The organism is Atribacter laminatus (assembly GCF_015775515.1).
GTDB classification, from domain to species: Bacteria; Atribacterota; Atribacteria; order Atribacterales; family Atribacteraceae; genus Atribacter; species Atribacter laminatus.
Map to the genome: position 1 here is coordinate 1 of NZ_CP065383.1, position 57,671 is coordinate 57,671.

The 57,671-nt window shown below is 38.8% G+C and carries 60 protein-coding genes, 2 tRNA genes, 1 pseudogene and 1 other annotated feature (1 of these 64 running past the window's edge); of the genes and pseudogenes, 10 read left to right on the plus strand and 53 right to left on the minus strand.

Translation table 11 applies throughout. The features are described 5' to 3' along the window. Nucleotides 1-55: 55 nt before the first annotated feature. Both RT761_RS00005 and RT761_RS00010 read right to left on the minus strand, forming a co-directional pair. Nucleotides 56-1,027: a class II fructose-bisphosphate aldolase gene (locus tag RT761_RS00005; RefSeq protein WP_218112050.1), complete on the minus strand. Its 972-nt coding sequence runs from the start codon at nt 1,025-1,027 to the stop codon at nt 56-58. Nucleotides 1,028-1,310: 283 nt separating this feature from the next. After that, nucleotides 1,311-3,041, minus strand: a complete 1,731-nt coding sequence (locus RT761_RS00010; protein WP_218112051.1) for a sensor domain-containing diguanylate cyclase/phosphohydrolase — start codon at nt 3,039-3,041, stop codon at nt 1,311-1,313. A 964-nt stretch (nt 3,042-4,005) separates the two neighbouring features. Here RT761_RS00010 and RT761_RS00015 point away from each other — a divergent pair. Both RT761_RS00015 and RT761_RS00020 read left to right on the plus strand, forming a co-directional pair. After that, the gene (locus RT761_RS00015) at nt 4,006-4,512 is read left to right on the plus strand and encodes a hypothetical protein (RefSeq protein ID WP_218112052.1); all 507 of its coding nucleotides are present in this window, start codon (nt 4,006-4,008) and stop codon (nt 4,510-4,512) included. Between the two features lie 77 nt (nt 4,513-4,589). Next, nucleotides 4,590-4,763, plus strand: coding sequence for a hypothetical protein (locus RT761_RS00020; protein ID WP_218112053.1), 174 nt, complete (start codon nt 4,590-4,592; stop codon nt 4,761-4,763). A gap of 88 nt (nt 4,764-4,851) precedes the next feature. On the opposite strand, the gene RT761_RS00025 is transcribed toward RT761_RS00020, so the two are convergent. The 11 genes from RT761_RS00025 to RT761_RS00075 all read right to left on the minus strand — a co-directional run bounded on the left by RT761_RS00025 (nt 4,852) and on the right by RT761_RS00075 (nt 15,131). Then, a complete protein-coding gene (locus tag RT761_RS00025; RefSeq protein ID WP_218112054.1) occupies nt 4,852-5,103 on the minus strand; it encodes a hypothetical protein in 252 nt (83 codons plus the stop codon). A 162-nt stretch (nt 5,104-5,265) separates the two neighbouring features. Further along, nucleotides 5,266-6,132 carry a carbohydrate ABC transporter permease gene (locus RT761_RS00030; protein ID WP_218112055.1) on the minus strand — a complete coding sequence of 289 codons (867 nt, stop codon included), beginning with the start codon at nt 6,130-6,132 and terminating at the stop codon, nt 5,266-5,268. Continuing rightward, on the minus strand, nt 6,132-7,004 hold the full coding sequence (locus RT761_RS00035; RefSeq protein WP_218112056.1) for a carbohydrate ABC transporter permease: 873 nt from the start codon (nt 7,002-7,004) through the stop codon (nt 6,132-6,134). The genes RT761_RS00030 and RT761_RS00035 overlap by 1 nt, the downstream gene beginning before the upstream one ends. Before the next feature lie 84 nt (nt 7,005-7,088). Further along, nucleotides 7,089-8,561 carry an ABC transporter substrate-binding protein gene (locus RT761_RS00040; RefSeq protein WP_218112057.1) on the minus strand — a complete coding sequence of 491 codons (1,473 nt, stop codon included), beginning with the start codon at nt 8,559-8,561 and terminating at the stop codon, nt 7,089-7,091. Between the two features lie 25 nt (nt 8,562-8,586). After that, nucleotides 8,587-9,735 carry a mandelate racemase/muconate lactonizing enzyme family protein gene (locus RT761_RS00045; RefSeq protein WP_218112058.1) on the minus strand — a complete coding sequence of 383 codons (1,149 nt, stop codon included), beginning with the start codon at nt 9,733-9,735 and terminating at the stop codon, nt 8,587-8,589. A gap of 14 nt (nt 9,736-9,749) precedes the next feature. Next, complete coding sequence (locus RT761_RS00050) at nt 9,750-10,274, minus strand: FadR/GntR family transcriptional regulator (RefSeq protein ID WP_218112059.1); 525 nt, start codon at nt 10,272-10,274, stop codon at nt 9,750-9,752. Beyond that, the gene (locus RT761_RS00055) at nt 10,219-10,548 is read right to left on the minus strand and encodes a FadR/GntR family transcriptional regulator (protein WP_218112060.1); all 330 of its coding nucleotides are present in this window, start codon (nt 10,546-10,548) and stop codon (nt 10,219-10,221) included. The genes RT761_RS00050 and RT761_RS00055 overlap by 56 nt, the downstream gene beginning before the upstream one ends. Further along, nucleotides 10,548-11,714, minus strand: coding sequence for a mandelate racemase/muconate lactonizing enzyme family protein (locus RT761_RS00060; protein WP_218112061.1), 1,167 nt, complete (start codon nt 11,712-11,714; stop codon nt 10,548-10,550). The genes RT761_RS00055 and RT761_RS00060 overlap by 1 nt, the downstream gene beginning before the upstream one ends. A gap of 465 nt (nt 11,715-12,179) precedes the next feature. After that, nucleotides 12,180-13,949: a sensor domain-containing diguanylate cyclase/phosphohydrolase gene (locus tag RT761_RS00065; RefSeq protein WP_218112062.1), complete on the minus strand. Its 1,770-nt coding sequence runs from the start codon at nt 13,947-13,949 to the stop codon at nt 12,180-12,182. Nucleotides 13,950-14,180: 231 nt separating this feature from the next. After that, entirely contained in the window at nt 14,181-14,561 is a 381-nt protein-coding gene (locus RT761_RS00070; protein ID WP_218112063.1) for a GerW family sporulation protein, read from the minus strand. Between the two features lie 12 nt (nt 14,562-14,573). Next, the gene (locus tag RT761_RS00075) at nt 14,574-15,131 is read right to left on the minus strand and encodes a DUF2953 domain-containing protein (RefSeq protein WP_218112064.1); all 558 of its coding nucleotides are present in this window, start codon (nt 15,129-15,131) and stop codon (nt 14,574-14,576) included. 443 nt (nt 15,132-15,574) lie between these two features. Between RT761_RS00075 and RT761_RS00080 the strand changes: the two genes are divergently transcribed. Further along, nucleotides 15,575-17,029, plus strand: coding sequence for an IS4 family transposase (locus tag RT761_RS00080; RefSeq protein ID WP_218112065.1), 1,455 nt, complete (start codon nt 15,575-15,577; stop codon nt 17,027-17,029). A 301-nt stretch (nt 17,030-17,330) separates the two neighbouring features. On the opposite strand, the gene RT761_RS00085 is transcribed toward RT761_RS00080, so the two are convergent. The 3 genes from RT761_RS00085 to RT761_RS00095 form a co-directional block, all read right to left on the minus strand. Beyond that, nucleotides 17,331-17,416, minus strand: a tRNA-Leu gene (locus RT761_RS00085). Nucleotides 17,417-17,452: 36 nt separating this feature from the next. Further along, nucleotides 17,453-18,640: a sensor histidine kinase gene (locus tag RT761_RS00090; RefSeq protein ID WP_218112066.1), complete on the minus strand. Its 1,188-nt coding sequence runs from the start codon at nt 18,638-18,640 to the stop codon at nt 17,453-17,455. 67 nt (nt 18,641-18,707) lie between these two features. Next, a complete protein-coding gene (locus RT761_RS00095; RefSeq protein WP_218112067.1) occupies nt 18,708-19,526 on the minus strand; it encodes a phosphate ABC transporter substrate-binding protein in 819 nt (272 codons plus the stop codon). A gap of 111 nt (nt 19,527-19,637) precedes the next feature. On the opposite strand from RT761_RS00095, the gene RT761_RS00100 reads away from it, so the two are divergent. Beyond that, the gene (locus tag RT761_RS00100; RefSeq protein WP_218112068.1) at nt 19,638-21,047 is read left to right on the plus strand and encodes an L-fucose/L-arabinose isomerase family protein; all 1,410 of its coding nucleotides are present in this window, start codon (nt 19,638-19,640) and stop codon (nt 21,045-21,047) included. A 457-nt stretch (nt 21,048-21,504) separates the two neighbouring features. Here the strand turns inward: RT761_RS00100 and RT761_RS00105 are convergent, their stop codons facing one another. The 22 genes from RT761_RS00105 to RT761_RS00210 all read right to left on the minus strand — a co-directional run bounded on the left by RT761_RS00105 (nt 21,505) and on the right by RT761_RS00210 (nt 36,595). Further along, nucleotides 21,505-21,675, minus strand: coding sequence for a hypothetical protein (locus RT761_RS00105; RefSeq protein ID WP_218112069.1), 171 nt, complete (start codon nt 21,673-21,675; stop codon nt 21,505-21,507). 10 nt (nt 21,676-21,685) lie between these two features. Then, nucleotides 21,686-22,519 (minus strand): carbohydrate ABC transporter permease, encoded by an 834-nt coding sequence (locus tag RT761_RS00110; protein ID WP_218112070.1) that lies wholly within the window; start codon nt 22,517-22,519, stop codon nt 21,686-21,688. Next, complete coding sequence (locus tag RT761_RS00115) at nt 22,520-23,389, minus strand: carbohydrate ABC transporter permease (RefSeq protein WP_218112071.1); 870 nt, start codon at nt 23,387-23,389, stop codon at nt 22,520-22,522. Between the two features lie 15 nt (nt 23,390-23,404). Further along, nucleotides 23,405-24,832 (minus strand): extracellular solute-binding protein, encoded by a 1,428-nt coding sequence (locus RT761_RS00120; protein ID WP_218112072.1) that lies wholly within the window; start codon nt 24,830-24,832, stop codon nt 23,405-23,407. A gap of 98 nt (nt 24,833-24,930) precedes the next feature. Next, nucleotides 24,931-25,707 (minus strand): SDR family NAD(P)-dependent oxidoreductase, encoded by a 777-nt coding sequence (locus tag RT761_RS00125; RefSeq protein WP_218112073.1) that lies wholly within the window; start codon nt 25,705-25,707, stop codon nt 24,931-24,933. Nucleotides 25,708-25,765: 58 nt separating this feature from the next. Then, nucleotides 25,766-25,842 (minus strand) — tRNA-Pro (locus RT761_RS00130). A 113-nt stretch (nt 25,843-25,955) separates the two neighbouring features. Beyond that, on the minus strand, nt 25,956-26,681 hold the full coding sequence (locus tag RT761_RS00135) for a metallophosphoesterase family protein (protein WP_218112074.1): 726 nt from the start codon (nt 26,679-26,681) through the stop codon (nt 25,956-25,958). A gap of 106 nt (nt 26,682-26,787) precedes the next feature. Further along, nucleotides 26,788-27,282 (minus strand): peroxiredoxin family protein, encoded by a 495-nt coding sequence (locus RT761_RS00140; protein WP_218112075.1) that lies wholly within the window; start codon nt 27,280-27,282, stop codon nt 26,788-26,790. An 11-nt stretch (nt 27,283-27,293) separates the two neighbouring features. After that, nucleotides 27,294-27,851 (minus strand): thermonuclease family protein, encoded by a 558-nt coding sequence (locus RT761_RS00145; protein WP_218112076.1) that lies wholly within the window; start codon nt 27,849-27,851, stop codon nt 27,294-27,296. A gap of 21 nt (nt 27,852-27,872) precedes the next feature. Next, nucleotides 27,873-29,528, minus strand: coding sequence for a thioredoxin domain-containing protein (locus RT761_RS00150; RefSeq protein ID WP_218112077.1), 1,656 nt, complete (start codon nt 29,526-29,528; stop codon nt 27,873-27,875). Between the two features lie 158 nt (nt 29,529-29,686). Next, entirely contained in the window at nt 29,687-30,091 is a 405-nt protein-coding gene (locus RT761_RS00155; protein WP_218112078.1) for a universal stress protein, read from the minus strand. A 14-nt stretch (nt 30,092-30,105) separates the two neighbouring features. Continuing rightward, nucleotides 30,106-31,194 carry an ACR3 family arsenite efflux transporter gene (gene arsB, locus RT761_RS00160; RefSeq protein WP_218112079.1) on the minus strand — a complete coding sequence of 363 codons (1,089 nt, stop codon included), beginning with the start codon at nt 31,192-31,194 and terminating at the stop codon, nt 30,106-30,108. A 60-nt stretch (nt 31,195-31,254) separates the two neighbouring features. After that, nucleotides 31,255-31,623: an ArsR/SmtB family transcription factor gene (locus RT761_RS00165; RefSeq protein ID WP_218112080.1), complete on the minus strand. Its 369-nt coding sequence runs from the start codon at nt 31,621-31,623 to the stop codon at nt 31,255-31,257. A gap of 113 nt (nt 31,624-31,736) precedes the next feature. Further along, nucleotides 31,737-32,333, minus strand: a complete 597-nt coding sequence (locus RT761_RS00170; RefSeq protein WP_218112081.1) for a hypothetical protein — start codon at nt 32,331-32,333, stop codon at nt 31,737-31,739. 21 nt (nt 32,334-32,354) lie between these two features. Beyond that, a complete protein-coding gene (locus RT761_RS00175; RefSeq protein ID WP_218112082.1) occupies nt 32,355-33,056 on the minus strand; it encodes a cytochrome c biogenesis CcdA family protein in 702 nt (233 codons plus the stop codon). A gap of 3 nt (nt 33,057-33,059) precedes the next feature. Next, on the minus strand, nt 33,060-33,989 hold the full coding sequence (locus tag RT761_RS00180; RefSeq protein WP_218112083.1) for a thioredoxin family protein: 930 nt from the start codon (nt 33,987-33,989) through the stop codon (nt 33,060-33,062). Then, nucleotides 33,990-34,451, minus strand: a complete 462-nt coding sequence (locus RT761_RS00185) for a thioredoxin family protein (protein ID WP_218112084.1) — start codon at nt 34,449-34,451, stop codon at nt 33,990-33,992. Beyond that, nucleotides 34,448-34,786 (minus strand): DUF6951 family protein, encoded by a 339-nt coding sequence (locus RT761_RS00190; protein WP_218112085.1) that lies wholly within the window; start codon nt 34,784-34,786, stop codon nt 34,448-34,450. Before RT761_RS00190 ends, RT761_RS00185 begins: the two co-directional genes overlap by 4 nt. Before the next feature lie 2 nt (nt 34,787-34,788). Then, nucleotides 34,789-35,037: a 4Fe-4S dicluster domain-containing protein gene (locus RT761_RS00195; protein ID WP_218112086.1), complete on the minus strand. Its 249-nt coding sequence runs from the start codon at nt 35,035-35,037 to the stop codon at nt 34,789-34,791. A 16-nt stretch (nt 35,038-35,053) separates the two neighbouring features. After that, on the minus strand, nt 35,054-35,290 hold the full coding sequence (locus RT761_RS00200; RefSeq protein ID WP_218112087.1) for a thioredoxin family protein: 237 nt from the start codon (nt 35,288-35,290) through the stop codon (nt 35,054-35,056). A 15-nt stretch (nt 35,291-35,305) separates the two neighbouring features. Continuing rightward, nucleotides 35,306-36,319 (minus strand): permease, encoded by a 1,014-nt coding sequence (locus RT761_RS00205; RefSeq protein ID WP_218112088.1) that lies wholly within the window; start codon nt 36,317-36,319, stop codon nt 35,306-35,308. Next, nucleotides 36,320-36,595 (minus strand): ArsR/SmtB family transcription factor, encoded by a 276-nt coding sequence (locus RT761_RS00210; RefSeq protein WP_218112089.1) that lies wholly within the window; start codon nt 36,593-36,595, stop codon nt 36,320-36,322. Between the two features lie 85 nt (nt 36,596-36,680). On the opposite strand from RT761_RS00210, the gene RT761_RS00215 reads away from it, so the two are divergent. Beyond that, nucleotides 36,681-36,854 (plus strand): hypothetical protein, encoded by a 174-nt coding sequence (locus RT761_RS00215; protein ID WP_218112090.1) that lies wholly within the window; start codon nt 36,681-36,683, stop codon nt 36,852-36,854. Here RT761_RS00215 and RT761_RS00220 read toward each other — a convergent pair. The 6 genes and pseudogenes from RT761_RS00220 to RT761_RS00245 form a co-directional block, all read right to left on the minus strand. Further along, nucleotides 36,847-37,665, minus strand: coding sequence for a phosphate ABC transporter substrate-binding protein (locus RT761_RS00220; protein WP_218112091.1), 819 nt, complete (start codon nt 37,663-37,665; stop codon nt 36,847-36,849). The genes RT761_RS00215 and RT761_RS00220 overlap by 8 nt on opposite strands. Nucleotides 37,666-37,982: 317 nt before the next feature. After that, nucleotides 37,983-38,603, minus strand: a complete 621-nt coding sequence (locus tag RT761_RS00225) for a phosphoribosylanthranilate isomerase (RefSeq protein ID WP_218112092.1) — start codon at nt 38,601-38,603, stop codon at nt 37,983-37,985. Beyond that, a complete protein-coding gene (locus RT761_RS00230; RefSeq protein WP_218112093.1) occupies nt 38,566-39,387 on the minus strand; it encodes an indole-3-glycerol phosphate synthase TrpC in 822 nt (273 codons plus the stop codon). The genes RT761_RS00225 and RT761_RS00230 overlap by 38 nt, the downstream gene beginning before the upstream one ends. Before the next feature lie 15 nt (nt 39,388-39,402). Then, nucleotides 39,403-40,443 carry an anthranilate phosphoribosyltransferase gene (gene trpD, locus RT761_RS00235; protein ID WP_218112094.1) on the minus strand — a complete coding sequence of 347 codons (1,041 nt, stop codon included), beginning with the start codon at nt 40,441-40,443 and terminating at the stop codon, nt 39,403-39,405. Next, nucleotides 40,430-41,012, minus strand: a pseudogene (locus RT761_RS14245) (anthranilate synthase component II). Before RT761_RS14245 ends, trpD begins: the two are co-directional and overlap by 14 nt. Next, the gene (locus RT761_RS00245) at nt 41,009-42,424 is read right to left on the minus strand and encodes an anthranilate synthase component I family protein (protein WP_218112095.1); all 1,416 of its coding nucleotides are present in this window, start codon (nt 42,422-42,424) and stop codon (nt 41,009-41,011) included. The pseudogene RT761_RS14245 and the gene RT761_RS00245 overlap by 4 nt, the downstream one beginning before the upstream one ends. A 35-nt stretch (nt 42,425-42,459) precedes the next feature. Continuing rightward, nucleotides 42,460-42,713 (minus strand) — a binding site (T-box leader). A gap of 302 nt (nt 42,714-43,015) precedes the next feature. Between RT761_RS00245 and RT761_RS00250 the strand changes: the two genes are divergently transcribed. After that, nucleotides 43,016-44,278, plus strand: coding sequence for a hypothetical protein (locus RT761_RS00250; RefSeq protein ID WP_218111242.1), 1,263 nt, complete (start codon nt 43,016-43,018; stop codon nt 44,276-44,278). Nucleotides 44,279-44,772: 494 nt separating this feature from the next. On the opposite strand, the gene RT761_RS00255 is transcribed toward RT761_RS00250, so the two are convergent. After that, nucleotides 44,773-46,227 carry an IS4 family transposase gene (locus RT761_RS00255; protein WP_218111299.1) on the minus strand — a complete coding sequence of 485 codons (1,455 nt, stop codon included), beginning with the start codon at nt 46,225-46,227 and terminating at the stop codon, nt 44,773-44,775. A 190-nt stretch (nt 46,228-46,417) separates the two neighbouring features. On the opposite strand from RT761_RS00255, the gene RT761_RS00260 reads away from it, so the two are divergent. Next, nucleotides 46,418-47,785: a TrpB-like pyridoxal phosphate-dependent enzyme gene (locus RT761_RS00260; protein WP_218112096.1), complete on the plus strand. Its 1,368-nt coding sequence runs from the start codon at nt 46,418-46,420 to the stop codon at nt 47,783-47,785. Nucleotides 47,786-48,073: 288 nt separating this feature from the next. On the opposite strand, the gene RT761_RS00265 is transcribed toward RT761_RS00260, so the two are convergent. From RT761_RS00265 to RT761_RS14340, 3 genes are all read right to left on the minus strand, one after another. Next, the gene (locus tag RT761_RS00265) at nt 48,074-48,634 is read right to left on the minus strand and encodes a methyltransferase family protein (protein ID WP_218112097.1); all 561 of its coding nucleotides are present in this window, start codon (nt 48,632-48,634) and stop codon (nt 48,074-48,076) included. A 47-nt stretch (nt 48,635-48,681) separates the two neighbouring features. After that, on the minus strand, nt 48,682-49,344 hold the full coding sequence (locus RT761_RS00270) for a class I SAM-dependent methyltransferase (RefSeq protein WP_218112098.1): 663 nt from the start codon (nt 49,342-49,344) through the stop codon (nt 48,682-48,684). Between the two features lie 242 nt (nt 49,345-49,586). After that, the gene (locus tag RT761_RS14340; protein ID WP_218113377.1) at nt 49,587-49,679 is read right to left on the minus strand and encodes an ATP-binding protein; all 93 of its coding nucleotides are present in this window, start codon (nt 49,677-49,679) and stop codon (nt 49,587-49,589) included. Between the two features lie 454 nt (nt 49,680-50,133). On the opposite strand from RT761_RS14340, the gene RT761_RS00280 reads away from it, so the two are divergent. The 3 genes from RT761_RS00280 to RT761_RS00290 all read left to right on the plus strand — a co-directional run bounded on the left by RT761_RS00280 (nt 50,134) and on the right by RT761_RS00290 (nt 51,851). Then, entirely contained in the window at nt 50,134-50,373 is a 240-nt protein-coding gene (locus RT761_RS00280) for a hypothetical protein (protein WP_218112099.1), read from the plus strand. Nucleotides 50,374-50,436: 63 nt separating this feature from the next. After that, a complete protein-coding gene (locus tag RT761_RS00285; RefSeq protein ID WP_218112100.1) occupies nt 50,437-50,796 on the plus strand; it encodes a hypothetical protein in 360 nt (119 codons plus the stop codon). Nucleotides 50,797-50,831: 35 nt separating this feature from the next. Continuing rightward, nucleotides 50,832-51,851: a DUF1214 domain-containing protein gene (locus RT761_RS00290; RefSeq protein WP_246465254.1), complete on the plus strand. Its 1,020-nt coding sequence runs from the start codon at nt 50,832-50,834 to the stop codon at nt 51,849-51,851. A 291-nt stretch (nt 51,852-52,142) separates the two neighbouring features. Here RT761_RS00290 and lplA read toward each other — a convergent pair whose 3' ends face one another. From lplA to RT761_RS00315, 5 genes are all read right to left on the minus strand, one after another. Then, nucleotides 52,143-53,123 (minus strand): lipoate--protein ligase, encoded by a 981-nt coding sequence (gene lplA, locus RT761_RS00295; RefSeq protein ID WP_218112102.1) that lies wholly within the window; start codon nt 53,121-53,123, stop codon nt 52,143-52,145. A 1-nt stretch (nt 53,124) separates the two neighbouring features. Further along, the gene (lipA, locus tag RT761_RS00300) at nt 53,125-53,982 is read right to left on the minus strand and encodes a lipoyl synthase (protein WP_343073759.1); all 858 of its coding nucleotides are present in this window, start codon (nt 53,980-53,982) and stop codon (nt 53,125-53,127) included. After that, the gene (locus tag RT761_RS00305; protein WP_246465256.1) at nt 53,975-54,226 is read right to left on the minus strand and encodes a biotin/lipoyl-containing protein; all 252 of its coding nucleotides are present in this window, start codon (nt 54,224-54,226) and stop codon (nt 53,975-53,977) included. Before RT761_RS00305 ends, lipA begins: the two co-directional genes overlap by 8 nt. A 558-nt stretch (nt 54,227-54,784) precedes the next feature. Further along, on the minus strand, nt 54,785-55,762 hold the full coding sequence (locus tag RT761_RS00310) for an SIR2 family protein (protein ID WP_218112105.1): 978 nt from the start codon (nt 55,760-55,762) through the stop codon (nt 54,785-54,787). Between the two features lie 391 nt (nt 55,763-56,153). Then, nucleotides 56,154-57,671: the 3' portion of a sensor domain-containing diguanylate cyclase/phosphohydrolase gene (locus RT761_RS00315; RefSeq protein ID WP_218112106.1), read on the minus strand. 129 nt of this gene lie beyond the right edge of the window; the window shows 1,518 of its 1,647 coding nt (coding positions 130-1,647); the start codon falls outside the window, past its right edge; it ends in the stop codon at nt 56,154-56,156.

Here is a 57,671-nt window from a genome sequence, read left to right on the forward strand (position 1 = left end):
ACTGCTTCCTATTTTAGGTATGCCTTTTTAAAATTTGAAAAAAGATTGATTTAGATTAAGCTTTTCCGTCGCTCCCTAAAAGTTCACACTTGGCAATATACATTTTGGTAAGCTCATCACGGGCTGGACCCAAATATTTGCGTGGATCAAATTCTTTGGGATGTTCACTCATATACTTTCTAATCATGGCTGTCATAACCAAACGACCATCTGAATCGATATTTACTTTACAAACTGCCGACTTAACTGCTTTTTTAATTTGTTCTTCCGGTACTCCAGCGGTATTTTCTAATTGTCCACCGAACTGGTTAATGATATCAACATATTTCGGCAACACCGAAGAAGCTCCATGAAGAACGATGGGAAAACCGGGGAGTCGTCGTTCTACTTCTTCGAGGATGTCAAAACGCAGAGGAGGAACAGATTCACCAGGTTTCACTTTAAATTTATAAGCTCCATGAGACGTTCCAATCGATATCGCCAAACTGTCGACACCGGTTTTGGTAACGAAGTCTTCAACTTCCTCAGGTCGAGTATAATGAGTCACTTCTGATGATACATGTTCCTCAATACCAGCCAGGACTCCCAACTCTCCTTCAACTGTTACATTGTGAGCATGGGCATATTCAACGACTTTTTTGGTTAAGTCAACATTTTCATCATAGGGAAGAGAAGAACCGTCAATCATGACATTGGAAAATCCAAAATCAACACAACTTTTCGCCAGTTCGTAAGAATCACCGTGGTCAAGATTGAGAGCAATGGGAATATTGCTTCCTGCTTCGCGTGCCATCGCCACTGCCCCAGGTACCATATACCTGAGCAAGGTCTGATTGGCATATTGACGGGCTCCTTTTGATATTTGAAGAATTACCGGTGAATTACATTCTACACAGGCATTGATGATCGCTTGCAATTGTTCCATGTTATTAAAATTGTAAGCTGGTACGGCATAACCGCCCTTCATCGCCTTCCCAAACATTTCTCGACTATTCACTAACCCTAATTCTTTAAAACTCACTGCCATATTATTTTCCTCCTGTTTTATGAGATTAGGTTCAGATTAAATGCGGAAGTACGATTAGAATATCAAATGCAGAAATCGTTCTGGTGATTTTATCATCATACTACCGTTTACCCTATTGTATTCTTGGTGCCAAGCACAAAAAGAATACCTATATATAACCTGAATCAAAAAAACGGACGTCAAACCGCTTGAATAATCTGGCACCCTTATATAACTGTCGGGTATTTTACCACGTAGTTGGTTTAAAAAAAAGATATTGATTTTTTATTCTTGCTGTATATCTTCATACCTTTTCGTTGATTATGATTTCAATAAAAATATTCGCTAATGTTGGATCAAACTGGGTTCCGGATGCCCTTTTAATTTCTTCAATAGCTTCCTCATTGCTCATTTTTTGTTTATAAGCACGACCAGATATCATGACGTCATACGCATCTACAATTGAAAGAATCCGGGATGACAAGGGTATGTCCTCTCCCTTTAACCCTCGAGGATATCCGGTCCCATCCCATCTTTCATGATGAGTGAGAATACCTTTGGCAATAAAGGCCAGGTCTGGGGATGATTGGGCAATTCTATATCCGACTTCCGGATGTTGTTTTATCAATCTCCATTCGTCCAAAGAAAGTTCTGACGCTTTAGTTAATATTGATTGAGGTATCACCACTTTCCCAATATCATGAAGCACGGCCAATAAACGAAGCTCACTTTTTAACGATCCTGGTAAATTCATCTTTTCACACATCTGGTCACACAAGGTTTGTAATCTCAGGGCGTGCAATTCAGTTTCTTCGCTTACTTCGATTAAGGTTCTCTCCAGGGTCGATATGACCGCCGACCGATTGCTTTGCTCGCTCATTAATTTCTGTTGATACATATTATCTTCAGCATGTTTGAGAATTAAATGGATGTCTTGTTGAATGAAGGTTTTTGTCTCACACCCTAAAGCAATGCTGGGTGGGATTGGTCCAAATTGAGTTTGACTGATTTTATTACTAATCCTTTCAATAATACCTTCCGCTTCCTGGGTGGTTGTATTCGGAAGAAGAATGACAAATTCATCTCCCCCATAACGGGCAACGGTATCCGCTTGCCTACAGGACTCTTTTAAACTATTGGCAGCAATTTTTAATAGCCTATCACCTTCATCATGGCCAAAAGCATCGTTCACTAATTTAAGCCCATTCATATCTCCCATAATAACGCTAATCGGTAAATACCTTAAATTATCGTATTTTTCCAATTCGTTCTCAAAGTAGGCTCGGTTATAAATCCCGGTAAGTGAATCATGGAAAGTTAAATACCTAATTTTTTCTTCGACTTTTTTTCGCTCGGTTATATCCCGCACAACACAATTTCCATATACTTTCCCATCTCTCTTTATGGAATTACAGTGACATTCAGTAACCACCCGCTGACCCTGCTTTGTTATAAATACCATCTCGAATAATTGTTCACTTTCGGTCTGGTACAGCTTACTCAAAAAATACCGCATCTTTTTGGCATAATCTGGGCTGATTAATTGGTCACAGGTCAGCGTGAGAAACTCTTCTTTTTCATACCCTAGCATCTTCCCCACAATGGTGTTGGTGTTTAAAATCTTGACGTAACCATAGATATCGGTTATCTCAAAAACGAATAAACCATCCACGATGGTATCAAATAGCTGGTGGTACTTTATTCCTTTCCGTTCAAGGGAATCAAGCATTTTTGCCAGGTTTGTTTTTTGACTCCGAACCACGTCAAGCAATCTTCCTAAAGAAATACCGATAAAAAGATAAAGGAAGGTTCCCATGATCATAAAAGAAGAATCAATTTGTCGAGGGCTTTTTGCTATAAAATATCCCAGGGTTATTATCGAATAAGCTGCCGCCACTACTCCTCCCTTTAACCCCCATATCATTGTGAACAAAAAAATCAAGAGGGTTCCCATAATCCCTCTTTCAGGAATGCCAACATAGCTGGATAAAAAGGGGATTAAAACGGCGTAGGATATAACTGCAATAATTACCATTAATCTTTTATTCTTGCGGAATTTTGCAAAAAAAATCTCCATAATAGTGATTTATCGTCAAATAGACTGATTTCTTTAGAAAAATCAAAATATTTCTCAAAATGAAGTTCTAATCCTTCTATTCGAAAATACTCAAAATGGATAAGTAAATTTCCATACCGACCTCTGCCTATTTTAATCATCAAAATTCTTATGAATTTTCCACAAAACTGAAAAACCATTCTATGATGTTCATAGGAGGTAAACTTCATGCCCGAACTCACACACATTCAAAACTATATCGCCCGAATTCAGGCTGATCTTTATTGGATTGAAAGAACCATTGAAAAATTACATCCCCCCAGGATATTAATTCCATAAAGGTCATTCACCGGTTTGCCAATGCAGGCTATTTATCAGCGCAGGCCGTAAGCGATCTCACGAAGGAAATGATTGAGGAGAAATAAAAAAATCCCCCGGTTTTTACACCGGGGGTTGTATAGTATTTATGAAGCCACCCTCGGCAGAGGGAGCCAGTCTCCACCGAGGATGAAGGAGGATTGCAACGAGAGTCAAGCGTTAGAACTTGATCATTTTGAATCGATATAACAGAATCAAAATTATTGCTGGTACAAATATTAACCAGAACGCAAGACTACGGGTTGTCTTCATTTTTCTTTTACCTCCGATTCTATAAGTTCATTGCCCTGGTAAAATCTGGCTTCCAATTCCTTCGCTTTCTCTAACATCGCTTTCTGAACGCCGATTTTCTCTTGATACGCCACTCGTGCAGCGGCTTAAGCTTCAGGCGGTGGTACATCATCCCACCCCGCTTCATCCATTTTTTGAATGATGAGTTCGATCGCTTTCTTCAGCTTCTCCGCTCCAGCCCAAGTAAAAAAATAAAACACAAATAAAAACCAAATATTATAATTACAAGAGTCACAAATATTATCTTCGCCAGGATAAAGTTGAAGAAATCGTCATGGAATCGGTGAAAACCACCCTCTTGAGCAAAGCGTATATCAAATCTTTGCAGAACTTCCTTCAATCCTTCAATGAAAATCATACTGTATCGATCAAGCAATACGACAAGGAACTCCTTCAGGTTGAGAAAAAAATCGGGAATATCCGGATGGCCATCGAGGATGGCATGTATTCAAGGGAACTTAAAGAACGGATGGAAGAATTAGAATTACAAAAGCAATCTATCATCAAGGAAATCGAAAGTATTCAGCGGACCAAGGAAAAGCTCGCGTACGGTGAAGACGAAATACGGGAGCAATTGGCTTCATTGAGAGAAGATTTGGACGATGAAGATTCATCGGTCAGGAAAAACACGGCAAAAATTATCATCAGCAGGATTGAAGCGAATCGCGAAAAAGAGCTTAAAGTCTACATAAACACACTTCAAGCGTACGGTTTAGGTGGTGCCGGGAGCCCGCAGGGTTCAAAACCGTACGTTTTAATGATAAAAGCCCATGCTTCTTGAGTTTTTTGACTCATTTTTTAATTAGAGATGGTTTCACAATAGGGTACGGTTTTTTCCCTGAAAGGAGGGCATCATTCATGGTAAAAAAAATTTTAGAATCTTACCTTCCCCGGATCCAGGCCAACGTGTACTGGATTGAGAAAGCTTTGGAAAAAGGAGCGGAGAGCGAGTATGAGAAAGTTATCATCAATAAGCTGGCAAATATCGGGTATCTGGCAAGTCAGGCGATCAGCGATTTGACGGAAGATTAAAATTGAGAAAAAAAAGATCCTCATACATTATAGGAATAAAAGATTGATATAAAGTTACAACAAAAAGGACCCTGATTGTAAAAACCAGTCATGAGAATTTCTTTTTTAGAGATGAGAGAAAAAATAATATTATTGAATTGGGAAAACTAAAATCTCTCCCCTTTCGTTCGTGATAGGAATGAATACTTTTCACTTTGTGCTGACAGTGGTGACAGACTGGGTCATAGCGTTCATCTGGGTGAATTGTCATAGTGACCATTTGTTTTTCTTGATCAAAGGACTGTTTCATTACCTTGACTCGACAAAAATCAAAGAATGGATTAAGCCGTATCTGGGACATCGCTTTGCCTCCTCTAGACTATTTTTGGTGATGCAAATACTGTATCCAGAAAAGCAAGCGGTGTCCATTTTTATTTGACTTTTTTATTAAGTATTTGGGAGAAGAACCTAAAATAAAAAAACAGCAAAATTTAATAGAACCAAAAAAAGTGAGAAAGATAATCTATCCTTTTACCGCACCCGCCGATAAGCCCTTAATAATATGCTTTTGTGCAATAATAAAGAATATTAAGCCAGGTGTTATTGCTAATATCTGCGTAGCAGAAAGAGCATTCCAAAGAATTCCTTCTTCACCAATAAAAAAGTAAACACCAACAGTAATTGGATGTAAAGATTGGTCATTTAAAATAATGAAAGGAAACATAAATTCAGCCCATGCCCAAAGAAAAGATATAATCGCAATAGCAGAAATCCCTGGGGCTAGAATTGGTACGGCTATTTTATACAATATCTTCATCCTGCTACAACCATCAATAGAAGCAGCGTCAATTAATTCTTTTGGAAATGCTTCAAATAAACTTTTTAACATCCACACACAAAGTGGATATATTATTGCAACGATAAATATAACAACTCCAGGTCGGGTATTTATAAGCCCGATCTTTGAATACATGATAACAAAGGGGAGCCATAAAGCCTGCGGTGGTATTAGTCGTGTTGCAAAAAAAGAAAAAAGGATTTTCCTACTACCTCGAAATGGAAATTGAGTCAATCCATAAATAGTAACGGTTGCCGATAAGGTAACTATAATAGACGCTGATAGAGAATAAATCACGGAATTTAAAATATAGGTTGGAACGGGTGCAGTTAAAAGAGAAAATTCATAACCAGAAAGACTTGGATCTACCGGGAATAATGTTGGAGGCCATGAATAAATTTCTTGTGTTGTTTTAATTGAGGTAATAAAAGACCAATAAAAAGGAAACAATAAAAAAACAAAAATTGCGATAAGTACAATATAAGGCGTGTTTCTATATTCTAGAATCCCATTAATCACTCTTCTTATTCCAAATTTTTCATTACCGTACATTATATGTTCGACCCCTTCCTAAGAAAGTACGACAATACAAAATATGAAGGTATTATTATAGTAATTGTTAGCAAAATACTAATGGCACCTGCTCTTCCAAAATTTAAAAATCGATAAACATAGTCCCAGAGTAGTTGACCTGCATGATAGGTTGCTTTTCCAGGACCACCACCGGTTAGTGATACAAATACATCAGGGGTTCGAAATGTGTACATCCAAATTATCAGTAGAGCAATCACTATATTTTGTTTATTTAGAGACAAAGAAATATACCAAAATCTTTGGATAGCATCTGCACCATCAATCTTTGCTGCTTCATATAATTCATCAGATATACTTTCTAATCCGGCTAACAATAAAACAGTCATAAAAGGTATATAGGACCAAGTAGTGGTCATTATCCCACAAAACATTGCAAGCGCCGGATTTACAAGAAAACCAATATTTTCATTAGTTAATCCAAACAGAATTAGTAAGTAATTTAAAATGCCTGTTTCTTTACTAAAAATCCATCTCCACATAAAGCCTGATACTATCAAAGGTGCAGCCCAAGGAAGAATAGATAAAGTCCTAAAAATTGATTTTGCTCTTCGAATACCACGTAAAGAATGTGCAACCATTAAACTAAACAACAAAGTAAAACCTGCAGATCCAAGACTATATAATGTAGATATTTTCCAACTATTATAAAAATCTTTTGAATTTAATGCCCATTTATAGTTAGCTATGCCGTTATATGTAATCGGGGTAATAAAATCATAACGAAGCAGGCTAATGTATAAGTTATATATTACAGGATATAATATTAGCGCAACGATGATCAACAATCCGGGTAAACTACAATATATTCCAAATTTTTTATTAGATATCACAGAACAATACCTCCTCTGTTAATTCTGTTTTGGCTAAACGGCTCTTGATTTTTAAAAGCCGTTTAGCCATTTTTTATTATTTATTTAACGTGGAAGCTGTTCTGCATAATCTTGAATAGCTTGAATTGCATCATCAATTGTTGTTTGCCCGGTCACAACTTGTGCAAATTGTGATTTTACTTCGGTACCCAATTGTGGGAACCCAGGAAGTAATTGCTCAGTTTTACCATATTTCATCAATGTTGCACGAATATTCAAATAGGGTATTTCTTCGATATGAGCAGGATGAGGATTACCAATCTCTTCAGCTACTGAGTCAGCTAAATTCCAGTTGACTTTACTTGGTAGAGTTGGGTCATCATAAAGCGATAACATATAAGCCTCGTTTCCTTCAACAATTAATTCATTTGTTTGTGCTTCTTTACTTCTCAAGAAATCTAAAAATAACATTGCTGCTGCCTGGTGATTATCTGGAGCATACTTATTAATAACACCAGAATTACCATTTAGCCATCCAACTCTACCTTCTTCTGGATCGCCTGGTGCCCATTTTGGTGGAGCCATAATTGCCCAATCATCAAATACTTCCGGGAATTCGGTCATATACTTCATGGTATATGAAGTCATAATACCAGCACCGAAAGCTGCTTGGCCAATACCAAATACTCTTCCTCTATCAATAAAATTATAGTTAAGGACTTCTTGGCTAGCTATATCTTCAAGTATGAAATTTGCCCAATAAGAAAATGCATTTTTCCATTCCTCGCTGAGCATATTTGGTTCATTACCCAAATACCAGCTTCCACCTTGGCTGTAAAGAGTTCCTTGGAAAGAATCTATCCAATTTTCAAGAATTCCTGAGAAAACCATTCCATAGTATGACTCTCCTAATTCCTGTTTTGCCCACGTCCTACATTTTTTGGCAGCGGTATAAATATCTTGCCAATTATCCGGTACAGCTATACCACTTTTTTCCAACCAAGAAGGCCGATAAAACACAACTCCCATACCCAATGCAGTTTCTTGAGAAGCCCACCAATGACCGTTTCTGAAATGAAGGTCCTTTAATGCAGGAGTAAAAAGATCTTGTACATCTTGGGGATACAAAAAGTCAATAGGAGTTAACCATTCTTCTCGAGCAAACGTACTCAACTCACGAACTGGACTCCCTACCAACAATAACGGAACACTTCCGTCTTGCGCTAAAAGTGTTGCTAAAGATTTTGCGTGTTCAAGCTCTGAAGGAACAGGTACAGCTTTAACTTTTAAACCTGTCAATTCTTCAAACAATTTAATATTCATTGCAGTTGCAATATCACCCGCTAAGCCTCCAGAATTGTAATAAACTAGCTCATCTACTCCTTTAATTGCATTTTCCCAGCCTTCAGGCAGAATGTATTTATCACCTGATATTCTTTCTGCCATAGAGACAGGTCCATTCCAATTAATAGTTTCCCAAGCTTTTTCTCCGAACGCTGCAAAACTAAATAAACTTATGATCAAAGTAACAAAAGCTATTTTTAAAAATATTCCCCTTTTACTTTTTAAATAACTCATTATTTTTACCTCCTTTTTTTAATTATTAATAATTTTCTAATGTATATTTTTTAATTGCTTTTTGATCTAATTCAAAACCTAAACCTGGTTGGCTTGGAGCATGAATAAAACCATCTTTATCAGGAACAATTGGATTTAAAATCATTTTTTGAGTTAACTCTACTTTCCAGGATTCATAATCGTAGGGATATTCAAAGTATGGTGAATATTCATCAGGAACGGTCAAGGCTACTTGTAAGTTACTAAATAGGTTTAAGCCACTGCCCCAAGTGTGAGGCATAAAGAGTTTTCCATGAGCCATCGTTAGTGCGGCAATATTTTTAATTTGAAATAAATCTTCAGATAAACTTGCATCAGGTTGTATAACATCATAGCAATTCTTTTCCAGTAAAATCTTAAATTCATGCAAGCCCATATTACATTCTCCACCAGCAATATACATGTCTATTTCGCCATTCAACTTTGCTAAATTATCAAAATCATACATAGGAAGAGGCTCTTCTAAATAAAACACCTTGAGTTTTTCCAATTCTTGCGCTGTTTCTAATGCTCTTTTATAATCCCAATGAGGATGAGGAAGAGGAGTTGGGAACTTTAAAGCTTGGTTTGCGTCTACAAGGATATCCATCTTGTTTTCAACTACTTTTTTAGCACTTTGAACTAAATCAATATCCTCGCTAATTTTCATACCATGCAGTCGTAGTTTTACTGCTTTGAAACCATCGCTCTGATACCGATTCATCACCTCCTTCGTTTGCTCTGGAGTCCTTGGTTCCGCGGGTGCTGCATAAGCAAGAACTTTATCCCTTTCTGCACCCCATAGTTTATAAAGTGGTTGGTTAGCGGCTTTACCAATAATATCCCACAAAGCTTGCGATAAAGCCCAAGGTGGAGCACCAAATGGTTTCATTAAAGAAAAAGGCCTCAAGTAACTTTCCACAAAAAAAGGGTTTTTACCCATTAAAAACTCTTTATATAAGGCTTTTATTGAAGTTGCAACCTGATTATCACCAACCAGGTTCGAAGTGCCATAACCCGTTATTCCTTCATCAGTATTAATTTCAATAAGAGTAAAACCATATTCTTTAATATTTTTTCCTGGCATCCATGCAAAATGGATTACTTTATCCAATGGTATTTTAATAATATGAATTTTTATATCAGTTATTTGCAAGTAACTAATCCCTCCTAATTCTCTTTTTCTTCCTTTAAATTCATCTCATAGAGCTCATACAATGCTTTCTCTTGTAAGTTAAGATGTTCCTCCATATATTTCTTAGCCATCTTTGAGTCTTTTGCTAAAACTGAATTGTATAAATTTTCATGAAAATAAATTGAATCTCTTAGATATTCGGGAATTTTTCTAGTCATCTTTATTAAGTGTAAAAGTAGATTGAATAAGGAATTAATGAATTTTTCGGCAATCACATTTTTTGAAGCGCGGGCTAAGGCAATGTGGAACATAACGTCAAGTTGACCACAGGCATCGATATCTAAATTCTTAACTGCACATTTTTCTTTCGTAAGAATATCATTTAAAGACTCTAGATCTTCATCAGTACGTCTTACTGCACTTAAACTTACTACTTGGCTCTCAAAAATTTTCCTAATTTCAGTAAGTTGAAATAGTATTTCTGGACTAGATAAATCTTCCATGCTAATATTTTTTATCAAACAAGTCCAAAAATGGACTTGTTTGATAACTTGTAACAAAGGTACCACTTCCATGTATAATCTTAATGTAACCAGTGGCGCTCAGTGTCCCTAGAGCCTGTCGAATTGTTGGAACGCTTACTCCAAAATTCTTTGCTAAAAGTCTTTCTGATGGTAATTTATCCCCTGGTTTAAATTGACCATTAATGATTCGTTCTCTAATTTGATCAGCTATTTCTTCGTAAACTTTTTTCTTGTTTATGACAACATCAGAAAGGTCAAAATCAACTACATTATTTTGTTTTTCTAATTTATTTCCAATTAACCGATCCATCAAGATATCTCTACACAATCAAATTTTTGAACAAATGAATCATTTAGTTCTACTCCTAAACCAGGCTTATTGGGAATCGAAAAGTAGCTATCTTTAGCGCAAGGTTCAAAAGATTCTTTTACGATATTTAATCGGTCATCTTTTCTGTGCCAGTATGGAAACCATTCTTGTATGATGAAATTTGTTGTACACGCATCAAAATTAACAGAGACCGCGGTGGCAACTGGACTTCCACAGTTATGTGGTTGGACATGGAGATTATAGGTTTCAGCATACGATGCAATTTTTTTTGCTTCACTTAGACCACCGGCTAAGTTAATATCCGGTTGGAGAATATCAACAGCTTGTTTTTCTATATATTGTCTAAATCCATATCTGGTGTATAGTCGCTCTCCTGCAGCAATCGGAATGTTAACGTTTTCCGATACCTTTTTCATACAATCAATATTTAAAGCGTCAACCGGTTCTTCATAAAAGAAAGGTTTGAACTCTTCTAATTGCTTACCAATCTGGATTGCGGCTGTAGTTCCTAAATTACCATGTACTTCAATTAAAATATCAACATCATCACCAACTGCATTACGAACTGCTTTTACACGCTCAACTGCAAGTTTAGCTCTTTGTGAATCAATATTCCTTGGTGGATAATCCCATTCTTTACTTTCACTAGTTGCAAATGGATCAAATTTAAGAGCATTGAAACCATCTGCTTTTACTTTTGAAGCTGCTTCTGCATATTCTTCAGGATGCACTAAACCACTATACCAATCATTTGCATAGACTCTGATCTTGTCTCTCACCTTTCCTCCCAACAACTCATAAACGGGAACACCCAACATTTTCCCTTTTATATCCCAAAGAGCTTCGTCTATAGCGCTTATCCCTCCAAAAATTACAGGACCACCACCTTGTCCCCAAAATGTTCTTCTAAAAAGCTTATCCCACATTAGTTCAATTTGGTTTGGATCAAACCCAATAAGATATGCTGAAGAAAAATCCCTTAGAATACCAAAAGCGGCTTTTGAGGCATTACCATAGGCTAAACCAACCTCACCTAAACCATATATTCCTTCATCGGTTTCAATTTTAATAATGATTGGATTCCATTGACTATGAAAATCTTTTCCCAAGTTAATATCATAGATAATCGCTTTTGATATTTTCATATTTTCCTCCAATGAGTTCAATTTGTTATATTGTGTAATTGACTAATTGAGTAACACAGATAATACTACAACGTTAAAAAAATTTTGTCAACAATTAAATTGATTTTTTGTCATTATTCTGTGATATTGACACCCTGAAATTATTCTTTTGAAAATCTCTGTAGGAGATGAACCTATTAATAAAAACCAAAAGAAACCGAGGGTATCCCATTTATCAATAATTCATTCACTAAAAATTGTTCTAATGATATATATTTTCATTACTATTACTAAGTAACTAAAAAAACATAATTGTTACCAATTTTTGATTTGTTTCCTTCAAGATCTAATTATTCTGTAATAATTAAAAAAAATAACCCGGGTCATCAGCCCGGGTTATTTGGGGTAGTTACCTCGGAAGCGATCTTTCAAATCACTCCCTGGCAAAGACTAAATCTTTCTATTGTTCTCTTTGTGAAACAACAGCTACGTTTCATTACTCACGATCTCAATAAAGACCTTGGCAAGTTCCGGATCAAACTGGGTTCCAGCTCCCTTTTTGATTTCTTCCATGGCTTCTTCTTTACTCATTTTTGGCTTGTAAGCCCGTCCCGAAATCATGACGTCATAAGCATCAGCGATGGAAAGAATCCGAGCAGATAACGGGATATCTTCTCCTTTTAAACCCCGGGGATAGCCGGTCCCATCCCATCTTTCATGGTGGGAGAGAATCCCTTCAGAAATTATGGCCAGATCAGGAGATGACTGGGCGATTCGATATCCTATTTCTGTGTGTTGTTTTATTAACTTCCACTCATCCAGGGTGAGTTCTTCGGCTTTGGTTAAAATGGTTTGAGGGATAGCAACTTTCCCGATATCATGGAGAACCGCCAGTAATCGCAGTTCGTTTCGCAGTGAGCTCGAGAGATCTAACTTCACACACATCTGGTCACACAAGGTTTGTAATCTCAGGGCGTGCAATTCAGTTTCTTCGCTTACTTCGATTAAGGTTCTCTCCAGGGTCGATATGACCGCCGACCGATTGCTTTGCTCGCTCATTAATTTCTGTTGATACATATTATCTTCAGCATGTTTGAGAATTAAATGGATGTCTTGTTGAATGAAGGTTTTTGTCTCACACCCTAAAGCAATGCTGGGTGGGATTGGTCCAAATTGAGTTTGACTGATTTTATTACTAATCCTTTCAATAATACCTTCCGCTTCCTGGGTGGTTGTATTCGGAAGAAGAATGACAAATTCATCTCCCCCATAACGGGCAACGGTATCCGCTTGCCTACAGGACTCTTTTAAACTATTGGCAGCAATTTTTAATAGCCTATCACCTTCATCATGGCCAAAAGCATCGTTCACTAATTTAAGCCCATTCATATCTCCCATAATAACGCTAATCGGTAAATACCTTAAATTATCGTATTTTTCCAATTCGTTCTCAAAGTAGGCTCGGTTATAAATCCCGGTAAGTGAATCATGGAAAGTTAAATACCTAATTTTTTCTTCGACTTTTTTTCGCTCGGTTATATCCCGCACAACACAATTTCCATATACTTTCCCATTTTTTCTAATCGAATTGCAGTGACATTCAGTGGCAATTTTTTGACCCTGTTTGGTGATAAATACAGTTTCGAACAGAAGCTCTTGATCGGCATGAAAAAGCTTGCCAAAAATATATTTCATTTTTTTCGAATAATTCTTATCAATTAAATCAAAACAAGTAAGTCTCAGTATCTCCTCTTTTTCATACCCTAACAACCTGCAAGCGACTGTGTTGACATCAATGATATGTACCTGCCCGTAGATATCGTTAATGTCAAAAACAAACAAACCATCAACGATAGTATCAAATAGGTTATGATAATTGGTTTCCTTCTGTTCAAGAGATTTAAGCAGGTTGGAAACATCGGCTTTTTGTCCACGAACAACATCTAATAATCTTCCTAAGGCTATACCAATAAAAAGATAGAGGACGGTTCCCAAAACCAGGAAGGAATTATCAATTTGATGAGGACTGTTGGCTATATAATATCCTAGATTGATAATTGAATAAACAGCACCAATAATCCCTCCCTTTAATCCCCACATCATAGTGAATAAAAAAATTAAAAATGTACCTAGAATTCCCCTTTCCGGAATACCAGTAGAATAAGGAATAAAGAGAATAAGGACAGCGAATGTTATTATTGCAGTAATCATTAATATACGTTTATGCTTGTTCCATGCTGCTTTTAGTGAATCCATAATGGTTTATTATCGGCAACCAAGCCATTTTCTTTAGGAAAACAGCTATAAATAATAAAAAAATGAGAATTTAAATGGGCATGAAAATGACCTTCGGTATTTATAAAATAGTTCTCAATTGAGAGAGAAATATACGAGTTACATAAATTAATATAGGGAGAAATTAGAAATTTTTAAAAGAAACGAGTTTTGAATGATAAAATACGTCATTTATCCTTAAATTTTTTTCTATTATTTCTCGGTTTTTTTCTTCCAATCCCCTATCTTAGGCAATTTTTCCATAATCTCTGGGAACTTTTCAATCAGCTGATCTATTACCCCTGGCTTACTTAAGGAAAATAGTTGAATCTGGCCTTCTTTAATGACTATCACCGCCGAGGGTTTTGCTTTCGCTCCGATACCGATTCCCTCGCTTGAATTCTGTGGTTTTTTCTCATCAACCCCACTCCGTGATCCCGTCCCCATTCCAAAAGTTATTTCAATAATGGGAATCAAGGTCATATCACCTACTTGAATTTCTTTCCCAATAATTGTTCTTGAAGTTAAAAAATCCTGTAATTTCCCAAATAATGTTTCCAATCCTTTATTCATCGTTTCACTCATTTTACTCATACCTCCTAATTCCTACTTTTTTCTTATTTTTTTTATCGTTTGCCGAACACCTCGAGAAAAATAAAATTGAAGAAAATAATATATTAAAACAGCTAAAATTATTCTTCCTTTAAAGATTACCTTTCCTTGAATTATTTCTTTATCAAATACTGGTTGTATTTTTACACTATCGTTATCGGGTATGTATGGTAATACCATAGCAAAAAAGCCTGTCAGTATTCCGGTATCAGCTGGATCTTGAAAACCATAGAGGAGACAACATTGATATTTTATCGGTAAAATATGTTTAAATGATCTTCGTATTAATATGACTGATTGTTCTAAGAAAGATTGGTTGAATAAACTAAAATACTTCGTATAATCCTTCTCTTTTTTTTCTTGTTTTTCTAGATCCTTGGCTTTACTTCTTTTTCTCTTTTCAAAATGGGTGATAGGAACACGCAACCCAAAAATAATGATACTATTATCTATCTTCTGATTTTCTTCTTTATTGATGACTATAGAAAAAATTTTCCAAAGCCAACTCATGCTAAAAGAAAAAAAATAGCGTTCTTTTTTTATTCCATTCAATGAAAAATATCCGGGGGTGAAAAGTATCATTAAAAAAAATGCCAGTATAAATATTAAAAAATATTTCAATATGAGTAGAAATATACCCATAATTGTTAACCTCTTTTTGTTCTTTTTCTCAGCACAACGAGTTAAGTTAAATAGTTTTAAATAATCATCCCTTTCACGAAAATACAGGGATTATTCCTTTTCAAGTGAAAAATCATCTTACTCAACTACCGCTCCCATGACAATACATTCCTTAATCACAGGATACAGTTCAAGAATTTTTTCTTATGTTACATTCTTTAGAGAAGATTTTGGCGGGAAAAAAGTGTTTCCTAAACTATTTCGTCTATATATTTATTATACGCCATTTTTTTTGAAAAAATGTTTTTCTTTAATTAACTCAACTTTCGCACTAAAATAAATGCTGAAAAACCTTGATTTTAAAGGGTTTTTTAATGAAAACACCCCTCCTTTCTGGTAGAATTGACTTAAGGAAAAAAACCAATCACCACAAAGAGAGAGGTGTCTTCATGACTATCCTACCAGAAAATTTGAAAAATGAAAGGACCTTGTTACCCATGTTTTCCTCCTTTATGAAGGAGTTTAAAGTGAACCAACTGTTTCGAAAATGCCATATGAACAAAAAGAAAGGGTTCCCAGTCAAAGACGTCTTTCAGATGATCTTTCTCCTAGTCTTTACTCAGAAAAACGTTGCTGGTCTTCTCCAATCTCGACATCCCCTTTTCCAAGGAAAGAAAGACACTCTTTACCGTTTCCTCCACAAGACCAGTGGGAGCTGGCGAAAATTGCTCTTTCTTTTGAGTACCAAAGTAGTCTCTGAAGCGCTCCTTCCTTTTACCAGTTTGAAACGCTACACCTGGGTGGTGGATGATTCCCCCTATGAACGGCCTCGGAGCTTGAAAGTTGAAGGGCTCTCTCGATTCTATGATCACGCCCAAGGACGGTTCAGTCGGGGTTTCAGAATGCTCACTTTAGGACTCACCGATGGTGCTACATTCATTCCCTTTGCTTTTTCATTGTTAAGTTCTCACCGCAAAGAAAACCAGCTCTGTCCCATGGATGCCTCCGTTGATGGGCGGAGCAAAAGAGCTCACCTTCGGAAAGAATCCCAAGAAAAAACTCCAGAAGTCTTCTTCAACCTACTGGATGGAGCCTTAAAACACTGTCCTTTGGTCTCAACTATTCTTTTTGATAGTTGGTTCAGTTTTCCAGCCCTCATCCGCAAATGTGCTCTTCGCGGATTATCAGTGGTGTGCATGCTCAAAAACACCCCAAAAATTTACTATTCTTTTGGTGGAAAAGTTCTTTCTCTTTCCTCTCTTTTCACCAGAATTCAGAAAAGACCACACGGCAATATCATTGGATCGGGTGTCGTGAATCTCAATCTCACTGGGAAACCACTTTTAGCTCGGATTGTCTTTGTCCGAAGTGAAAAACAAAAATCTCAATGGTTGGCACTGCTTTCAACTGATCTGTCTCTTTCTGAAGACGAGATCGTCACCCTCTATGGGAAACGCTGGGATATCGAGGTTTTCTTCAAGATGGTGAAATCGGTCTTGAAACTCACTCGGGAATTTCAGGTTCGATCCTATGATGCTCTGGTATCCCATACCAGTATCGTCTTTATCCGCTATATCATGCTCGCGGTTATTGCCCGGAGAAACACCGATCCCCGAACCTTTGGCGAGCTTTTCTATGCCTGCTATGATGAAATTCAGGATATCACTCTTATGGAAGCACTCACTCTTCTTCTTGAGCTCCTGAAGACGACCATCAAACAGATTCTTGTCCTTTCAGAAGAAAAAGTCAAAGAGCTACTCATCTATTTTGTAAATAGTCTTCCAGCATGGTTGAGAGAAAAAGTGCTATTATTGAACTGCGAAAGTTGAGTTAATTAAATCAAACGAGAAGAATAATTTAAATCTTCTCGACACTGCGCTGAGAGAGAACAGTTGAATGAGTAGCGAGAAAGGTATGTTAAAATGGAGCAATCCTATCTATAAAAACAGACAAAATGGTAAGCATCGAGAATACTAAGAAAGAAGAAAAAACTCTTATAAACGGTTCTGAAAACGGCTTCGGCACTTAAACCAAGAAGAAAATGATACAACTCATTATCCAAGAAGTGTGACTTAAAGAAGACAAATCGCTCTATATCAAACTTTTTAGCGGTAACTTATGTAAAACGACTGGTGCCGGGAGCGGGATTTGAACCCGCACGGGTTTACCCATACGCCCCTCAAACGTACGTGTCTGCCAAGTTCCACCATCCCGGCATGCGTGAGAAATTATAGCAAGGAATAAGACCTCAGTCAACGGAAAGGGATAAAAATTCGTATAGTTGTTCCACTGTCACTTTCCGACTGAACGGCTATCCGTCCTCCTCCCCGACGGACAGATTCCTTAACCAAATAGAGACCCATTCCTTGGCTCTTCCCACCGTTATAAGAAGAATATCCCAGAGGTTTAAAAATCAAATCTTTCATTTCTTCAGGAATTCCAGGGCCATTATCGGCAACTTCAAAAACCATTGAATTGTGTTGAATACGAAGAAAAATCGACAGAAAACCATCAGGCCGGTTAAAACGAATGGCATTAGAAATTAAATTGGAAGCTACGATATATAAATCTCCTTGGGAAAAACCCAACTCCCGTTCTCTATGCTCCTCAACTTCTTCGAAATTCGTTTGAACCCTAACTTGCCGGTCTTCAATTTCAGTTTGCCAAGACCGAAGGACTTGTTGAATCATATCCATGAAGTCTTGAATTTTAATTGGATTATTGGTTTCATTGGGCCGAGCTAAATGTCGAAGTTGAGCAGTTGTTTTTTCTAAACGCTCAACTTGAAAATCAATTTTTTGACAAATCTTCATTAATTCAGGTTCTTGAATTTCTTCCAACAATAACTGAGCATATCCTTTCAAGACCGTTAAGGGCGTTTTCATCTCGTGCCAAATGGCATGAGTTAGATATTTTTTTTCTTTCTCCTCCACTTCCTGGGCTTCAAGGTCGGTTAGAATAAAAAAACAATGAGCATCTCCAGCAATTCTCCGAATATTAATTTGCATGGTTCCTATCTCAACAGTTTGAGAATCTTCAGTCATTTTTGTTAAGAGCGAACCGAAAACCGGAAATTCATGGATTGATACTTCTCTTCCCTCATAGTTCTTTAGTCCGGTAAAACGAGCAAATGTGAAGTTATATTGAAAGACATCACGGTGATAATCCCAATAGGCTATAGCCAGAGATAAATGATCAAAAACCTGAAGATTGGTTTTTATCAATTGAATTAACTGATTTTGAAGTCGCTGACGTTCCTGAATTAAGTCTAAAATTAGATCTTGGTAATTTTGGTAGTTTCTTCTTAAACCCGATTTTTTTTTCAAAACAAGTAATGCTTCTCTTCTTTTTTTAACCAGTTCATATATAAAAAAACCAATGATAAAAGAGACAAAAGAAATAGCAATAATAATGGAAAGAAAATTTAAACTGGCAATCACGACGAAACAGCACGCTCCCTGTTATTTTTTATTCATCTGCTTTTCGAGCCGATAATGAATTGAATCATTATTTTATAGGAATAAAACCTTCTTCTGCAACAATCCTTTGCCCTTTATCACTGAAAATATAATTAATAAATTCTTGAGATACCCCTGCGGGAACCCTTGCTGTGTAGAGGAAAAGACCTCTGCTTAAAGGATAACTTCCGCTAATAACATTATCCCGGGTAGGTTCAACATTATCCAAAGTTAAGGCTTTTACCTGGGGAGTAAGATAACCAAAACCAACATAACCAATAGCATTCAAATTCCTGGAGACTTCATCAAGGATAGGACGATTCGAAGTTAATCTTAAAACTTGAGGTGCCATTTCCTCGTTGTCTAAAATATGATCGTTAAAGATTTCAAAAGTTCCGGAATTGGTATCTCGGGAGATGGCAACTAAAGGTCGATCATATCCTCCCAAATCCTCCCAATTATGAACAAACCCGGTATAAATTTTTTTAAGCGTATTGCTATCAAGCCGGTCAATTGGGTTGTTTTTTGCATGAACGATGATAGCAATAGCATCATAAGCAATGGTATATTCTTGAACATCCAACCCCTTATCCTGGGCTTTTTGCAATTCATTTTCCTTTATTTTACGAGAAGACATGGCAATATCAGCAATTTGATCTATAAGTGCTGCAATTCCCACTCCCGATCCTCCACCACTGATAGTAACTTCGTATTCCGGGTAATCATTCATAAATTCCTCAGCCATAATTTGTATAATGGGAAGCACGGTTGTCGAACCTTGAATATTCATTTTTTCTTTTGCCGAAGAAAAGCCTACTATAAGGAAAAAAAGTAAGATGATAATCGAAAAAAGCCTCAATTTAAACATAAAAAAACCAACCTCCCTTCATGATTATATAGAAAAATGTGATAGTATTAATGATAATAATAAAAAAATAAATCACAATCATTATTATAATGTAAAAAGGGGGTTTGTAGTATGAAGCAAACATTAGGGCTAGTCGTTGGAAGCCGAGGTTTTTTCCCTGAATGGTTAGTCAAAGAAGGCCGAGAAGTTGTCCTATCTCAGCTTAAAAAATTGGGTTATGATGTAGTTGTTCTTTCGCCCGAAGATACCAAACATGGTGCGGTTCAAACCTGGGAAGATGCTCAGAAATGCGCTGCTCTCTTTGATGAAAACCGGAAAAAAATATCGGGGATTGTTGTTACACTTCCAAATTTCGGTGAAGAAAAGGCCATTGCCGATGCTATTCGTCATTCCGGGTTGAATGTACCGATATTGATTCACGCCTTTCCCGACAAAACCTCAGCTCTTGATGTCGAAAGCCGTCGAGATAGTTTTTGTGGTAAGTTATCAATCTGCAATAATTTAAGACAGTACAATATTCCTTTTACTCTCACCAGTGAGCATACTGAGGCTCCAGATTCGGTAATTTTTAAGGAAGATATTGCGGCTTTTGCTGGAGTATCGAGAATTGTTAGTGGGTTCAAAAATTTAAAAGCAGGTGCCATAGGTGCTCGGCCAAACGCTTTTAATACTGTTCGTTTTTCAGAAAAAATACTTGAGAATTCTGGTATTTCGGTTGAAGTTATCGATCTTTCAGAAGTTATCGCTCGCGCAGAGAAATTAAAAGATTCCGATAAAAAAGTTGTTAACAAAGTTAAAGACATCCATAACTACATCAATACTTCAGGAATCCCCGATGCTCCACTGGTTAAAATGGCAAAGCTTTGGTTGGTCATAAACGAATGGATTAAAGAAACCGGTATAAAACTTTTTGCTTTTCAATGTTGGTCCTCTATCCAAGAAAATTTTGGAATCATGCCTTGTGCGGTGATGAGTATGTTTAGCGAAAATATGATACCGGCTGCTTGTGAAGTGGATTTAATCGGAGGGTTGGCAATGTATGCTCTCCAGCTTGCTTCCCAAAAACCATCAGCCTTGGTTGACTGGAATAATAATGTTGATGATGACCCCGACAAAGCCATTCTATTCCACTGCAGTAATTATCCAAAATCCTGCTTAGAAGATTTTCGCATGGGATTCGGTGATATAATCTCCACTTCTGCAGTATCAAAAGAACAAGCCTATGGAACCTGTTATGGCACCATTCCGACTGGACCAGTTACCATTGCTCGTCTTGCTACTGATGATATCACCGGTTCCATCACTGGTTACCTTGCCGAAGGAAACATTACCGCTGACAAGTTCCCCACCTTTGGAGGAATTGGTGTTGTCGAAATCGAAGATCTGCAAGACCTCTTGGCGTTTCTCTGTGAAAACGGCTTTGAGCATCATGCCGCCATCAACCTGGCTCATTCTGCTAACATTCTGTATGAAGCTTTTGATAAGTATCTGGGCTTTGATACTTATTGGCACAACGCTTAATTTCATTTCTCAGAATAGATTTTATTGCCAAACCAAAAAAGGGAAGTCATTTGACCTCCCTTTTTTGGTATTCATCTTCTATTTCTTAATTCTAAAAATTCATCTATAATCTTGATATATCAAGCTCCTTCCAAAGATTTTTAAAATAGACGTCATCCTGAGCGGTGTTTTCCCGCTTGAGGATCTCATCTTTTTTTTCTTTAATCCTTTAATTCTTTTCTTTTTCCCCATCGCACCCTCTGCATTTCTTGCATCCTTTTAATGTAGCGGCATGCCATGGCATGCCGAACCTTGGACATTCACCCTCATCCTCACCTTCTCCCATCAAGGCAGAAGGAATTATCTATTTCTTTACTCATTTTTTCCTTCGCCCCTTTGTGGGAGAGGGTCAGGGTGAGGGGGCAACTATATTTATGGTTATCTGAAACCACAACGTGGCACGAGGATCAATTCTAATCTATCCAAAAATTATCACCCAGGCCGTAAATACCAATGTTCCTACTGTCGCAATTGATAAAGGAGCATAGGCTTCAATAAAACGAACCCAGAACAAATGAACAGCAAACATGATAACGATACTTAAAAATATTCGATCCCATAAGTTGGTTTTAAAAGGGAATATTCTCATATTTTTCCACCTAATCCTTAACCGCACCGAAAGTAAGACCAGCAACTATATGCCTTTGAGCAATTCCAATGAAAATGACCGCAGGAATCAAACAAACCATAGAAACCGCTGCCATTTCTCCCCAGTTGGTCCCAATAACGGTAACAAAAGAAGCCAAACCAGTTGTAATCGTTCGAGCATTCACACTGGTAAGAATTGATGCAAATAGATATTCATTCCAAGCAAATATCCAGGTCAGGATTGCAGTTGTCATGATTCCTGGGCGAGCCAGGGGGAGTATCACTTTAGTTAAAACCCCCCAGAAGGTACAGCCATCAATATAGGCTGCTTCATCCATTTCTTTGGGGATTGCATCCATCATCCCCTTTAAAAGCCAGATGGCAAAAGGAAGATTAAAAATACAATAAAGAAGAATAATACCAATTTGGGTATCTCTTAAACCTAAACGGGTGAATATTAAAAAATAGGGCACAATAAAAACTGCCGGTGGAGCCATTCGGTTGGTGATCGTCCAGAAAAAAATATTGCTCGATCCTGGAACTCGAAATCGAGAAAAAGCATAAGTGGAAAGGACTGCAAAAGTTACCACTAAAAGCGTATTTCCACTGGCAATAATGAGGGAATTAAGTAGATATTTCCCAAAAACATCATGTAAAAAAGGCCTAATATAATTAACCGCATAAAAGCTGGTTTGAAAAAGCTTAGGGCCAGCGAATATTTCCACTTTGGTGCGAGCTGATACCACAAAAAGCCAATAAATCGGGAAAAGCGTTGCAATGGCTATCAAAATAGAAATCAAATATATGAAAAAAAGTCGGGTGGTTTTCTTGGTTGAAGCTTTCATTTAGCCACTCTCCTGTGAAACATTAATAAAGGTTATAAGGAGCCAACAAACCACAATGGTTAAATAAAGCAAAAAAAGCGACATTGCTGAGCTGTAGCCGTAATTCATTGACTGGAGAACCTCACGAACCACATGGATGCTGACATAGCGGGTTGCAGTCCCTGGTCCGCCGCTGGTAAGCATCCACACTTCATCGAAAACCCGGAAAGTATCCATAATCCTGATAAAGAGAGTAGTAAAAAGAACCGGGCGCAATAGGGGCAAGGTAATATAACGGAGAGTTTGCGATTTAGTAGCCCCATCAACCAATGCTGCCTCAAAAGGTTGCTTGGGAAGTGACGATAAACCTGCCATAAAGGTAAGAGTAACAAAAGGAGTCCAATGCCAGATATCCATCAATATCGTAGCTATAAAAGCTTGATTGGCATTGTTGCCGATATTAAAATCAATGCCAATATTTCGTAAATAAACGGCTAAGGGACCAAAATCGGGATTGGTCATGAGGACCCATATCGCTCCAATGCTTATGGGAGCCATAGCCAAAGGAAGAGTCATGATAGTTCGAAATATTCCCTTCCCTTTATATTCATAAGTGAGAAGATTGGCAAAAGCCAAACCAAGAGGAAGCTCAATGGCTACACAAATAATAACGTAGGTAAGCCCCAGTCGTAAGGACTTTAAAAAATCCGGATCAAATACCAGTTTCCGAAAATTATTAAAACCGGTATAGACCATTCCTACCTTCGAAAACACATTATATTTATAAACACTTAAATACAAAATATAAATTATTGGAACGACTCCGAGAAAAATCAATAAAATAAGGGTGGGGGTCAAAAGACCCCACACCTGTTTCTGTTTTTCTCTCACTGGATCCTCCGGCTATTAGTAACCCAGTTCTTCCATGAGCTCGTCGGTTTCTTTGGCTAAATTGTCGAGCGCTTCTTCGGGAGAAACTTCACCGGCTACTGCCTTGGATACCCACTTGAGATAAAGGTCATTTAACGGTCTATGCATTGGCAGCGCAGGAGCACCCCTGAAGAGTGGGCCTTGTTCTTTGAGGAAGGTGAAATAATTACCCATCTGTGGATCTAATTCTTTGACAATAGGATCTTCAAAAGTGGAATTTCTCACTACTCTGGTTCCCAGTTTGGCAAATTCACCCTGCCACTCTTTACGAGCAACCCACTGAGCGAACAACCAAGCAGCTTCTTTGTTCTTTGAACTATGAGGGATACCCAATGCTCCACCATCATAGTATCCAATATAACCTGCACCTGATTTGGCATCGGCTAAAGCCTTTTCGGTGACTGGGGGCAATGCAACGCTAATTTTTCCAGCCACTTCCGACTGGGCCGGATCTGACCACCAACCGAGATTTTCAAGGTAGATAATCCCCTGGGCTACTTTACCGGCGCCAAAGGTTGCAGCAGTTTCATCCCAGGTATAGGTTTTAACTCCAGGAGGTGCATATTGCAGCATATCTACATACCATTTAAAGGCAGCCTTGGCTTCATCGCTATCAACTAAACCTCCATTGGCCTTGGTTGCACGCATATTTTCAAGATTTATACCCCAATTGTATATTCCCATTGCCGGCCAAAGAGTTTCAACAACTTCATAGGCAACACAAGGATGGGTCTTCGCTTGGGCAATATGACCAAAGAGTTCAATCCCTTTTTCTTTCCCATACTCGGTAAAGAATATCGCGATGTTGGTATAGTCATCCCAATTGGTCGGAACGGCTAAATCTTTGTTGTATTTTGCTTTATAGGCAGCTTGAATTTCAGGGTCTCCAAAGAGATCAGTTCGGTAAACGTAAGACTTTAAAAACGCTTCGAAAGGAATACCATATATATTCCCCTCGTCATCCTTAAAGTTATCGATGAAACTGGTAAAATCAGCTAAATCAAAATCCGGATCGGTAATAGCTGGATTATTAATAAAAGGAGTAAGGTTGGTTAACCAGTTTTGAGGAAGATATGAATAAACGATATCCTGTTCGACATAGACAAAATCATAAATACCCGATCCAGTCTGCATGTCCTGAATGGCTTTGTTGTACATTTCATCCCAGGAAGTTACTTCAAATACCACTTTAATCCCGGTCAGTTCTTCAAACTGAGGTGCGGCAACTTCCATCGCTGCCTTAGATGGCGGAGTGCTTTCTGAAACTCCCTTAATGGTTACTCCCTTATAGGGTTCGCCTGCCTTCTTCCACCAATCGGGATTAGTAACCATGGTTTCGGCAAAAGCTGTGGTGAAAAGAGTTAACACTAACAAGCTAACAAATAATACTAATGCTTTTTTCAATTAATTTCCCTCCTTTAAAAATATTTCTTGATAACGTTTGCACAACTTTACAAAAACAAACTTCTTTTCATTTTTTGGAAAAAATCACCTCCCTTAATTTACCAGATAGTATATCCTCCGTCCATCACCACTACACTTCCGGTGACAAACGACGCAGCGTTTGAAGCCAGGAACACACAGGGTCCCTTCATTTCTTCTGGCTTTCCAAAACGACCAAAAGGAACCAGCTTGGTCCAGGCTTCTGCATATTCAGGGTACTGAAGGAGAAGATCAGCAACCAGTTGAGTCTTCATGTAACCAGGAGCGATGCTATTCACTCTTACTCCATAAGGAGCCCATTCTGCTGCCAAAGATTTGGTTAGCATGATCACTCCACCCTTAGAAGTATTGTAGTGGGATTGGCATTGAGGAGTATTCACAATAAGGCCAGACATGGATGAGATGGTAATAATGCTCCCCTTCTTTTTCTCGATCATTCTTCTGCCAACTGATTGACAGCAAAAAAATGTTCCATTTAAATTAATATCCATTACCCGCTTCCAATCGGATTCGGGCATTTCTGCTGCCGGAACCCATTGACCCACACCGGCTGAAGTAACCAGGATGTCGATTTTCTGAAAATTTTTGATGACCTCATCCACCATATTTTCAACTAATGATTTTTGAGTCACATCGACATGAACAGCCATGGTTTCAATGCCATATTTCTCAAGGGATTGAGCAACTTTTTTGGCATTATCCAAATTTAAATCAGCTATAATCACATGGGCGCCGGCTTCAGCTAAACCAATCGCCATTTGTTCACCCAAACCTTGAGCGCCTCCGGTAACAACAGCTACTTCATCTTTTAGGCTAAAAAGTGATTGTGCAGTCACAAATAAATCCTCCTTGTGTGGATGTGTTCTGTTTTTGGTTGCTTTAAAAATGAAGATTTGGTCGGGGAGAGCGGATTTGAACCGCCGACCACTCGCACCCCAAGCGAGTGCGCTCCCATGCTGCGCTACTCCCCGATACTCCATCCCCTCATTCGGCTATGTTATATCAAACCATTTACTCTGTCAACAGAACAAATTGAATCATTTTAAGCTCTGAAAAGTGCCTAATTTTTCTCCTACAAATGATATTAGAGGCTCTCGGTTGAGAGAAGGTCATAAAGAAATTTTTGAGGAAGTCCAGAGTTTGGATAAATTTTTTTGAGGGAGTCCAAATCATATTCGCACCTCATAAAATCAATCTTGGGAGTCTGGTTCTCCTCAATATTGAGAAGAACCCATCCGGCTCTCCAGTCTCCATCTTTAGGGCGCCCTACGCTTCCATCATTGATAAACCAAATATCCTGGACCTTGCGAGAAAAAGGGCGATGGGTATGTCCACAAACTAAAAGATCCGCCGATTCTTTTGACATCACATGGAGCAGGTTCTTATCGGATCGATCGGGAAAAAGATATTCATTGATTCGGCGTGGACTGCCATGAACAAAAAGCAATTGAAAGGATCCATAGGTTAATTGATAGCGGGGGAGAAGATTTCTTAAATATATTTTGTTCTCCGAGGTGGTCATTTTTTTTGTCCATTCAATAGAAATAGCTCCCAATGTTCTTTCTTCATCGGTTTTATACGCACACCCACAATCATCCAGGTCATTTCCAACTCCCTGGTCATAGTTTCCCATAATAACTGGGATATTGAGTGAGCTTATGATTGAGATAACCTCGTTTGGGAAAGGTGCGTATCCTACTAAATCACCTAAACATACCATTTCATCCGGTTGGTGATTTTCAATATCTTGCAATACGGCTTTCAGCGCCGGAAGATTCGAATGGATATCAGAGAAAACCGCAATTTTCATAATATCCTCCCTTGTCATTAAAAAAAGTAAAAAAACTATAGAGAAATTCTAACATCTATATCTGTCCCAGTTAATAAAGAAGTTACAGTTATAAATTTGCTCATTTTTATAAAATCTCATTAATGTATTGTTCCAGTCCGCTTTCCGAAAGAGATTGAGCAATTTGACGAGTGATTTTCCCCTGACGATTGATAAAAACATTATGAGGGACACTCCACACGCTATAAAGATCTGATACCGTTTCATCTTCATCATCCTGAAGAACCAGGTATTGAACCCCCTGAGATTGGACGAATTCAGCGATACCGGCCCGAATACCAATCCCGATAACCATTAGCTCTTCACTGTCAGCGTATTTTTGATGAACTGAATTCAAGTGAGGAACTTCACTTTTACAGGCAGGACAATTGGACATAAAAAAGCAAAGAACAATGGGCTTTCCTAAGTGATCACTCAAAGTAAAAGATTGACCGCTTAAATCCAACAGAGTAAAATCCTTTTCCATTCCCGGAGTTGGAGTCGGAGGATTGGGAATACAACCGGTAACCATAAATATCATAATTATACTACTCAGCAGAATAATAAAGAGTTGTCTTTTCATGTTTCATCCTCCTATCGTTCACAACTGGGACAATCGTCCCCAGAACTACCTGATGGTTTTGCTTGAATAATTTCTTTTTCAGCCCATAATCCTTTTTTTTCTTGTTGCACTTGCTCTTGTAGATAAAGAAGGTGGTTGACTACGTTTCTGCCTGCGGTTTCGGTGTCAACTACGGCTAATCCTTCTCGGATAAGATCTTCATTGATAATAAGAAGCTCATCTTCATTATCACCACAGGAACAATATGAATAAAGATACCCAACCCAAATAGCTTCATCTTTGGTGTGTCCTAAAGCAAATCCGAATGACAGCCCAGGTCGCTTTATTAATTCACGAAGATAATCCTTGAGTTGTCGGGCCGTTAAGGCTTGGGATAAAGGTGGTTTAATTCCTGCCAACTTGATGCGGACCTGAGAATTACCTTTTGAACAACAGGCTTCAGCAACGACTATATTGGGTCGAGGTGCTCGAATAATAGTCACCGGGATGAGTCCGTCCTGAGCAAAACTCAACTCACCAAAAGTCACAATAATGAATAAAAAAAATATAAACATAATTTTCCACTTCAATTGATATAACCTCCTTTTCTCTTAGGACAGAGCACTTTGCCAAAGTAAAATACTTAAAACAATAAACAAACATCCCATGGCTAACTTGGAAAAGAGAATGTTTTTCCGACCAAAATTGACCAAGGCTTTCGATTGACTGCCGTAGTAGACCCCAAAAAAAACCACCAGCAGAGGAATAATAAAAAAGGTATTATAGAGGAGCAAAAAGAAAAAAGCTCGAAGTGAAGTGCTTTCTCTGGCTATATACATAATAGTGGGTAGGTAAATTTGGCCGGTACAACCCGCCTCCAATAATGAGATGACAAAACCGCTGAAAATAGCAGCCACGATTAGTTTCTTTTCCGAGAAGCTTTTTTTTAAATATTTATTGATTTTAATTCGAAACGATTTGGGAAGTCCCATTGAAAATTCAGTTTCTTTTTTATCTTTTCGATATTGGATAGCATCTTTGATACTCAGAATGGCAAAGATGATAAGGACTGAAGCCATCACTCCATAAATCACTCGGGATATGATCTGATAAGCTGAAAGAGTTTGCCAAACGTGAAAAATCCCTAGTCCCATTAAGAAATAAGTAAAAAAAACTGAAAGACTGTACGCTATTCCAATCTCAAAAATTCGCCGACGAGTATGCCCGATAGCCATTAATAAATTCACCATAAAAATGATGGTGGCAAAAGCACAGGGGTTGAGGCCATCTAAAACTCCCGCTCCTGCCACCACCCATGGGGTGAACCCTTTAAAACGATTGAAAATAAGATCTTCGATCTTCCCAGTGAATTCAGTTTGTATTCCTTTTCTTTCTTCAGCAGAAAGAACCAGGGTTTTCTGTATTAATTCTTCGACTTGTTCGTTGATGGTTTTTTCATCTTCAGAAGCGATATACCCAGCATCGGAAAAAATCTCGACTGAGGTTTTATGCTCCACCTCCCAGGTTTCTTCCAAAAGTACCATTTTTTCATAATGCGCTGCAATAACATAATCTAAATATACAACTTTGATTTGATCTTGATACTTTTCAAAGACAGGAGGAGTCACATCATTTTTTAAATGACGGCAGATCGGACAGCGTGAAGAAAAGAAGAAATAAATAACTGGTTTTTCGGGTATATCAATGTTTTGAATAAAGTTTTCGGATATTTCATCACGGATAATCCACTCGGTTTTTTCTTGAAATACTGTAAACTGATCTCTGATAAATTGAGCATTCTTTTCAGTTATAACCATGAGGATCTGATCCGGATTTTCTTTCTCAATATTTTCCCGAACCAAATTAACAAAAGATAAATCAGGTGAATCGTTCGTCCAATTCAATATTCCTAAAACATGTTCATTTTCTACATAAAAAAATGAAGGTAAAACTCTTAAATCTCCTTCTTCTATGTTCCAATCGGAAACAACTACCAGAAAACCATCAATTTTCATTGAGGATAAGGTTTTCAAGTCTTCAAGGTAAGGAAGGATCACAACATTATCCGGTTTATCAAGAGCTGTTTTCCAGTTATCACTCGTTATAGAGTGCATACCCAGATCAATGAACAATTTAGGCTTTACTTGATCAAACTCATCTAATGGAATTCCCCGTCCAAAGACGGTGGTTTCAAAAGCATAGGCTATGTTCAACCCAAGTAAAAAAACCAATAAAAAACCTAAAAGAAAAATGAAGCCCTTCTTCATACTTCAACACCTCCATTAAAAAATGGTAATACTATCACCGTCTTCGTCTCATGGGAAACTCATTTCTTTTTCATGGAGAACTCTCAGTTGTTGAAGAGAATATCAACCGAGCATTCAGGTGGTTATAGTTCATAGCTATAGTACTCAAATCATTCAGTTTATGCACAGGGAAGTACCAACACTGGAATTTTTGACCGTTGGGTTACCGATTGAGCTGTGCTTCCAATAATCAGTTCACCGATGGTCCCCTTCTCTCTTTTGGGGATGACTATAAGTGAAGCCTTTTCTTCCTCGGCAAAATGAACGATTTCAGGAGATGGATTACCGATGGTTACAACCGTTTTAGTAGATATGCCAAGATTTTCAAACCGTTTTCTTTCCTCTTTGAGCTTTGTTTCATCATGAATCCGGAATGCTTCCATGCTCATGCCAGCGGTTCGAAAATCGACTACATGAGCCAGGACCACCTCCTTCACCCCCAAACATCGAAATTCTTCCACACAGTGAATGAACTGCTTAGAAGGAGCTGAAAAATCGGTGGAAACTAAAACTTTCTCGAACATAGTTATCACCTTCTTTATTGTTCATTTGAAGGCACAAAGGCTGGTTTAACAGCTTCTATAGCTTTCGGAAACCAGTGCTGGGTTCGGTTGGCAATATAGACCAAGCTGAGCATAATCGGCACTTCTACTAGAACTCCGACTACGGTTGCGAGAGCAGCACCAGAGCTCAACCCAAAGAGAGAAATAGCAACTGCAACAGCCAGTTCAAAAAAGTTACTGGCACCAATAAGACCCGCTGGGGCAGCTACTGCATATTCCAATTTCCATTTTTTAGCCCATAGATATCCAATAAAGAAAACAACGTAAGTCTGAATAGTCAGAGGAATGGCAATTAACAGGATGTGAAGGGGCTGTTTGAGAATAACATCACCCTGGTAAGAAAAAAGAAGAATTAAAGTGAGTAAAAGCCCGATGATAGTCCACGGTTTCAAACTGGGAAGAAAATTGGCTTCAAACCATTCCAATCCCTTTTTCTCAACGAGTTTTTTACGGGTGTAATAGCCTAAGGTGAGCGGTATCACCACAAACAACACCACCGAAAGGAGTACCGTATCATAAGGGATTTGTATTTGGGCTACACCAAGCTGAAAAATAACTATGGGAGCATAAAGAAACAGAATGATGATATCATTAATAGCCACCTGTACCAGAGTATAAGCCGGATCGCCTTTAGTTAGATAGCTCCAGACGAAGACCATAGCGGTACAAGGAGCTGCCCCAAGAAGGATAGCTCCGGCGACATATTGACTTCCCAGGACAGGACCAATGTAGGGAGCAAAGATATATTTTAAGAAAAGCCAAGAAAACATGAGCATTGTAAAAGGTTTGATGGCCCAGTTAACAATAAGGGTTATAACCAGCCCTTTGGGTTTTTTTATTGATCTCTTGATACTGGCGAAATCGACCTGCAACATTATTGGATAAATCATCAGCCAAATGAGTATGGCAACTGGGATCGATACCCGACTGACTTCTAGTTTGGACATTGCCTTAGGAAAAACGGGTATCCACTGCCCTATCATAACCCCTAATAGAATACAGAGAGCAACCCACAGAGTAAGATATTTTTCAAAAATACCTAAAGAACGGTCCTTTTCTTTCATTAATGATTCTCTCCCTTTTCAACCTGTGATTACCCAAACGATAAGTTTAATGAATTACTTTTAATCGATTGCTTTGCTCAATTTTTTTAATTGTTCATAGCTCATTCCATTCTTTTTGTGCTCAATGTATTTTTTTTGGTCTTTTTTGAAGGGATTTATTTGGTTCGACTGTCCATTGAAAATATTATTGAGAAATGGGTATTTTCTGATAGTTTCCCTATCAACCCGATAATTAACCCATTGTGATTTTTTCTCTCGTTGGATAAGACTGACGCTAAATAGCTTATTAAGATGTCTTGATACATTTGATTGGCCCATTCCTAAGATGGTTTCAATTTCACAAACACATAACTCTTCTTGGTTTAAAAGGTGCAATATTCGAAGACGATTTTCATCGGCAATCGCTTTTAAAATCTGAACTAACTTCACTTTTTTCCTCCAATTTTTATATGATTATATTTAAATATAATCATATAAAAAAACTTAGCTTTTCTCTTCCATTTCAACTTTAATCATATAATTTTTTCTTGATGGTTACTCAATTAACTGAGATCAAAAATATCTGTGTCCTTTAGAATCTGCACCTTGCCCACAAGAATCATTTTCTCGCCTGTCAAATTTTCCCCATAACGATCTATGAGTTGACTGGTAGCAATATTTTGCATTTTTGGGTCACAGACTACCTCAATCAGTATTTTACCCTTCTCATTGGGAAAACCTGGAGTGATTCGAAAGGAGGCAGTAAAAGAACCATTCTGGACTTCAATGGTTTTGTGGAGGTTGAAGGTTGTTTCAGGATTGGTTTTGAGTGTTACAACGGGACGAGTTCCGGAAGGTAAATCGGTAATTCCATTTATTCGGTACCGGTCATCTTTAATAGTAAATTGCGTGATGTTCAGAACTGAATAATCGACCATTGTAATTTTTGACGAATTGGAACTTTTTTTGATTCCAGAAGGGGAGTTCGTATCCGGAGATGATGGGTTTGATGGAATGGTCGGTTGGCTGATATCGGGAATGGAATTATCGACTGGCGGAGTTTGGCCGCAACTACAGGCTTTGTCTTCTGCGTTACTCCAGGCGCTGAATATAAAAATACCGACAAAAAGAATAAGAACAATCAAGATCGTTTTTTTCACTCTTTATCTCTCCTTAATATATTAGGGTGCAGTATAAATAAGATATAAACCACCAAAAAGAACTAAAACTCCACAGACTTTCTTTACGATATTCGCTGCCATTGAGGTTTCATTCCAGCGCAGATATTTTTGAACACTTTGAGTAAAGGTTCCGGCTAAAACAATCACCGAACAATGCCCTATTCCATACGTAATGAGAAGCCCAGCGGCCAGCAAGGGAGTGGTTTCTCCCACCCGGAATGTTGCTCCCAAAACCGGTGCCATATAAGCAAAGGTACAGGGTCCCAAGGCTATCCCAAAGAAAAAACCGAGGAGAAAGGCTGCCATTGTTCCCGTTCCCCTGGTTTTTTTAACTTGAGCTGGTCCTCCAAAATTGAGGGGGATGACATCGAGCAGGGAAAGGCCAACAATGAAAAAGATGACGGCAACAATATAATTTCCATATCCCCCAATATCTCCTGCCATTCGCCCCAAGCTGGCTGTGATAATACCGATGATAGCAATAGTGGAAAGAATGCCGAGGGAGAACCAGGTGCTAATCCAAAACGCCCGATTCAGGGTTAATTTCCCCTGCTGAGTGATAAAGCCGACAATAAGGGGAATACTAGCGAGATGGCAGGGACTTAAAAGAATGCTTAATATTCCCCAAGTCAATGCTGCAATCAGGGCAATCGTTGCACTCCCTTCAATGGCGCTGGTCAGGGTAGTAAACAGTTCACCCATGGGTTATCTGACCCCCAGCTCGGTAAGCTTATTAAGAATCTCTTCTTTCGAGAAAAATCCGGTATGGCGAAAAACTTCTTTGCCTTCTCGGTCGAAAAAAACCTGGGTTGGAATTCCCGAGATTTGGTAGCGAGCGGAAAGAACTTGATAAATCCGGACATCGGTGAATAGGATGGTGCATTTTCCCTTCAGGCTGGTTTGAAGCTCTTCAAGAATTGGTGCCATCATATCACAGGGAACACAGCCACTGGCACCAAAATCAATTATGACTGGAAGTCCACTCCGGCGCGCTTGATCCACCGGATTATCAAAGGCAGTTTCTGATTGTCCCTTTACCCAGATAGTATTGACTTCAATTTCTAGTTTTTGGCTTAAATTTCCAACATAGGTATTAATAAACTCTTGTTTCTTCTGGCCAACGAGATACTGAACAACAAACTCGCGGACATCACTAAATGGAGTATCTCCAAACATGTCATAATTGAGATCATAAAAAGCTTGGGCTTCTTGGTCAGAAACAGTTAGGTCTGGAGGTACCAAACTTTCCAGATAGAGTCGAAAGAGTTCATCCTCGTTGGGGTTATTCGATCGGATATTCTGGTTTGACATCCATTTTTTTGCTTCCTGAAGAAGAATAGGATAAAGAGCAGCTTGCTCCAGAACGTAGAAGGCGTTTCTTTTTAACTGTTCCTTGAGTTCAGGTTCTGATTGAGCAATTTTTTCATCAACTTGTTTTTGATTGATGGTGATGTCTCCAGCTTTCAAAAGAATATCCTCAGGGAGGGTTGTTAATCGTGCATATCGGAGGGGACCTGAGCTCAGACCCAGGTAGACCTCTTCGATAGTAGGACCTTTTTCTTCAGAGAAAACCGTCAATGAAAAAATAAAACAGCAGGCTATAACCAATATAAGAATTCCTGGAATCTTGTTCATTTAATCCTCCTTATTTAAACTCATCTTTAATTCTTCAAATTTTTTAAGGATTTGGTCTTTGGGGATAAAGCCGATGTGCCGAAACACTTCTTTTCCTTGAGCATCAAAAATAATTTGAGTTGGGATTGACGATATCGCATACTGCTGAGATTGTTTTGGATCTTTCCAGACATCAATAAAATCAACCTGAAGCTGCCCGGAATATTCACGGCGGAGTTCTTCGAGAATCGGCTGCATCATTTTACAAGGAACGCATTGATCGGCTCCCAATTCCAAGAAACGCGGTAGATTTGTCTCATTCGCTCCTGAAGCCTGGATTAATTCTTCGGCTAGTTCAGTTTCAATGGTTTGCATGGTTTGAGTTTTTTGACCTATGGCACGATTTTCCTTCAGATAAAAGGTTACGATCACCGCTAAAATAAGAAGAGCGACAATAGTCATCTTCCCAAAAAGTGATTTCATAGTTTCCCCTCCTCAGTTTTAAACTCAATGGTTGCTGAAGCAGGAAGAGCCAGATGAGTGACAACTTGCATGACTTTGTAAATACCGGATGGAACAATACAACCACTGCAGCATCCTTTTAGGGTTTTTTGTACTGCTTGATGGATCATGCCCTTAAATCCTTGTCCAATTTCGGTATAGGCATCAACTTCAGGGATAAATTCATTCAACATCTGAATCGTTTCACAGGGACTTATGATTTTCAGTTGAACCATTTGCTCATCGCTTGATTGAGCTTCTACCATCGTAATAAACCCACATATTCCAGCGTTGATTTTTGCCTGAATTTTTTGCATATTCATCCCCGGTACTGTCTTAAAATTGAAAGTGGGGGAAAATGAATTGCTTCGCTAGAGCACTGAGGATAACAGCCGGTACACCCCACAATACATTCATAGGGATGAGCTACGATGGGTCGACTTTCGGCTTGATTCCATTCGTAAACTCCATGAGAACAGAATTTATAACAGGTTTGGCATCCGGTACACTGCTCAAAATCTACTGAGGGATACCAGGGAATTTCTTCTCGTTTTGCTTTGAACTGCATAACAATCTCCCTCACCCTATTGTAATTGAAACCATTCTTTAAACTGAGCTTCAGTGGGAGTTTTTCCCTCGCTCTTTTTTACTCCGTCGATGAATACCGCTGGGGGCATAAGAACCTTGGCTTCCAAAAGTTTTTCGAGGTCGTCAATGTATTCAATTTCAGCTTCAAGGTTGTTTTTCTCGATAAAGGATTTGAGATTTTGATAGAGAAGGTTGCATTTTTTGCAACCAGCGCCTAAGACTTGAACTTTCATTGTATTCACTCCTTTTTAAAAGATGAGTTCATAGACTGAACCGGCGAGAGCAGAAAACAGAATGACTAAGATGATATAGGTCATTCCTCGTTTTAAACCCATGATCCGGTTGATGAGGATCATACTGGGGAGGCTTAAAGCCGGACCGGCAAGGAGAAAAGCGATAGCCGAACCGGAACTCATTCCCATTTCGATGAGACTCCTGGTAATCGGGACTTCGGTGAGAGTGCTGAAATAGAGAATAGCACTAATAACAGAAGAGAGGATATTCGATATAAAGCTTTCTGCTCCAAACAATTTCACAATGACCGAAGCTGGCACGAAGACTTTAAGCGCAGATGCAACAAATACTCCTACAATCAGAATAGGAAAGATTAGTTTAAAGAGACTCCAGGATTCTCGGTACCAGTTTAAACGTTGCTCTTTTGTAAATAAGAGATACCCTATCCCGAACGCTGCCACCATTAAAATTCCTTTATATAAGTTGGGACCTACCATATAAATTGCCACTAAAACGAATATGACCAGCAAGCCTTTCCAGGGAATGCTGGCTTTCGGAGGATTCTCGGTCATGTCTTGGGTGGTCTCACGGACCCGGGCTTTTCCAAAGAGGAAATCCATAATCAACCCAACTCCAAAAGCTAAAATCACCGCTGAAAGTGACCGAGCCCAACCGATGGTTCCCAACATGGCCGCTGAAATAAAGATGGCAGCAGTATTGATGGCTGGTCCGGAATAGAGAAAGCTGGTGGCTGGACCGATTCCTGCTCCAATTTTGTACATGGAGGTAAACATCGGGAGGATCGAACAGGAACAGACCGCTAAGATGGCACCGGCAACTGAGGCAACGCTGATGGCGATCCATTTATTAGCACCCGGGCCAAAAAATCGCAAAATGCTTTCCTTATCAAGTAAGGCTGCAATTGCTCCTGAAATCAGAAAAGCCGGCATGATTCCCAGCAGAAGATGCAAGGGATCGAGATAGGTTAGAATGGTGTTGAGTCCTTCCCGTAAAGCAGTTTCCCACATTTAAACCCGCTCCCTTTCATTCTTAACCATATCTTCAGCCAATTCAATGATTTCCATGATGCGTTCATCCTTGATATGAAGAATTTTCATGACTCCCCTCTGTTCAATCTCAACCAGACCAGCTAAAACCAGCTCCCGGACATGACGGGAAATCGTGGTTTTGTCGATGGGCATGCTTTTTTCAAACTCACACTGACAAAGTGGTTCCTTTGCAATCTTCTTTAATATCTCAATTCGCCAGGGAGAAGAAAGGGCTTTGAATACCTGATCAATCATACCTATCACCTGCTTATTTCTTTATTGCATTATTTTACAATATTACAATATTACAATAATTTTGTCTATATTGGAATTGGATTTTATGAAAAAAATGAGGAGAGAAGATGAGGGTGAAAAAACATATGGTAACACAATTTTATTAGCTATCCAGTCGATTATAGGAAAAAGTGTATCGTTGCCAGGTATATTGGCAATGACCGGCTGGTTAGATATGTTTTCGATTCTTCTTAACCAGCCGGTTAGGTTCCCTATTTAATACGGATGAAACCTTCTTCTTCAACAATAGTCTGACCTTCTTCGCTAAAGAAGTAATCAATAAAATCCTTGGTGACTCCCTGGGGAATATCGGGAGTATACAGATAAAGCCCACGACTGATGGAATAGCTCCCGTTAAGAGCATTCTCCTTGGTAGGTTCAACTCCGTCTAAAAGAAGCCCCTTGACTTGATCAGTTACATATCCCAGCCCAACATACCCAATAGCTTCGGGATTATTCCCAACTTCATCCAGAATTGCCCGATTAGAGGCAAGCATTAAAACAGTTGGTGCCAATTGATCTTTTTTCAAGATATGTTCATTGAATACTTCGAAGGTTCCAGAGTTGGTATCACGGGAAATAACCACTATCGGTTTATCTTCTCCGTTGAGGTCTTTCCAGTTGGTGATTGCTCCGGTATAGATCTGCTTCAGGGTGTGACTGTCGATTTGGTTCATCATGGTATTGGCAGGGCTCACAATGACCGTGATGGCATCCTTGGCTATTTCAAATTCCTGGACAGAGAGACCTTTGGCAACAGCTTTATCCAATTCTTCGGCTTTAATCTTTCTTGATGACATGGCAACGTTAGCTATTTTGTCAATTAGGGCAGCAATACCTACTCCAGATCCACCACCACTTACTGTAATATCGACTTCGGGATTCTGATTCATGAACTCTTCAGCAATAATTTGCATAATGGGAAGAACAGTGGTTGAGCCAGAAACATTCAACTTTTCTGCTGAAAAAGCAGAAAAAGCAAAAGAAAAAACCGCCAGAAATATAAAAATAAACCTAATCATTTTTTTCATTTTTAATAACCTCCTCTATGTGAATTCATATTGAAGAAATTGTAGTTTTAAATTGTTAAAGAAGTATTGAGGAAATATTAAAGTTTTTTAATATTTTAAAGAGACCGCAACATTCTTAAAATGTCGTTCCTTGATGTTATATCTTTAATTAAGAAAGTATCTTTAAAGGCTCGATTGAATCAATTTGTTGAAAATAGTTATGGTAATTTAAGAAGGGAACGAACATAAAAAGAATCTAAAAAGGAGGATTACCTGAAACAGGGAGAGAAGTTTTTCCCAATTCATTTAAAATTACAAAAAATTGATTTTTAAAAAACTTACACCATATTCAACCTTTTAAAAAGTAAATGAACTTTTTGGGCATCTTTTTCCCCGGGAGATGATTCAACTCCACTGTTCACATCAATTCCAAAAGGTGTGGTGATATCGAGACATTTTTGAATATTATCCGGTGAAAGGCCACCAGAGATAAGAAAAGGTTGCTTGAAACGTTCAATTCCCTTAAGAAGCTTCCATGAAAATGGTTGACCGGTTCCACCATTTTTTCCAGGAACAAAAGTGTCAAAAAGAAAATAGTCGGATACCGATTGATAATGTTCTATTTGAACTAAATCCAATTTATTACCAATTCGAAAAGCCCGAATAACTCCTCTCCCTAATTTAGCGCAAAAAGAGGGCTCTTCATTCCCATGAAGCTGGACCATTGAAAATCCACAATATTCCCTTATTTGCTTTACTGTCTGAATACTTTGATCCTGAAAAACTCCAACCGGAATGATTCGGTTTGGAAGATAAGAAATAAGTTTTTTGGCGAAATCCGGCTTTACATATCGTGGGCTTGTTTCTACCTGGATAAATCCTAAAGCCCAAACCGGATAGTTGATAAGAGCGAATATATCCTTAAGACGGGTTATTCCGCAAATTTTTACTTGAGGCATGTTTTTTAACTCCTTTTAACTCGCGAAGAGCTTCTCCTGGTTGAGAATGGAAAAGTAAATATTCACCAATTAAAAAATGGTTAATACCCAGGTCCATAAACTGTTGAAGATCTTCCCGACTTCGAATTCCGCTTTCACAAACGATCGTAATTTGATCTGGTATCTTAGGCAAAAGAGATTCAGTGGTATGAAGCGAAACCTCTAAGGAAGTAAGATTGCGATTGTTGATTCCAATAAAATTAGCTCGGGCTTCTATTGCCTTTTCAAGATCCTGCTGGTCATGTATTTCAACCAAAGGAATAATGTTTAGCTGTTCACAGAGGTGAATAAATTTTCGGATTTTTGATAAAGAAAGAATCTTTACAATTATGAGAAGAGCTCCAACTCCAAAGTAGGCTGATTGATAAATTTGAAAATCATTTATAACAAAATCTTTACGAAGAACTGGAAGATGAGTATTCTGAATAACCATTTTAAGCAAAGTAGTGTTCCCTTTGAAATATTTTTCTTCAGTCACGACCGATAAAGCTGACGCTCCTGCTTTTTGATATTCGGATAAATAATAAGGAACCGCTTCGGGACTGATAATCGATCCTCGAGATGGAGACCCTAATTTAATTTCAGCAATGATTACTGGTTCATTTTTTAGATTAAAAAGGTTTACCCATGGATTTGATTGGTACCTGGCTGTTGCTATAATAGCTTCGATTTCTCTAAAATTATAGGGTTGAACTCTTTTTAAGCTTTGCTTTTTTTCGGATACAATTTGTTCTAATATATTCATTTTCCTTCTCCTTTTTTAGTCGTTGAAAGATTGATTGAAAATAATGAGATTTTGTATCTTTTTATAGGCTTCCCCGGATCGAATAAGATCTTCAATATTTCGATATATTTCACCAAGATTTTTCTCAGGATATAACAGCCAAACTAAAAATGCAGTATTCAAGATAACAGCTCTTCCCAATGTCTCCTTGGTTTTTTCCCCTTGAAGAAGTTCATGAAAAAGGTGGACATTTTTTTCTGGATTTCCACCAAATAGACCGTTTATTGAATTCACTTTGAGACCTACCTGTTCAGGTGAAAAATCCCAGGTCTGTATTTTCCCCTTCTCAATAAGAGCCATCTTGGTAATTCCACAGATGCTCACTTCATCAATACCTGGCTCGCCCCAAAACACTAATCCTCTTTGAATGTTTAAATGAAGGAGCGTTTGAGCAACCAAATCGACCAGGTTCGACTTGCATACTCCAATAACCTTATGGGTTATCGGAGCTGGGTTGGTTAGTGGACCCAGAAGATTAAATATAGTTGGAATGCCTAGCTCCTTTCTCACCTGTTGAACTGCTTTCATGGCTGGATGATAGAGAGGAGCATAGAGAAAAGCAAAACCGGTCAGATCAAAAAATCTTTTCATCTTATCAGCTGGAAAATTAATTTGAAATCCAAGAGCTTCTAAAAAATCGGCACTCCCACAATTGCTGGTAACCGATCGGTTGCCATGTTTAATGACTTTTAGTCCCATAGCATAAGCTAAAAGCGCTGACGCTGTTGATATGTTAAAGGTTCTTTTCCCATCGCCACCAGTGCCACAATTGTCTATCACCGTTATTTTTTGTGTAATCGGAAACGGAGTAGCTTTTGCTCTCATAGCAGAAGCAAATCCAGCAATTTCCTGTGGTGTTTCACCTTTTTGACTGTAAGCGAAAAGAATTGCTCCAATTTGAGAGGCAGAAAATTGATTTTCCATCAAATTCATCATCAACCGATAGGACTCTTCAAAATCATAATGCTGTTTTTCCATTAAATAATTGAGGATTTTTGGAGTTTCAGGATTTAACATATTGTATCTCCAAAAAATTGCTTAATATCATTTTTCCAAATGGAGTGAGAATTGACTCTGGATGAAATTGAACACCAAACACTAGGAAAATATTATGTTCCAAGGCCATGATTTCATGTTCACTTGACCAGGCGGTTACTCGTAATGAAGGAGGAATGCTTTCGGTTTGAACAATTAAAGAATGATAGCGACCAACTTCAATTTCTTCAGGAAGACCTTGAAACAATCGGGAAGAAGCGAGGTGAATCGAAGATTTTTTTCCGTGACAAGGTTTCTTCGCTTTAACTATTCGCGCTCCAAAAACGTACCCAATACATTGATGGCCAAAGACACACCCCTAATATAGGAATATTAGGTGCAAAACGACTAATAACATCATTACAAATCCCCACATCAGTAGGGTCCTTGGGACCTGGAGAAATCACGATACGATCCGGTTTTAAAGTTTGAATTTTCTCCAGGGTTATCTCATCGTTACGACAAACCATAAAATCATCTTGAGTAATTTCTCCGAAATACTGAACCAGATTAAAGGTAAACGAATCGTAATTATCGAGGATTAAAATCATTTTGATCCCTCCCCTTCAGCCATCTTCAAAGCTCGAATCATAGCTTCGGCTTTGTTCCGAGTTTCTTCATATTCACTCATCGGATCTGAATCATAAACAATACCCGCTCCAGCTTGAACACTTGTTATACCTTCTTTAAAAAAGAGACTTCGAATTATAATGCAAGTGTCCATATTTCCATTATCTCCTACATACCCCAAAGCCCCGGCATAAGGACCACGTGCGTATGGTTCTAAAGATTCAATAATTTGCATCGCTCTGACTTTGGGAGCACCACTCACTGTTCCAGCGGGAAAACAAGCTTGTAAAGCCTTCCAAGGCGAACAGTTATCTTTCATTCGACCAGAAACCTGAGAAACGATGTGATAGACATGGGAATATCTTTCCACGTTCATGAATTCTTCAACCTGTACAGTTCCGGGAAGACAGATTTTCCCAATATCATTCCGACCAAGATCAAGCAGCATGATATGTTCAGCGTTTTCTTTTTCATCATTGAGAAGTTCTTGAACAATTTCTGTTTCAGGTCGTAACTGTGAACGTTTTCTGGTTCCGGCAATCGGTTTAGTGGTTAACTTCCCCTTATCAAGCTTGACCAGCATTTCTGGAGATGATCCAGCGATTTGAAAATCTCCGGCATCGAGATAAAACATATAAGGTGAAGGATTTAACGATCGAAGACAACGATAAGCCAAAAAGGGGTCACCTTGAAAAGCGGCAGAGAATTTTTGTGAAACAACTGTTTGCGAAACATGCCCTTCTTCGATTAATTTTTTGACCTGTTCAACAGCTTCAAGAAAATCTCTCTGAGAAAAATTCGATTGGATTTCTCCTTTGAGTTGAAAAGAGGTATTTACATTATCTCGTTTTTCCTCCAGTGAGTTAAATATATCATCCATCCAGGTTTTGGCTTGAAGATATAACTCTCTCTTCCCAGCAGGAACCACCTGAACTGCCCCTACAGTATGGCGAAGGTGATCGATATACAGGAAGCGATGGACTGTAAGAAAATAGGCTAGTGGATAGTCAAGAGGTTTTTGTGGAACGGTCTTTTCCCAAGTTTTTACCGCATCGTAACTTAAAAAACCAACTGCCCCACCAAGGAAGGGAATCTCTGGTTGAGGATAAATACGTTTTTGCGGATACTTCTCTTCCAATGAGTCTATCAAATTATCTTTAAAACTTAATCGAATTTCCTCTTCAGGATCGATGATGAGAAAAGAGAACCTTCCCCATACCTCTCCTCTTTCTGCGCTTTCCAATAGAAGCACTGGTTTACAATCTCGAAATGATTCAAATAATGAAATAGGTGTCAATCGATCAAGCAGTTTTTCACGATAGATTGGAATTGAGTCATACCCCTCTTGGGATAAGCTCATAAAGGTTTCTTGGTCCGGTTGTTGTCTCGCCATAAAAGAATGCCTCCAATAAAAAAGCCTTCATCCCTTAAAGAGACGAAGGCTTTATCCGCGGTGCCACTCTTTTTAACGGTATACAAATACCGTTCACTCATCCAGGTACAGGATTTCTCCGATACCCTGCTTCACATACCGGTGAAGTACCGTTTCCACCTACTTGCTTAAGCTTTCGAGGAACTGCTCCGAGGCCCATTCATTTTCTTCATGCCACCAGGCTCCCACCTCGTCCCTGGCTCTCTCTGGACATGATCGAAAAACTACTCTTCCTCATCATCGCATTATTTATTTAATTTGAAGTATCAAAACATATGAATTATATTTTGTCAATACCTTAAATAGTAACTGTCATTTAAGTTTTAAAAGTGCACTAAATTAAAATTTAAAAGTGCACTAAATTGTAATGGGTAGATCATTATTACCATATAAATATTTCGTCGTCGGCTGGTGGAAACTGTGGGCAACTCGTTTTAAGAGTTGTCCAAGCGATGGGGATAATGATCCTTTCTATTATCCCCATCAGCGTCAGTATCCACCAGAGCCTCCTATGATATAGACTTCTTTTTAAGAAGAAGGAGGTCGAAATCCATGGGACAACAACTTCATAAGCGATTTTCCACTGAAATGGTTCAATCCTATTTGGAACGATATCTTGATAAGACCCTTGAGCTTTCTTATCTTTTAGATATCCTCGGTATTAAAAGAAGACGGTTTTTCCAGCTCCTCAACCGGTATCAGACTGATCCGAAACATTTTTCTCTGGTGTTTCCCAGGGAAAAACCACCTCGAACCCTTGCTCCCGAGATTGAAATCAACATCTTTAACGAACTGGCTCTGGAAAAAGTCCTGATCGTGAATCCCGACCTTCCCATTCGAACCTACAACTATAGTTACATACAAGATGAACTCTTTCGGAAATACCAGCAAAAAGTATCTCTTCCCACCATCATTAACCGGGCGAAAAAACATGGCTTTTTTCAAGAAAAACCACCCAAAAAAACTCATGACCGGGAAGTCCTCACCCACTATATCGGAGAACTCATCCAACATGATTCCTCCCATCACCGCTTTTCACCCAGTGCCGAAGACAAGTGGTATCTTATCACCAGCTTAGATGATTATAGTCGGATGATTGTCTTTGCCCAGTTCGTCTTAAGGGAGACCAGCTGGAACCATATCCAAGCTTTAGAAACCGTCTGGCTGCGCTACGGCTTTCCTTATTCTTATTATGTCGACAATCACTCGATCTTTCGTTTTGTTCAAACCCGGGATAGTTTCTGGAGAAAACATCAACGTCTCACTGATGAAATCAATCCCCAGTGGAAACAGGTCTTAGATGAATGCCGGGTCAAGATCGCCTATGCTCTTTCACCCCAAGCCAAAGGCAAAATTGAAAGACCTTTTCAGTGGTTGCAGGATCGCATTGTTCGGACCTGTTATCGGGAAAACGCCACTACCATTGAAGAGGGACAACAGATCCTCAATAATGAAATGAATCGCTATAATTATCATCAGGTTCATAGTACTACCGGAGAAATACCAGCGCTCCGGATGGCAAAAGCTTTCGAGCAAGGAAAATCACTTTTTCGAGAATTTACTCTTCCGGTTCCTTTCCAATCTACCAAAGATATCTTCTGCTTACGAGCGGAACGGGTGGTGAATCCCTACCGGAAGATCTCCTTTCAAAATGTTGAATTCAAGGTTCCCGGGGTTCCGATCCGGGAAAAGGTTCAGCTCCGTATTGTCCCAGATGACGAAATGAACCTTGCTGAAATTCGTTTTTGGTATAAATCCCAGTTGGTGGGAATAGAAAAGATAAAATGTTCGGAATTAAAATTAGTGCAATTTTAAAACTTAAAAGGTGCAATTTTAAATTTTAGCTAACATACCTTAAATAGTAACTTTTTTAAAATAATCTTGATGTATTATTTTTATCAATACCTCAATAAAAACCAGCTTCTATTCTGTAAATATTGTGAGGAGTGAGTTGTTAGTAGTAAATTGAAAGAATTTCGCTCTCACCTCTACCTTCTCCCATTTTTCCAGTTTTCCTTTTCCCGGGCGAAAAAGGATTAAAGTGAGGGAGGAACTTAGATCTTTCATTATTGCCTTAATTTTAAAACACTAAACCTGGTTTTCAATCAGAACTTACACCTTCATCCTCATTTTCTCCTATGCTACTTTTTATTCTTACCTGGAGCTCAAAAGTGGCATGAAAGTCCTCCCTGATTTGAAAATTTTCAATTTTTCTGTTACCAGAATGAATAAAATTTCATAATAAAAATACTATTCATAATCATTGAAAAACGGCAAAAAAATAACAAAAACGGTTTTACTTAAAGATCTCAACTTTCGCAGTTCAATAATAGCACTTTTTCTCTCAACCATGCTGGAAGACTATTTACAAAATAGATGAGTAGCTCTTTGACTTTTTCTTCTGAAAGGACAAGAATCTGTTTGATGGTCGTCTTCAGGAGCTCAAGAAGAAGAGTGAGTGCTTCCATAAGAGTGATATCCTGAATTTCATCATAGCAGGCATAGAAAAGCTCGCCAAAGGTTCGGGGATCGGTGTTTCTCCGGGCAATAACCGCGAGCATGATATAGCGGATAAAGACGATACTGGTATGGGATACCAGAGCATCATAGGATCGAACCTGAAATTCCCGAGTGAGTTTCAAGACCGATTTCACCATCTTGAAGAAAACCTCGATATCCCAGCGTTTCCCATAGAGGGTGACGATCTCGTCTTCAGAAAGAGACAGATCAGTTGAAAGCAGTGCCAACCATTGAGATTTTTGTTTTTCACTTCGGACAAAGACAATCCGAGCTAAAAGTGGTTTCCCAGTGAGATTGAGATTCACGACACCCGATCCAATGATATTGCCGTGTGGTCTTTTCTGAATTCTGGTGAAAAGAGAGGAAAGAGAAAGAACTTTTCCACCAAAAGAATAGTAAATTTTTGGGGTGTTTTTGAGCATGCACACCACTGATAATCCGCGAAGAGCACATTTGCGGATGAGGGCTGGAAAACTGAACCAACTATCAAAGAGAATAGTTGAGACCAAAGGACAGTGTTTCAAGGCTCCATCCAGGAGGTTGAAGAAGACATCTGGAGCTTTTTCTTGGGATTCTTTCCGAAGACGAGCTCTTTTGTTTCGTCCATCAACGGAGGCATCCATGGGACAGAGCTGGTTTTCTTTTTGGTGAGAACTTAACAATGAAAAAGCAAAGGGAATGAATGTAGCACCATCGGTGAGTCCTAAAGTGAGCATTCTGAAACCCCGACTGAACCGTCCTTGGGCGTGATCATAGAATCGAGAGAGCCCTTCAACTTTCAAGCTCCGAGGCCGTTCATAGGGGGAATCATCCACCACCCAGGTGTAGCGTTTCAAACTGGTAAAAGGAAGGAGCGCTTCAGAGACTACTTTGGTACTCAAAAGAAAGAGCAATTTTCGCCAGCTCCCACTGGTCTTGTGGAGGAAACGGTAAAGAGTGTCTTTCTTTCCTTGGAAAAGGGGATGTCGAGATTGGAGAAGACCAGCAACGTTTTTCTGAGTAAAGACTAGGAGAAAGATCATCTGAAAGACGTCTTTGACTGGGAACCCTTTCTTTTTGTTCATATGGCATTTTCGAAACAGTTGGTTCACTTTAAACTCCTTCATAAAGGAGGAAAACATGGGTAACAAGGTCCTTTCATTTTTCAAATTTTCTGGTAGGATAGTCATGAAGACACCTCTCTCTTTGTGGTGATTGGTTTTTTTCCTTAAGTCAATTCTACCAGAAAGGAGGGGTGTTTTCATTAAAAAACCCTTTAAAATCAAGGTTTTTCAGCATTTATTTTAGTGCGAAAGTTGAGTTAAAGATATTAAAATAAGAAAAAAATTTGATACAATGAATCATCGAATCAACAAATTAGGATTCTTTTAGTACCAACATTGTTAAAAATCCGTTGATTCCAAAAGTTCAAATTCTAATTAAGGAGGGAGAAACATGGAAAGATCAATGTGGTTTCTTGATCAAAAAGATATGCCAACACAATGGTACAACATTCAGGCTGATTTACCTGAGCCACTACCGCCTGTCTTGCATCCAGCCACTGGCAAACCAGTAACATCTCAGGACCTCGCACCTCTATTTCCTATGGAGCTTATCAAACAGGAGGTCAGCACTGAAAGATGGATTGACATTCCACAAGAAGTCCAGGATGTTTACCGAACCTGGAGACCAACTGTTTTGTATCGAGCTCGTCGTTTGGAAAAAGCCCTCGATACTCCAGCCAAGATCTTCTACAAGTATGAGGGTACCAGCCAAGCAGGAAGTCACAAGCCAAACACCGCCGTCGCCCAAGCTTATTACAATAAAAAAGAAGGCATTAAACGTATCACCACTGAAACCGGAGCTGGACAATGGGGGAGTGCCTTAGCAATGGGTTGTGCCTTCTTTGGTATTGAATGTAAAGTCTATATGGTCAGAGTGAGTTACGATCAGAAGCCCTATCGTCGGATCTTGATGGAAACCTGGGGAGCCAAATGCGTTCCAAGCCCAAGCCCGGATACGAAAGTCGGCAGAGACATGTTGGCCAAGTGGCCGGATTGTCCTGGCAGCCTCGGCTTAGCTATTAGTGAAGCAGTAGAAGATGCGGTTAACCGTGATGATACCCATTATTCTCTGGGAAGCGTTCTCAACCATGTCCTCCTCCATCAAACCATCATTGGAGAGGAAACCAGGAAGCAGATGGAAATGGCAGATGCCTATCCTGATATTATCGTTGGTTGTATCGGAGGTGGATCCAACTTTGCCGGACAGTTTCTGCCATGGATCCGAGATAAAATAAGCGGTAAGAAAAAGGACCTTCGCATTATATGCGTCGAACCAGAGTCTTGCCCAACTGTAACCAAAGGCCTATATGCTTATGACTATGGGGATGTGGCCGGTTTTACCCCATTACTCAAGATGTATACCTTGGGACACAACTTCATCCCCCCACCAATACATGCCGGAGGATTACGTTATCATGGAATGGCACCAATCATTTGTCATCTTCATCGGTTGGGATTCGTCGAGGCTCAAGCGGTGCACCAGACTGCCATTTTCGACGCAGGAATTATGTTTGCCCGTACCGAGGGTATTATTTCCGGCCCAGAACCATGTCATGACCTCAAGGTAGCAATTGATGAAGCCCTAAAATGCAAGGAATCGGGGGAAGCTAAAACCATTCTCATCGCTCACAGCGGGCATGGCCACTTTGATCTTGCTGCTTACGATGCCTACCTCTCGGGTAAATTAGTAGATCTTGCCTATCCTGAAGAAGAAGTGAGAAAAGCCATGGTCGAACTTCCCAAAGTCGCAACTGAATAAACTGCCAAAGAAAATTTATGGACACAGTTTAAGAAATAATGTAAAAAATCAATCGCTGACATGAAAAAAACCAAGCATCGTGTTTGTCCACGATGCTTGGTTTTTAACTTATATGAGGTTGCATCGTGTTTTTTTTAAAGATAATGAATCCTCTTGATCCTATAAAATTTTAAATATAATTTGAAAATCAGAATTAAACCTACTAAACTAAGAACTCTTTTAGCCTTCAAATGCTATCCTCTACTAGGCAATTCAATCTGTTTTTATAAGAAATACACTTTATCTGGATTACTTTTTTCTAAAAAAGAAATTCCACATTGGAATTTTTTCTGCATACTTTCGATACCGATCGCCGAATTTTTTTATATTGTAATTCAATTCCATTCGCGCTGATATCCAAAAAAAGAATATTTCTATTCCTCCAAGGACTAAAGAAAATATTGATTGGAAAAGGAAAATGAGAGCTAACGACCAAAGAGCCATTCCTAAGGTCATGGGTTGACGAATGATACCATATATCCCTTGATCAACAAACTGGGTTGTTCCGTATCGGTCCGAACCTATTGGGTTTCCCTTGGATTTGAGCATCGTCATTGACGTGAATACGAAATATATCGACGGAGCAAAGAAAACATAGCCAATAATTTTGAATAATTCAATGTCACCATGTTTCCATACCTGTAAAGGACCAAGCGTAATTTCAGTGATCAATAAGGTAAAAATGAGTCCAAACCCAGTGTGAATGAAAAATTCGTTCCATATCTTTTTCTTAAATCCTTGGTAAATAAACTTGCCATTGATTATCCAGATAAAAAATATTAAAACTAAACACAGGATAATATTAAACATTCAAATAACACCTCTTTTAGAGAGAAAAGAAGTTTTTAAGATAAATTTTATTTTACTTTCCGACCGATAACTGATAATCCAATAGGATCCTTTTTTACTGAAGTTGGTTGGAGTTGAGATTCTTGCAGGATATCAATAATTTCTTTAAGGGTATAAGAGGCCTGGATTGAGGTGATTAACCCTGGAATTATTTCTTTTGGCTTGGTCGACCAGATCAGAAACCATCTCAATAGCAGATTCATATCTCTCCTTAAATCACCTATGAAATAGAGGCCTCCCGGTTTGAGTACTCGGTTAATTTCATTGAATACTTTTTGGGGTTCTTCCCATTCATGGAGTGATCCACTACTGAAAACAGCATCATACATTTCGTCCTCAAAGGGCATACTCAAAGCGTTTCCCAATACGTAGGATACTCTTTGATACAGCCCATACTCTTGAGCATTTTTTTCCGCAAGCTGAATCATATCGGGGCTTACATCAAGAGCCATAAGCTGGGTATTTGAAGTCTTTTTGAGCCACTCTAACCCTAAATAACCTGGTCCTGGCCCAACTTCTAAGGCTAATCCTTTGTCGATTCCAGATTTGATGATTTGAGAGGTTTCCATCCACCCTTTATCTCGCAGCCGTTTCATCATTTGGTCATAAACAGTTACGTTGAGTTCTCCTTGAATTCCCTGATTTGTCTCAATAATTCTCGTTTTAGTCAATTTAGAGTTCCCTCCTTCTTTTATGACCATATTATACTCAATAGTCTTGGGTCACTTTAGATTTTCTTAGGAAAATAGTTACGTTTTCTCCTTTCATGAGCTTCAATCAGCCTAAGCCTATCTTCCCACCGGCAAAGGTTTGAATGACTTTTTTCATCTCCAGGGATAAGAGAACTTTGTAAAAGCGGCCGGAATCCCAGCCAGTTTTGGTTAATAGTTCTTCAATATAACAACCAGAAATATCACCATCCATATAAAAAAAGACCGGATAATCGGCTTCGATAGCGGATGATTTGAGAGGTGGAACAAGTACAGGTTTTCTTGGTATCACCCAGGAAGCCACAGGGACACCCGTGTGGTTAAAAATGCGAATGAATAAAACCGTTTTGTTGTGCGGGTTAGCACATGGTACATAATACAAAATAGGAGGAAACATCTTATGATACAAAAAATCTTACAGTCTTACCTTTCCCGGATCCAGGCGAACGCCTACTGAATTGAGAAAGCTTTGGAAAAAGGAACGGAGAGCGAGTATGAGAAAGTTATTATTAATAAGTTGGCAAATATCGGGTATCTGGCAGATCAAGCGATTAGTGATTTGACGGAAGATCAAAATTAAGAAAAAAAGATCCTCATTCATTATAGGAATAAAAGATTGCTAAAAAAATACAACAAAAAGGACCCAGATTGTAAAAACAGTCTTGAAAATTTCTTTTTAAGAGTAGAAAGAAAAAATGATATTTTTGAACTGGGGAAATTGAGATCTCTCAGCTTTCGTTCGTGATAGGAATGAACTTCTTTCATTTTGTTCTGACAGCAGCGGCAGACTGGGTCATAGCGATTATCAGAGTGGATGGTCACAGTGACCAGTCGTTTTTCTTGATAAAAGGTTTGGTTGATTACCTTCACTCGACAAAAATCAAAGAATGGATTAAGCTGTATCTGGGACATCGCTTTGCCTCCTCTGGGTTGGTTTTGCTGATACAAATCCTGTATCCAGAAAAGCAAGCGGTGTCTATTTTTATTTAACTTTTCAATCAAGTATTTTGGAGAAGTACCAAAAAGAAATAATATTTTAAGGAGGGAGTCCTAATGATATTAAAGCACCTGATAACAATAGCCTTCGTTGTATTCATCATGACTATCATCATCTGCTTAGGAACCATCGCGTCCGCTGAAGTTAGACAAGAAGTCCTTGATTCCATTTCAACGCCAAACAGAGTGGAAACAAGTATCGGAACGCTCGAGTTCTTAGATGGTGCTCCAAGTCAGGAAACCGCTCAAAAAGTGTACGATTTCCTCGACACCATGCGAGGGGTAGATACCTTCCTAAAAGGCATGCCCGGCGCCTCAGTCGGTGCCATGATCAAAGGGATTCACGAAGTCGGCGCCGTAGAGGCCCACCAAGTGTTGATCTTTGACAAGCTCTTGGATTCCCCTCCCTGTTTCTAACCGGCAATGCCGCTACCATTTATGCTGCAATCACCCTGGATCTAGAACGGGATGGTCCCACAGTGTTGGAAACACCACCCGGTACGCTCGGAGTGTTCAATGATGCTTGGGGGGGGTACTTGCAGGATATTGGATTTTTTGGTCCAGATCAGGGAAAAGGGGGGAAGTATCTTGTACTCCCTCCTGATTACCAGAGTGAGATTCCCGATGGCTACTTCGTGGTACCGTCCAAAACTTATCGGGTCTTGTCATATATACGAGCTTTTATTGCCGAGGGACTCGAAGCGGTAACTCAATACATCAAAGACCAACTGCGCATATATCCTTTGTGCCAAAAAGACAATCCACCGGAGATGGAATTCATCAGCGGGTCAGGAAAATCGTTCAATACCATTTTCCCTAACGATTACACCTTCTACGAACATTTGCATCGGGTAATAGATGGAGAACATATCGGGATACTCGATCCCGAAACCCGCGGCTTTTTTGCCTCCATCGGAATTGAAAAAGGGAAACCTTTCGCACCCGATGATCGGATGAAACAGATCCTCACCGATGCCATTAAAATCGCCAATGCAACCGCCCGATCAATTGTCTGGTTTCCTCGAACTAAAGGGACCATGCAGGGTATTCAAATTTATCCCGACACCGACAGTGCCTGGCAAATGTTATACGTGGATAAGAATGTGTTCTTTAACGGTCAAGATGGGCAGACCATGAATTATGATGCTTGGGCCATGTTCTACTATCCTTACGTCGGAGTGACTCCAGCACAGGCGGTGGGCTTACCAGGAAGGGGATCGGATTACGCTATCGCCTATATCGATTCAGAGAAAAACCCCTTTGATGGTTCGAAGACTTACCAATTACACCTGCCCCCCGATCCACCGGTTGAAAATTTCTGGGATCTAACCCTCTATGACAACCAGACCCGTTCCATGCTTCAAACCAGTCAGGCGTTCCCCACGGTTGGCAGCCAGACTGAAGGGCTTCAGAAGAATGATGATGGCTCCTACGACATCTACTTCGGTCCCGATCCCCCCCGCAGGGTATGAACATAATTGGCTGGAGACCATTCCCGGCAAAGGCTGGTTTGTGATGTTGCGCATGTATGGTCCGCTCGAAGCCTGGATCAATAAGGAATGGCGTCCAAGCGAAATCGAGCTGGTCAAGTAGACTCAGGTCGAAATAATCAGGTTTCTTAATAGATAAATAGATAGAACTTCCTTCGAAGAAGTTCTATCTATTTTTACCCAATAATTTTTATCATTACTCAACTTTCGCACCAAAATAAATGGTGAAAAATGTTGATTTTAAAGGGATATTAATATTTTAATTGCCTGTTTCTAACAGATAATACTAATCAGCTCTTCATAGCCGATTTTATAAAAGGCTTTTTTCAAATCATACTGATCTAAAGCAGCCTTTATGCTTTCTTTATCGTACCTGCAACCAACTAAAGCACCGCAGATTACAGAAGCATCTATGGAACCGAAGAAATCCCCATAAACATTACAGCTTTCAATGATACCCTTATTTACGTCGAGTTTGAACTCCATTTTACCGCCGTCAAAATATCCTGTTCTGGTGATATTAAATTTTGGTGATTGGCCATAATTCCAATCCCAGCTTTCAAACTTTTCTTTAGCGATTTCATTTATTCTGTTTATATCCTTTTCATTCAGTTTGTATTCATGATTCGAATTGTTCATAATACTCTGCACCATGAGCTTCTTAAATTCCAATCCGTCAATAGGTATAGCCAAATGCTCAGAAATGTTGGTAACCCTGTCACGAACTGATTTTATGCTTTTGGAGATGATTTTATGTTCATCCACGGTTATGGACCTCACCATCTGCTCAAAATCGGTATCAAAAAGCAATGAGCCGTGATGCAGCGTATATCCGCTCTTCATGCATTGTGCATTACCCAAAAACTTTTTATTTTCTATGACAAGATCATTCCTACTGTTAAATTCTGCTTTTACACCTATTTTATTAAGTGCCAAGATTATTGGATGTATGTATTTAGCAAAATCAATCTGATCAGCTTCGCCTTTTGTTATAAAGCTGAACTGCCATCCACCCATGTCTGTATAAATCGTTCCACCTCCGGTGATTCTTCTGACAACATTGATTTGATGTTCTTTCACATATTTCTCATTGATTTCCTCAATTGTGTTCTGATATTTTCCTATCATAAGAGTAGGTTCAGTTCTCCAGAATATGAATATTTGATCTTCCGGAAGCTGTTTCTCTGTTATGAGATAATATTCCAGTGCAAAACTAAAATATGGGTTTGTCGAAGTATTTTCAATATAAATCATTCTATCTTTCCTTTCCCATGTTTATAGCTTCTCCCGCGTTGTAAGAGCTTCTCACCAGAGGACTGCTAGCAATATATTTAAAGCCTTTTCCCTCTCCTACTCTTTTATATTCAACAAACTTTTCCGGTTTCACATATTCCTTCATTTCAATATGCAGCTTTGAAGGACGCAGATATTGACCTATTGTAAAAATATCACACCCAGCCTTCAAACTGTCATCCATAACCTCATAAACCTGCTCATCTGTTTCTCCTAGCCCAACCATAATACCAGTTTTGGTAAGAATATGATGAGCTTTATCCTTAACATATTTTAGTACATACATAGAGCGATCATAATCTGCCTCCGGGCGGACCTTGCTGTATAACGATTTCACGGTTTCGATGTTATGGTTGATAACTTCTGGATTTGCTTTGATTACAATGTCCAGATGTGCAACAATACCTTTTAGATCAGGAATAAGCACTTCTATAGTCGTAGCCAGATTTAATTCCCTGACAGCCTGAATGGTCTTTGCGAAATGAGCTGCTCCCCCATCTTCCAAATCATCCCTGGTTACGCTTGTTATTACAACATGCTTCAAACCAAGCTTTTTTACCACCTCGGCTAAATGCTGTGGTTCATTAGGATCAACTGCCTCAACGCAGCCTTTTGAAACATTGCAGAATCTGCAATGCCTTGTACAAATACTACCTAAAATCATAAATGTAGCAGTATTCTTTTTATAACATTCCCCAAGATTAGGGCAGTTAGCTTCTTTGCAAACCGTATTCAATTTAAGATTTGCCATCAGATTACTTATTTCATCTACAGCGCCTTTATTATAACTGACTTTCAGCCAATCTGGTCTTTTATCCATTTTCTCCATCTTGCTCTCCGCATTCAAGTACTGCTACTACTTCATTTATACCTACTTCATCGCCCTCTTCAAAAAAAACTTCCTCTAACGTTCCATTTACCATACTTTCAATCTCGATGACTACCTTATCAGTTTCCACTTCAAAAATCACTTCGCCTTTTTCAATGGTTTCTCCGGGTTGTTTATTCCATGCCACAAGAACTCCCATTTCCATATTAGCGCTAAGTTTTGGCATCTTAATCATTTTTTTCAACTCATTTTCCTCCTTTAATTAACTCTCTTTTTCTCTTATTATCTTCGTTTTTCTTAAATTTTCACTTTGATCTGATGAGTGTATTTCTCTAGGAATAGTTTAATACCCGATCGCTGAGTGTTTCCGTGCATGGGGAACAAATCGATGTTGGTTTATATCTTGGCCATTTGGATCCCACATTAGCTCCAGGCGAAAAACCTCCAATGTCTTACGGCATCTTTGAGCCTAATTCCTTCGTCCTATCTATCCTTGAGATGGAACGTCAGTCATGCTCATAAACTAGGCAAACTGCCCTAATAATAAATTTTAAACTGACTGCCACGGCTCTCCTCTTTCTTAGTACTGCCTTTTATTGCTGTTCATTGCTGTAACACCGTATGTTTATCCTATGCGGCAATTGGACAACTGCACCACACAGCTCTTCAGATTACTTAAGGTGCCTTAAGCTACAAATTAATGTCGCTCAATTTTAAAATTCTTGTGGGTTATCTACTCAAAACTTTTAGTTTCATAAAGGAGATTATATACTATAGTAGCATTTTAGATTGGTTAGTTTCGCAGCTTCTCGCTTAGCCAAAGAATAGCATTCTCATCAAAAACTGAATTCCAAATAATTAAGTTTTCCTGGTTAAAGATTTTTCTTCCCCAGAACTGTTCAATCTCCTTTTTCTTTTTACACGCATCAGGACTTACAATAAAAATCCGCTTCTTTTTCCATAACGGATCTTTCAAGAATCCGTTCAGAACCAACTGTAGGTGACTATCTTCAGGACGTAGGCCACACCCGATGATAATTATATTCGTAGCGATTTTGGCAAATTGGATTGCATCTAACAGTAGATATTGAAGCTCCAATGCAAACTGTTTGATGAATGACGGGGCAATTACATACGGGCTAGAATCCAACCCTCCCCAAAGTTGTTGGTTTTTTCCTGACCTGGGAAACAATGTAGAGTTGATCTCAACGTCTACATACATCGACTCTGGTTTTTTGAAAAATGAAGCCTCACGAAAATTCTCAGAGCCATGAATCTTGAGAATTTGAATATTCCTTTGATTCTCAGGTAACGAATCATCATTCATATTTTTAATAATGTGATAACCACCTCTCGGACTCCATACCTCGTAATAATCAAGAAATCCTTCGAGAAAACAGTCGTAGTTTAGAGAAATTATAACGTCATTGTCCGAAAGGATATGAATAAACGGTAATAACCATCTAACTTTATCCAGAAATTTGGCATCAATCTGAAATCTAAAACGACTAAAATATTTTGCAATTTGTTCGTTAATGTCTTTCCGGTCATTTTCCGTAAAGCAACCAGTTTCATTATGAAGATCGAGATCGAATCGGGTTAAAAGTATTTCGATATCTGACAAACCATATTCTGACCAAATCCTCCCAAGTGGAGAATTATCTGGTTCTGGACCTACAACCTTTTCCAGGAAATCTTTATTCAATGGCGCATTATCGCAAATCGCTTTTGTAAAGCCTGCACCAATGATAAATAAATTTGAAATAGCCACGACCTCCCTGCTTATCTAACCCTTTGGTTTAGTGGCGATATAATCCATTGCTTAAAATAGTAATTATTAGATAAGCTATTTTTTTATATAATAGCATAATTCTCTTTTTACACTTTATAGTTCGAATTGAATCACTTTAAATTTTGATAAGCCCCTATCTATCGTTACCACGATAAAATAGTAATTTTTTATTTTTAGTCATCTGCGATAATTTATTGAAGTTTTTAATCTCCTAAACAAAGAACTTACTAGATGATCCTTTGCAGCTACAGAAATAATTAACCCGGGTACGATGACCCGGGTTATGGGGTAATTGCATCGGGAGTGATCCAACGAATCACTCCCTAGCAAAGAATAAATCTTTCTACTGCTCTATAATTTGAAAAAACTGCTACGTTTCATTGGTAACGATCTCTAGAAAGACCCTGGTAAGCTCTGGATCAAACTGTGTACCAGCTCCCCTTTTAATTTCTTCAATAGCCTCTTCTTTGCTCATTTTTTGTTTATAAGCACGACCAGAAATCATGACGTCATAGGCATCAACAATAGCAAGAATCCGGGATGATAGTGGAATGTCCTCTTTTTTTAACCCCCGAGGATATCCGGTTCCATCCCACCTTTCATGATGGGCAAGAATACCTTTGGCAATAAAGGCTAGGTCAGGAGATGATTGGGTGATTCGATACCCAACTTCCGGGTGCTGTCGAATGAGTTTCCACTCATCCAAAGAAAGCTCTGAATCCTTGGTTAAAATTGTTTGTGGTATGGCAACTTTCCCGATATCATGGAGAACGGCCAGCAAGCGAAGTTCGCTTCGTAACGAGCCGGTTAAATTTAATTTTTCGCACATCTTTTCACATAATGTTTGAAGTCTTACAGCGTGTAATTCGGTCTCTTCGCTCACCTCGATTAACGTCCTTTCCAGGGTGGCAATGACCGCCGATCGGTTACTTTGCTCGCTTATTAATTTCTGTTGATACATTTTATCTTCAGCTTGTTTGAGAATTAAATGAATATCTTGATTGTCGGTTATTTTCGTTTCAGATCCCAAAGCAATGCTGAGAGGGATTGGTTCTACCTGAGCATCACTAATGTTTATATTAATCCTGTCGATTATATTCTCGGCTTCCTGGTTGGAGGTATTGGGAAGGAGAATGACAAATTCATCTCCTCCATAGCGAGCAACGGTATCTCCCTGCCGGCAGGATACTTTTAAACATTTCGCAGTAATTTTAAGCATTCTATCTCCTTCATCGTGGCCAAACGCATCATTCACCAATTTAAGGCCATTCATATCTCCAATAATAATGCTCATCGGTAAGTATCTCGGATTATCGTATTTTTCCAGTTCATTTTCAAAATAGGCTCGATTGTATATACCGGTCAATGAATCATGAAAGGTTAAATATTTTATCTTTTCCTCGACTTTTTTTCTTTCGGTGATATCCCGCACAACACAATTTCCATATACTTTTCCATTTTTCCGATATGAATTACAATGACATTCAGTAACCATTTTATGACCATTCTTTGCTATAAAAGTGGTTTCAAAAAGGAGCTCGCTTTCAGCATGGTAAAGCTTGCTGAAAATATACTTCATCCTCTCCTGGTAGTTTTTATCGATTAATTCGTAGAAAGGTACTTTAAAAAGCTCTTCTCTCTCATACCCGAACATGTCACAGACGATTGAGTTTGCACTTAATATTTTTATCTCACCATAGACATCGCTTATCTCAAAAACGAATAATCCATCAACAATCGAATCAAATAAATAACGGTATTTTATTTCTTTCTGTTCAAGGGATTCCAGCAATTTAACAAGGTGAGCTTTTTGGTCTCGAGTTACATCCAACAATCGTCCCAAGGCAATACCGATGAAAAGATACAGGAATGTTCCCAGAATCATAAA

Coding starts and splice junctions, on each gene's coding strand:
- RT761_RS00005 (WP_218112050.1), bottom strand. CDS start 1,027: ATGGCAGTGAGTTTTAAAGAATTAGGGTTAGTGAATAGTCGAGAAATG.
- RT761_RS00010 (WP_218112051.1), bottom strand. CDS start 3,041: ATGGTAATTATTGCAGTTATATCCTACGCCGTTTTAATCCCCTTTTTA.
- RT761_RS00015 (WP_218112052.1), top strand. CDS start 4,006: ATGGAATCGGTGAAAACCACCCTCTTGAGCAAAGCGTATATCAAATCT.
- RT761_RS00020 (WP_218112053.1), top strand. CDS start 4,590: ATGGTAAAAAAAATTTTAGAATCTTACCTTCCCCGGATCCAGGCCAAC.
- RT761_RS00025 (WP_218112054.1), bottom strand. CDS start 5,103: ATGTCCCAGATACGGCTTAATCCATTCTTTGATTTTTGTCGAGTCAAG.
- RT761_RS00030 (WP_218112055.1), bottom strand. CDS start 6,132: ATGTACGGTAATGAAAAATTTGGAATAAGAAGAGTGATTAATGGGATT.
- RT761_RS00040 (WP_218112057.1), bottom strand. CDS start 8,561: ATGAGTTATTTAAAAAGTAAAAGGGGAATATTTTTAAAAATAGCTTTT.
- RT761_RS00055 (WP_218112060.1), bottom strand. CDS start 10,548: ATGGATCGGTTAATTGGAAATAAATTAGAAAAACAAAATAATGTAGTT.
- RT761_RS00060 (WP_218112061.1), bottom strand. CDS start 11,714: ATGAAAATATCAAAAGCGATTATCTATGATATTAACTTGGGAAAAGAT.
- RT761_RS00065 (WP_218112062.1), bottom strand. CDS start 13,949: ATGGATTCACTAAAAGCAGCATGGAACAAGCATAAACGTATATTAATG.
- RT761_RS00070 (WP_218112063.1), bottom strand. CDS start 14,561: ATGAGTAAAATGAGTGAAACGATGAATAAAGGATTGGAAACATTATTT.
- RT761_RS00080 (WP_218112065.1), top strand. CDS start 15,575: ATGAAAACACCCCTCCTTTCTGGTAGAATTGACTTAAGGAAAAAAACC.
- RT761_RS00095 (WP_218112067.1), bottom strand. CDS start 19,526: ATGTTTAAATTGAGGCTTTTTTCGATTATCATCTTACTTTTTTTCCTT.
- RT761_RS00100 (WP_218112068.1), top strand. CDS start 19,638: ATGAAGCAAACATTAGGGCTAGTCGTTGGAAGCCGAGGTTTTTTCCCT.
- RT761_RS00105 (WP_218112069.1), bottom strand. CDS start 21,675: ATGAGAATATTCCCTTTTAAAACCAACTTATGGGATCGAATATTTTTA.
- RT761_RS00110 (WP_218112070.1), bottom strand. CDS start 22,519: ATGAAAGCTTCAACCAAGAAAACCACCCGACTTTTTTTCATATATTTG.
- RT761_RS00135 (WP_218112074.1), bottom strand. CDS start 26,681: ATGAAAATTGCGGTTTTCTCTGATATCCATTCGAATCTTCCGGCGCTG.
- RT761_RS00140 (WP_218112075.1), bottom strand. CDS start 27,282: ATGAAAAGACAACTCTTTATTATTCTGCTGAGTAGTATAATTATGATA.
- RT761_RS00150 (WP_218112077.1), bottom strand. CDS start 29,528: ATGAAGAAGGGCTTCATTTTTCTTTTAGGTTTTTTATTGGTTTTTTTA.
- RT761_RS00155 (WP_218112078.1), bottom strand. CDS start 30,091: ATGTTCGAGAAAGTTTTAGTTTCCACCGATTTTTCAGCTCCTTCTAAG.
- arsB (WP_218112079.1), bottom strand. CDS start 31,194: ATGAAAGAAAAGGACCGTTCTTTAGGTATTTTTGAAAAATATCTTACT.
- RT761_RS00175 (WP_218112082.1), bottom strand. CDS start 33,056: ATGGGTGAACTGTTTACTACCCTGACCAGCGCCATTGAAGGGAGTGCA.
- RT761_RS00180 (WP_218112083.1), bottom strand. CDS start 33,989: ATGAACAAGATTCCAGGAATTCTTATATTGGTTATAGCCTGCTGTTTT.
- RT761_RS00185 (WP_218112084.1), bottom strand. CDS start 34,451: ATGAAATCACTTTTTGGGAAGATGACTATTGTCGCTCTTCTTATTTTA.
- RT761_RS00190 (WP_218112085.1), bottom strand. CDS start 34,786: ATGCAAAAAATTCAGGCAAAAATCAACGCTGGAATATGTGGGTTTATT.
- RT761_RS00195 (WP_218112086.1), bottom strand. CDS start 35,037: ATGCAGTTCAAAGCAAAACGAGAAGAAATTCCCTGGTATCCCTCAGTA.
- RT761_RS00200 (WP_218112087.1), bottom strand. CDS start 35,290: ATGAAAGTTCAAGTCTTAGGCGCTGGTTGCAAAAAATGCAACCTTCTC.
- RT761_RS00205 (WP_218112088.1), bottom strand. CDS start 36,319: ATGTGGGAAACTGCTTTACGGGAAGGACTCAACACCATTCTAACCTAT.
- RT761_RS00210 (WP_218112089.1), bottom strand. CDS start 36,595: ATGATTGATCAGGTATTCAAAGCCCTTTCTTCTCCCTGGCGAATTGAG.
- RT761_RS00215 (WP_218112090.1), top strand. CDS start 36,681: ATGAAAAAAATGAGGAGAGAAGATGAGGGTGAAAAAACATATGGTAAC.
- RT761_RS00220 (WP_218112091.1), bottom strand. CDS start 37,665: ATGAAAAAAATGATTAGGTTTATTTTTATATTTCTGGCGGTTTTTTCT.
- RT761_RS00225 (WP_218112092.1), bottom strand. CDS start 38,603: ATGCCTCAAGTAAAAATTTGCGGAATAACCCGTCTTAAGGATATATTC.
- RT761_RS00230 (WP_218112093.1), bottom strand. CDS start 39,387: ATGAATATATTAGAACAAATTGTATCCGAAAAAAAGCAAAGCTTAAAA.
- trpD (WP_218112094.1), bottom strand. CDS start 40,443: ATGTTAAATCCTGAAACTCCAAAAATCCTCAATTATTTAATGGAAAAA.
- RT761_RS00245 (WP_218112095.1), bottom strand. CDS start 42,424: ATGGCGAGACAACAACCGGACCAAGAAACCTTTATGAGCTTATCCCAA.
- RT761_RS00250 (WP_218111242.1), top strand. CDS start 43,016: ATGGGACAACAACTTCATAAGCGATTTTCCACTGAAATGGTTCAATCC.
- RT761_RS00255 (WP_218111299.1), bottom strand. CDS start 46,227: ATGAAAACACCCCTCCTTTCTGGTAGAATTGACTTAAGGAAAAAAACC.
- RT761_RS00260 (WP_218112096.1), top strand. CDS start 46,418: ATGGAAAGATCAATGTGGTTTCTTGATCAAAAAGATATGCCAACACAA.
- RT761_RS00265 (WP_218112097.1), bottom strand. CDS start 48,634: ATGTTTAATATTATCCTGTGTTTAGTTTTAATATTTTTTATCTGGATA.
- RT761_RS00280 (WP_218112099.1), top strand. CDS start 50,134: ATGAACTTCTTTCATTTTGTTCTGACAGCAGCGGCAGACTGGGTCATA.
- RT761_RS00285 (WP_218112100.1), top strand. CDS start 50,437: ATGATATTAAAGCACCTGATAACAATAGCCTTCGTTGTATTCATCATG.
- lplA (WP_218112102.1), bottom strand. CDS start 53,123: ATGATTTATATTGAAAATACTTCGACAAACCCATATTTTAGTTTTGCA.
- lipA (WP_343073759.1), bottom strand. CDS start 53,982: ATGGATAAAAGACCAGATTGGCTGAAAGTCAGTTATAATAAAGGCGCT.
- RT761_RS00305 (WP_246465256.1), bottom strand. CDS start 54,226: ATGATTAAGATGCCAAAACTTAGCGCTAATATGGAAATGGGAGTTCTT.